At 59.2% G+C, this 52,089-nt stretch carries 50 protein-coding genes and 4 pseudogenes (1 of these 54 only partly in view); 17 read left to right on the top strand and 37 right to left on the bottom strand.

Translation table 11 applies throughout. The annotated features are described in order from the left end of the window. Positions 1-21: 21 nt before the first annotated feature. Together LJE98_RS16170 and LJE98_RS16165 are read right to left on the bottom strand one after the other, a co-directional pair. Complete coding sequence (locus LJE98_RS16170) at positions 22-762, bottom strand: hypothetical protein (RefSeq protein ID WP_229576249.1); 741 nt, start codon at positions 760-762, stop codon at positions 22-24. 308 nt (positions 763-1,070) lie between these two features. Then, positions 1,071-1,967, bottom strand: a complete 897-nt coding sequence (locus LJE98_RS16165; protein WP_229576248.1) for a LysR family transcriptional regulator — start codon at positions 1,965-1,967, stop codon at positions 1,071-1,073. A 105-nt stretch (positions 1,968-2,072) separates the two neighbouring features. On the opposite strand from LJE98_RS16165, the gene LJE98_RS16160 reads away from it, so the two are divergent. The 4 genes from LJE98_RS16160 (at position 2,073) to LJE98_RS16145 (ending at position 4,648) form a co-directional block, all read left to right on the top strand. Next, entirely contained in the window at positions 2,073-2,756 is a 684-nt protein-coding gene (locus LJE98_RS16160) for a DsbA family protein (RefSeq protein ID WP_229576247.1), read from the top strand. 98 nt (positions 2,757-2,854) lie between these two features. Beyond that, positions 2,855-3,265: a GlcG/HbpS family heme-binding protein gene (locus LJE98_RS16155; protein ID WP_229576246.1), complete on the top strand. Its 411-nt coding sequence runs from the start codon at positions 2,855-2,857 to the stop codon at positions 3,263-3,265. Positions 3,266-3,346: 81 nt separating this feature from the next. Further along, on the top strand, positions 3,347-4,246 hold the full coding sequence (locus tag LJE98_RS16150; RefSeq protein ID WP_229576245.1) for an MBL fold metallo-hydrolase: 900 nt from the start codon (positions 3,347-3,349) through the stop codon (positions 4,244-4,246). A gap of 6 nt (positions 4,247-4,252) precedes the next feature. Continuing rightward, a complete protein-coding gene (locus LJE98_RS16145) occupies positions 4,253-4,648 on the top strand; it encodes a nuclear transport factor 2 family protein (RefSeq protein WP_229576244.1) in 396 nt (131 codons plus the stop codon). Between the two features lie 268 nt (positions 4,649-4,916). Here the strand turns inward: LJE98_RS16145 and LJE98_RS16140 are convergent, their stop codons facing one another. Next, a complete protein-coding gene (locus LJE98_RS16140; protein WP_229576243.1) occupies positions 4,917-5,816 on the bottom strand; it encodes a LysR family transcriptional regulator in 900 nt (299 codons plus the stop codon). A gap of 114 nt (positions 5,817-5,930) precedes the next feature. Between LJE98_RS16140 and LJE98_RS16135 the strand changes: the two genes are divergently transcribed. From LJE98_RS16135 to LJE98_RS16125, 3 genes and pseudogenes are all read left to right on the top strand, one after another. Further along, positions 5,931-6,359 carry a DoxX family protein gene (locus LJE98_RS16135; protein ID WP_229576242.1) on the top strand — a complete coding sequence of 143 codons (429 nt, stop codon included), beginning with the start codon at positions 5,931-5,933 and terminating at the stop codon, positions 6,357-6,359. 147 nt (positions 6,360-6,506) lie between these two features. Further along, on the top strand, positions 6,507-7,313 hold the full coding sequence (locus LJE98_RS16130; protein ID WP_229576241.1) for a VOC family protein: 807 nt from the start codon (positions 6,507-6,509) through the stop codon (positions 7,311-7,313). Between the two features lie 213 nt (positions 7,314-7,526). Then, positions 7,527-7,680, top strand: a pseudogene (locus LJE98_RS16125) (IS5/IS1182 family transposase); the annotation flags it as partial. 348 nt (positions 7,681-8,028) lie between these two features. Here the strand turns inward: LJE98_RS16125 and LJE98_RS16120 are convergent. Next, positions 8,029-8,904 (bottom strand): helix-turn-helix domain-containing protein, encoded by an 876-nt coding sequence (locus LJE98_RS16120; protein WP_229576240.1) that lies wholly within the window; start codon positions 8,902-8,904, stop codon positions 8,029-8,031. 172 nt (positions 8,905-9,076) lie between these two features. On the opposite strand from LJE98_RS16120, the gene LJE98_RS16115 reads away from it, so the two are divergent. Continuing rightward, the gene (locus LJE98_RS16115) at positions 9,077-10,801 is read left to right on the top strand and encodes a thiamine pyrophosphate-requiring protein (protein WP_229576239.1); all 1,725 of its coding nucleotides are present in this window, start codon (positions 9,077-9,079) and stop codon (positions 10,799-10,801) included. Between the two features lie 31 nt (positions 10,802-10,832). Next, positions 10,833-11,366: a 2,4'-dihydroxyacetophenone dioxygenase family protein gene (locus LJE98_RS16110; RefSeq protein ID WP_229576238.1), complete on the top strand. Its 534-nt coding sequence runs from the start codon at positions 10,833-10,835 to the stop codon at positions 11,364-11,366. A 6-nt stretch (positions 11,367-11,372) separates the two neighbouring features. Here the strand turns inward: LJE98_RS16110 and LJE98_RS16105 are convergent, their stop codons facing one another. The 15 genes and pseudogenes from LJE98_RS16105 to LJE98_RS16035 form a co-directional block, all read right to left on the bottom strand. Further along, complete coding sequence (locus tag LJE98_RS16105; RefSeq protein WP_229576237.1) at positions 11,373-12,131, bottom strand: SDR family NAD(P)-dependent oxidoreductase; 759 nt, start codon at positions 12,129-12,131, stop codon at positions 11,373-11,375. An 11-nt stretch (positions 12,132-12,142) separates the two neighbouring features. After that, a complete protein-coding gene (locus tag LJE98_RS16100) occupies positions 12,143-13,594 on the bottom strand; it encodes an aldehyde dehydrogenase (protein ID WP_229576236.1) in 1,452 nt (483 codons plus the stop codon). Between the two features lie 20 nt (positions 13,595-13,614). Beyond that, positions 13,615-14,328, bottom strand: a complete 714-nt coding sequence (locus tag LJE98_RS16095) for an ABC transporter ATP-binding protein (protein WP_229576235.1) — start codon at positions 14,326-14,328, stop codon at positions 13,615-13,617. Continuing rightward, entirely contained in the window at positions 14,321-15,049 is a 729-nt protein-coding gene (locus LJE98_RS16090) for an ABC transporter ATP-binding protein (RefSeq protein WP_229576234.1), read from the bottom strand. Before LJE98_RS16090 ends, LJE98_RS16095 begins: the two co-directional genes overlap by 8 nt. Then, entirely contained in the window at positions 15,046-16,002 is a 957-nt protein-coding gene (locus tag LJE98_RS16085) for a branched-chain amino acid ABC transporter permease (RefSeq protein ID WP_229576233.1), read from the bottom strand. Before LJE98_RS16085 ends, LJE98_RS16090 begins: the two co-directional genes overlap by 4 nt. Next, positions 15,999-16,868: a branched-chain amino acid ABC transporter permease gene (locus tag LJE98_RS16080; RefSeq protein ID WP_229576232.1), complete on the bottom strand. Its 870-nt coding sequence runs from the start codon at positions 16,866-16,868 to the stop codon at positions 15,999-16,001. The genes LJE98_RS16085 and LJE98_RS16080 overlap by 4 nt, the downstream gene beginning before the upstream one ends. A gap of 25 nt (positions 16,869-16,893) precedes the next feature. Continuing rightward, on the bottom strand, positions 16,894-18,123 hold the full coding sequence (locus tag LJE98_RS16075; RefSeq protein WP_229576231.1) for an amino acid ABC transporter substrate-binding protein: 1,230 nt from the start codon (positions 18,121-18,123) through the stop codon (positions 16,894-16,896). A 166-nt stretch (positions 18,124-18,289) separates the two neighbouring features. Beyond that, positions 18,290-18,664 (bottom strand): annotated as a pseudogene (locus tag LJE98_RS16070) (IS3 family transposase); the annotation flags it as partial. Positions 18,665-18,928: 264 nt separating this feature from the next. After that, the gene (locus LJE98_RS16065; RefSeq protein WP_229576230.1) at positions 18,929-19,324 is read right to left on the bottom strand and encodes an SDR family NAD(P)-dependent oxidoreductase; all 396 of its coding nucleotides are present in this window, start codon (positions 19,322-19,324) and stop codon (positions 18,929-18,931) included. A gap of 677 nt (positions 19,325-20,001) precedes the next feature. Further along, on the bottom strand, positions 20,002-22,851 hold the full coding sequence (locus tag LJE98_RS16060; protein ID WP_229576229.1) for a PAS domain S-box protein: 2,850 nt from the start codon (positions 22,849-22,851) through the stop codon (positions 20,002-20,004). A 403-nt stretch (positions 22,852-23,254) separates the two neighbouring features. Next, the gene (gene hydA, locus LJE98_RS16055; protein ID WP_229576228.1) at positions 23,255-24,685 is read right to left on the bottom strand and encodes a dihydropyrimidinase; all 1,431 of its coding nucleotides are present in this window, start codon (positions 24,683-24,685) and stop codon (positions 23,255-23,257) included. A 27-nt stretch (positions 24,686-24,712) separates the two neighbouring features. Next, the gene (locus LJE98_RS16050; RefSeq protein ID WP_229576227.1) at positions 24,713-25,984 is read right to left on the bottom strand and encodes a cysteine desulfurase-like protein; all 1,272 of its coding nucleotides are present in this window, start codon (positions 25,982-25,984) and stop codon (positions 24,713-24,715) included. 29 nt (positions 25,985-26,013) lie between these two features. Beyond that, positions 26,014-26,763: an amino acid ABC transporter ATP-binding protein gene (locus tag LJE98_RS16045; RefSeq protein ID WP_229576226.1), complete on the bottom strand. Its 750-nt coding sequence runs from the start codon at positions 26,761-26,763 to the stop codon at positions 26,014-26,016. Continuing rightward, complete coding sequence (locus LJE98_RS16040; protein ID WP_229576225.1) at positions 26,763-27,434, bottom strand: amino acid ABC transporter permease; 672 nt, start codon at positions 27,432-27,434, stop codon at positions 26,763-26,765. Before LJE98_RS16040 ends, LJE98_RS16045 begins: the two co-directional genes overlap by 1 nt. Before the next feature lie 63 nt (positions 27,435-27,497). Beyond that, on the bottom strand, positions 27,498-28,292 hold the full coding sequence (locus LJE98_RS16035; RefSeq protein ID WP_229576224.1) for an ABC transporter substrate-binding protein: 795 nt from the start codon (positions 28,290-28,292) through the stop codon (positions 27,498-27,500). A gap of 155 nt (positions 28,293-28,447) precedes the next feature. Here LJE98_RS16035 and LJE98_RS16030 point away from each other — a divergent pair, with 155 nt between their 5' ends. Then, complete coding sequence (locus tag LJE98_RS16030; RefSeq protein WP_229576223.1) at positions 28,448-29,146, top strand: FadR/GntR family transcriptional regulator; 699 nt, start codon at positions 28,448-28,450, stop codon at positions 29,144-29,146. 22 nt (positions 29,147-29,168) lie between these two features. Here LJE98_RS16030 and LJE98_RS16025 read toward each other — a convergent pair whose 3' ends face one another. The 12 genes from LJE98_RS16025 to LJE98_RS15970 all read right to left on the bottom strand — a co-directional run bounded on the left by LJE98_RS16025 (position 29,169) and on the right by LJE98_RS15970 (position 41,794). Beyond that, positions 29,169-29,951 carry an SDR family oxidoreductase gene (locus LJE98_RS16025; protein WP_229576222.1) on the bottom strand — a complete coding sequence of 261 codons (783 nt, stop codon included), beginning with the start codon at positions 29,949-29,951 and terminating at the stop codon, positions 29,169-29,171. Beyond that, entirely contained in the window at positions 29,951-30,880 is a 930-nt protein-coding gene (locus tag LJE98_RS16020; protein WP_229576221.1) for a dihydrodipicolinate synthase family protein, read from the bottom strand. Before LJE98_RS16020 ends, LJE98_RS16025 begins: the two co-directional genes overlap by 1 nt. Then, on the bottom strand, positions 30,877-32,337 hold the full coding sequence (locus tag LJE98_RS16015) for an amidohydrolase family protein (RefSeq protein ID WP_229576220.1): 1,461 nt from the start codon (positions 32,335-32,337) through the stop codon (positions 30,877-30,879). Before LJE98_RS16015 ends, LJE98_RS16020 begins: the two co-directional genes overlap by 4 nt. After that, positions 32,334-33,803, bottom strand: coding sequence for an ABC transporter substrate-binding protein (locus LJE98_RS16010; protein WP_229576219.1), 1,470 nt, complete (start codon positions 33,801-33,803; stop codon positions 32,334-32,336). The genes LJE98_RS16015 and LJE98_RS16010 overlap by 4 nt, the downstream gene beginning before the upstream one ends. Further along, a complete protein-coding gene (locus tag LJE98_RS16005; protein ID WP_229576218.1) occupies positions 33,800-34,828 on the bottom strand; it encodes an ABC transporter ATP-binding protein in 1,029 nt (342 codons plus the stop codon). The genes LJE98_RS16010 and LJE98_RS16005 overlap by 4 nt, the downstream gene beginning before the upstream one ends. Further along, entirely contained in the window at positions 34,825-35,805 is a 981-nt protein-coding gene (locus LJE98_RS16000) for an ABC transporter ATP-binding protein (protein ID WP_229576217.1), read from the bottom strand. The genes LJE98_RS16005 and LJE98_RS16000 overlap by 4 nt, the downstream gene beginning before the upstream one ends. Before the next feature lie 17 nt (positions 35,806-35,822). Further along, positions 35,823-36,695: an ABC transporter permease gene (locus tag LJE98_RS15995; protein ID WP_229576216.1), complete on the bottom strand. Its 873-nt coding sequence runs from the start codon at positions 36,693-36,695 to the stop codon at positions 35,823-35,825. Positions 36,696-36,702: 7 nt separating this feature from the next. Continuing rightward, on the bottom strand, positions 36,703-37,668 hold the full coding sequence (locus LJE98_RS15990) for an ABC transporter permease (RefSeq protein WP_229576215.1): 966 nt from the start codon (positions 37,666-37,668) through the stop codon (positions 36,703-36,705). A gap of 83 nt (positions 37,669-37,751) precedes the next feature. Beyond that, positions 37,752-39,320: an ABC transporter substrate-binding protein gene (locus tag LJE98_RS15985; protein WP_229576214.1), complete on the bottom strand. Its 1,569-nt coding sequence runs from the start codon at positions 39,318-39,320 to the stop codon at positions 37,752-37,754. A 46-nt stretch (positions 39,321-39,366) separates the two neighbouring features. Next, positions 39,367-39,762 carry a VOC family protein gene (locus LJE98_RS15980; protein ID WP_229576213.1) on the bottom strand — a complete coding sequence of 132 codons (396 nt, stop codon included), beginning with the start codon at positions 39,760-39,762 and terminating at the stop codon, positions 39,367-39,369. Further along, positions 39,759-41,138, bottom strand: coding sequence for a dihydroorotase (locus LJE98_RS15975; protein WP_229576212.1), 1,380 nt, complete (start codon positions 41,136-41,138; stop codon positions 39,759-39,761). The genes LJE98_RS15980 and LJE98_RS15975 overlap by 4 nt, the downstream gene beginning before the upstream one ends. After that, complete coding sequence (locus tag LJE98_RS15970; RefSeq protein WP_229576211.1) at positions 41,135-41,794, bottom strand: aspartate/glutamate racemase family protein; 660 nt, start codon at positions 41,792-41,794, stop codon at positions 41,135-41,137. Before LJE98_RS15970 ends, LJE98_RS15975 begins: the two co-directional genes overlap by 4 nt. Positions 41,795-42,042: 248 nt before the next feature. On the opposite strand from LJE98_RS15970, the gene LJE98_RS15965 reads away from it, so the two are divergent. Then, positions 42,043-42,693: a GntR family transcriptional regulator gene (locus LJE98_RS15965; RefSeq protein WP_229576210.1), complete on the top strand. Its 651-nt coding sequence runs from the start codon at positions 42,043-42,045 to the stop codon at positions 42,691-42,693. Positions 42,694-42,739: 46 nt separating this feature from the next. Here the strand turns inward: LJE98_RS15965 and LJE98_RS15960 are convergent. After that, positions 42,740-42,932 (bottom strand): annotated as a pseudogene (locus LJE98_RS15960) (transposase); the annotation flags it as partial. Between the two features lie 105 nt (positions 42,933-43,037). Beyond that, positions 43,038-43,988: a LysR family transcriptional regulator gene (locus LJE98_RS15955; protein ID WP_267499084.1), complete on the bottom strand. Its 951-nt coding sequence runs from the start codon at positions 43,986-43,988 to the stop codon at positions 43,038-43,040. A 162-nt stretch (positions 43,989-44,150) separates the two neighbouring features. Here LJE98_RS15955 and LJE98_RS15950 point away from each other — a divergent pair, with 162 nt between their 5' ends. From LJE98_RS15950 to LJE98_RS15930, 5 genes are all read left to right on the top strand, one after another. Beyond that, positions 44,151-45,107, top strand: coding sequence for an ABC transporter permease (locus LJE98_RS15950; protein ID WP_229576208.1), 957 nt, complete (start codon positions 44,151-44,153; stop codon positions 45,105-45,107). Next, positions 45,104-45,898: an ABC transporter permease gene (locus LJE98_RS15945; protein WP_229576207.1), complete on the top strand. Its 795-nt coding sequence runs from the start codon at positions 45,104-45,106 to the stop codon at positions 45,896-45,898. The genes LJE98_RS15950 and LJE98_RS15945 overlap by 4 nt, the downstream gene beginning before the upstream one ends. Positions 45,899-45,941: 43 nt before the next feature. After that, positions 45,942-47,012: an extracellular solute-binding protein gene (locus LJE98_RS15940; RefSeq protein WP_229576206.1), complete on the top strand. Its 1,071-nt coding sequence runs from the start codon at positions 45,942-45,944 to the stop codon at positions 47,010-47,012. A gap of 64 nt (positions 47,013-47,076) precedes the next feature. Then, positions 47,077-48,192: an ABC transporter ATP-binding protein gene (locus tag LJE98_RS15935; protein ID WP_229576205.1), complete on the top strand. Its 1,116-nt coding sequence runs from the start codon at positions 47,077-47,079 to the stop codon at positions 48,190-48,192. Between the two features lie 6 nt (positions 48,193-48,198). Further along, positions 48,199-48,876, top strand: a complete 678-nt coding sequence (locus LJE98_RS15930) for an aspartate/glutamate racemase family protein (RefSeq protein WP_229576204.1) — start codon at positions 48,199-48,201, stop codon at positions 48,874-48,876. Positions 48,877-48,909: 33 nt separating this feature from the next. On the opposite strand, the gene LJE98_RS15925 is transcribed toward LJE98_RS15930, so the two are convergent. The 4 genes and pseudogenes from LJE98_RS15925 to LJE98_RS15910 all read right to left on the bottom strand — a co-directional run bounded on the left by LJE98_RS15925 (position 48,910) and on the right by LJE98_RS15910 (position 51,524). Further along, positions 48,910-49,548 (bottom strand): class I SAM-dependent methyltransferase, encoded by a 639-nt coding sequence (locus tag LJE98_RS15925; protein ID WP_229576203.1) that lies wholly within the window; start codon positions 49,546-49,548, stop codon positions 48,910-48,912. An 11-nt stretch (positions 49,549-49,559) separates the two neighbouring features. Beyond that, positions 49,560-50,354, bottom strand: a complete 795-nt coding sequence (locus LJE98_RS15920; RefSeq protein ID WP_229576202.1) for a sulfite exporter TauE/SafE family protein — start codon at positions 50,352-50,354, stop codon at positions 49,560-49,562. Then, a pseudogene (locus LJE98_RS15915) lies at positions 50,351-51,220 on the bottom strand (MBL fold metallo-hydrolase); the annotation flags it as partial. The pseudogene LJE98_RS15915 and the gene LJE98_RS15920, both read right to left, overlap by 4 nt. 142 nt (positions 51,221-51,362) lie before the next feature. Beyond that, positions 51,363-51,524 carry a hypothetical protein gene (locus LJE98_RS15910; RefSeq protein ID WP_229576201.1) on the bottom strand — a complete coding sequence of 54 codons (162 nt, stop codon included), beginning with the start codon at positions 51,522-51,524 and terminating at the stop codon, positions 51,363-51,365. Between the two features lie 205 nt (positions 51,525-51,729). Between LJE98_RS15910 and LJE98_RS15905 the strand changes: the two genes are divergently transcribed. Continuing rightward, a protein-coding gene (locus LJE98_RS15905) for an HlyD family efflux transporter periplasmic adaptor subunit (protein ID WP_229576200.1) crosses the window boundary here: on the top strand, positions 51,730-52,089 show its 5' end (the start). Its footprint extends 855 nt past the window's final position; the window shows 360 of its 1,215 coding nt (coding positions 1-360); it begins with the start codon at positions 51,730-51,732; its stop codon lies beyond the right edge, outside the window.

Here is a 52,089-nt window from a genome sequence, read left to right as displayed (position 1 = left end):
CAGCCCGGTAGCTCGTCAGGCTCATAACCTGAAGGCCGCAGGTTCAAATCCTGCCCCCGCAACCAATGTGACTTGTATATTCGACCATTCCAGATATTTGCTTTTAAGCTCCTCGCCATAACGGTCGAGGAGTTTTTTGCGTTTTTGCTCCGTGTCGATCTCGCCAGACGCAATCATGGCAACGAAATCGTTCTGCGCGGTGGCAACGAACTGTTGTTCCATCAGGTCCATGACATCCATCTGGGCGAAGATGGCAGCGATCAGTCCGTGGTCTTGTAGGGATGGCGGCTGATGGCCGGGTGTCTTGCCGATGATGACGGTCTGGATGAGGTCCCGCACGATCGGCATCAGCCGGCGCTTGACCACTTCGTCGGCGTTGTTGCGCGCGAGGAAGATCAGCTTGCGGATTGCAATCTCGATGTTTGCCGGATTGAACTGCGCCTTCAGCTTCTCGATCTTCTCCTGAAAATCCTCGGCCGGCTCCTCGCTCGTCAAAAGTTCTCGGGCGAGCTGTTCGCGCTTCAGCTCAAGTTCGTCGAGCTGGTCGTCGAGAATGGCAAGCCGCGGCCGGCCTTCGGCATGCCGGTCCTGGATCTGCTGGGCTAGGTTCTTCTGCTGCCGTGCGATGGCAGTCAGTTGCGCGGCAATATCTTCCTTCCGTGACGGGATCGCAGTTTGCCGGTCTCGACCGCGATCATCTTCTGCGAAACGCGATCGAAGATCTCGAGCTAATAGAACGCGACGGGAATGCAGTTCAGACATTCGTCACCTGGCTGAGAAACAAGCCTCCGGGCTTTTCGGACTCTGCAAAGGAATCACGGCAGTCTGTCCGTCGAGCCCGCTAACCGCAACAGACGAAAGTTCTGGCCGGAAGCGAATTCTGCCGTGGCGGGAACGCGCCTTCATTCCGGACTTTGAGGTCAGCACGTCGAGCGCCTGAAAGCCGATACGCCGCCAGACGAAAGCTGCTGCGCAAGCTCATCAAGCAACCGTCTTATTTGCTATCGATCTCGGTTCACTGGCTGTTGGCAGCCGGCTCGATGTGCCCTGCGCAGTTGCGCCGACCAGTTTTATCCTTTGACGGCGCAGGCCAACATGTCGACAAAGCCCGTAACTTTTGGGGGCCTGAAGCGGGCGGCCGGATAGACCGTATAGATGCCGCCTGATGGTAGATCCCATGCTGGCAGCACCGGGATCAGGCTCCCGCTGGAGATCTCCCCAAGCGCCAGGAAGTCCGGCAGGACTGATATCCCACCTCCATGCCGTACGGCCGCCATCACCGCTGGTGTGGTGTTGATGGCGATGCTCGACTGGAATTTGACGGTGCGGCTTTCCCGATTGTCATGGGTGAAGGTCCATTCCAGGGGCTCCCGCAGGGCCGCATTGGCCACAAATGGCAAGGCCGTCAGATCCTTTGGCTCTCGCAGCTTAGCTATCTCATCGGTGAACTGAGGTGATGCGACCATGAGTTGTCTGAACGAACCGATCCGCCGCGCCTGCAGACTCGAATCCGCCAGCCACCCAACGCGGATCGAAAGATCCATGTTCTCTGCTATAAGATCGACCGCCTTGTCGCTGAGATTGAGTTCGACTTTGCAATTCGGGAAGCAAGCGGTGAAGTCCGCAACGACAGGAACCACGACTGTCGTCCCGTAGTCATATGGTGCTGTGATCCTCAAAAGACCCTTCGGATTGGCTCTGGCTTCGGCCAACTCGCTGAATGCGTCTTCAGTCTCTCGAAGGATTGAAACACACCGGGCATGGAATATTCGCCCCGCTTCGGTTGGCTGTAGTCGTCGCGTTGTTCGCATCAACAACGTGGTGCCGACCTCCTGCTCCAGTCTGGCAACCTGCTGGCTGACGACAGCCTTTGTAATGCCGAGATGCTCAGCTGCTTTGGTGAAGGACCCCGCATCGACGACAGCGCAAAAATAAACGAGGCGGTTGAGGTTGGTCATTTCCTGCATGTAGGGTTCCCGTCGATTGTAAGCTTTTAACATACGTTCTGTCGTTTTTGTCGATCTTTTCGTTTCAATGCGACCATGTCATTTATGCTGCACAAGGAGCAAGACATGAGCGACAAGGTTCACATCACCTATCTTTTCGACCCTCTCTGCGGATGGTGCTACGGCGCCTCCGGTATCATGAGGGAGCTGTCATCGCGACCGGAGATAGCGGTTGAACTGATGCCGACGGGTTTGTTTTCCGGTCGTGGTGCAAGACCACTGGACGCTCAGTTTGCAGCCTTTGCCTGGTCAAACGACCTGCGTATCGCAGCGCTCACGGGCCGCAGCTTCACCGAGGAGTATCGGAAACGGGTTCTTGGCAAAAAGGGGGGCATGCTCGACTCCACTGCGGCCACACTTGCGCTGACAGCGGTCAAGCTCACCGCGCCTGGAGCAGAACTCGATGCCCTCAGACTGATCCAGGAGGCGCGCTATGTCCATGGTCTCGACGTTACCGACAAGCTTGTCCTAATCGACATTCTGAAGAACGCCGGCTTATACGCCGCCGCCGCCCGTTTGGCATCATCGGACGAAGACCTGCTCGAAGCTAATCGTCGAAGCCTTGCCACAGCGCGTGCCCTAAAGAACGAGTTCCGGGTCGACGGCGTTCCAGCTCTGATCGTGGGAAAGGGGACAATGCGCCGTCCGCTTGGCGCCAGCAGCCTATTTGGTGATCCGGATCTGCTGTCGAGACTTCTTGAGGCGTGCGCATCTGCCATCGACACCACCCTTTCACATCCCGATCTGTAAAAGAGGACTGAGAGATGGCCCCCCGGAATTTTTCACCTGTCCCTCTCGCTTCGGCGCTTCTGACGCTATGTCTGCCGACCGCCGGTTTCGGACAGAGCATGCCGTCCTACGGAGCACCAATCACGATCGAACAGGCCAAGCAGGCGGCGGAAGCAGCCGTCGCTGAGATGCGAAAACACAATCTGGACATGACGATCGCGATCGTCGATGCGGGAAGTAACCTCGTCTATCTCGAGCGCTCAAATCAGGCTGGTATCGGTACGGTCGACGCGGCAATCGGCAAGGCGAAGGCCGCCAATGGTATCAAAACACCAACCAAGATGATCGAGGACATGATCATCAAGCATGGTCAAAGCAACCTCTTGGCTGTGCCTGGTGCCTTCCCAGTTGAAGGCGGGGTGCCGATCATTATCGACGACAAGGTTGTTGGCGCAATTGGCGCCAGCGGCGGCATGCCGGTCGACGACGGCGCCGTTGCCAATGCAGGCGCACAAGGCTTGCAGCCCTGAAGCCGACCACCGCACCAACCGACTACGCCCTCAATGCCTTAAGCGCAGGCTCCACTGGCCCATCAAAACAGGAGACACGCCATGTTTAACAGGAGAACCATGATGAAGACCACCATCGCCGCCGGCGCTGCAGCCGTATTTTCCCCCGCTGGCCTCGGCCACGCCTCCGGCAAGAGCCTGACCTGGACATCATTCCCGGCCGGCCAGAACGGCTTTTTCCGCGCCCCCGTTCTGATCTCCGGTGCAAGCGAAGCTGTCCTGATTGATGGTGGCTTTACGCTCTCCGATGGCCAGTCTGTCGCAGACGCCATCAAGGCAACCGGCAAGACGTTGACGACTATTTATATCAGCCAGTCAGACCCTGACTATTACTTCAGCCTCGGTCCGATAAAGGCTGCCTTCCCCGATGCCAAGGTCATCGCTGCGTCGGCCACAGTTGACGCCATCAAGGGCAGCGTCGAAAAGAAGCTTGCTGTCTGGGGGCCGCAGTTGAAGGAAAATGGCCCGCAGGCATTGGCCGACATCATCATGCCAGAAGCCTTTGACAAAAAGACGCTGACGGTTGATGGGGAAACCATTGAGATCGTCAGTGCCGAGGGGCTTGCCAATCGCCGCTATCTCTACGTGCCATCCTTAAACGCAGTGTTCGGCGGAGTGATGATCTTCAACGGTGTTCACGTCTGGACTGCTGATACCAACAGCGTCGATCTTCGAGCCGCCTGGATTGCCAATCTCGAAAAGATCGCGGCTCGCAAACCGGCGGTCGTGGTTGCCGGCCATATGACGGCAGACGCTCCGACCGACCTTTCAGGCGTCGAGCACACGATTGCCTATCTGAAGGCATTCGAGGAAGAACTGGCTAAGACCAAGGACTCGGCCGCGCTGAAGATCGCAATGGAAACTCGGTTTCCGGGCCTCGGCATGGGTCTCGCACTCGACATTGGCTCCAAGGTTGCCACCGGCGAAATGAAGTGGGGCTAATCCGTCATGGGCGCCAATCTTGACCTGATCCGAGCCACCTACGAGGGTTCCTCAGAAGACAATGGCCGCAATCTGCTTGCGGCTCTTGCTCCCGATGCGACCTGGACGGAGGCCGAGGGTTTTCCCTATGCCGGCACCTATGTAGGACCGGAAGCTATCGTCGCGGGTGTCTTCCAGCGACTTGGCACCGAGTGGATCGGCTATCGCGCAGAAGTCCACACGTTCATGGAAGACGGTGACCAGGTTGCGGCGTTCGGCATCTATTCTGGCACCTACAAGGCGACGGGCAAGTCGATGACGGCGCACTTCGCGCATCTCTATAAGGTTCGCGACGGCAAGATCGCCAGCATGGTCCAGTATGTCGACAGCCATATGGTGGTCCAGGCGCTGAGTAATAACTGAGGCGTTACCGCTCCCGGACACAGCAAAATATCGTGTCCGGGGGTGCCGCCGATTTTTCGCAAATATCTGGTTAAAATTCAGCCGAGCTGTTCTTCGAGAGACTCAACAGGCATCATTCCGAAACCCGCGAAAATAAAGCCAGAGGACATGACCAATAAAGTCAGCTGGAAACCGGTGGCTGCAATAAAGGGGATGGCGAAAGGTTTCGGTCATTCCGCAAGATCGCACACGTCAATCTCTGCAGGGGTGCTGTTACAATTTCGATACGCTATTCTAAGGCGCTAGAAAATCCATCTGGCCCAGCCAAGAAGTCCAGGAAGCTTCTTACCTTGGCAGGAAGATAGCTACGATCAGCGTAAATAGCCTGAATATGCAGTTTCGGCCATGCAATGGTGGGCAACACTGGTTCAAGTCGACCGTCTTTCACATCGTTCTGCGCTGCCCAGTTTGGGAGCATGGCAAAGCCCATGCCAGCAATAGCGGCTTGATGAAGAATGCTTTCGTTGGCGCTTACCAAAATTGGCCGGAATTTGATATCCATCCCCTCTTCGCCACCAAATCTGATGCGCCCGTCCGCTGCAACCTGAGAATAAGCAAGCAACGGGGCGTCATTCAGATTTGCCGGGTTTGTGGGCCGGCCGAAGCTATCTAAAAATGCAGGGGCTGCGACCAACTGAAACGTGACCTCTGACAGTTTTCGCGCGATCAAGCCCTCATCTAACTTAAACGCAACACGAAGCGCCAGATCGATACCTTCTTCAACCATGTTAATCTTGCGGCCGCTCAAGTCGATATCAAAAGTCACATGTGGGTTTTGCTGATTGTAGGTGGTCAGTAGTTTCGCAAAGGCCGGATTCGACATCCAAACAGGCATCGACATTTTGAGCGTACCGCGCGGCGACATGCTGTCTGTGGTCAATTGCGCTTCGGCTTCGCTTAGCGCGTCAAGCACACGGCGGATCGTTTGCAGGTACTGCGCACCTGCCTCGGTCAGGCTGACGTTGCGACTGTTGCGATTGAGCAGGCGAGCGCCGACGCGCGCCTCGATATGCTTGACGTGTTTGGTGGTCATAGCGGGCGAGAGGCCAAGCCGCTCCGCTACGGCAGAAAAGTTCTTATGTTCCGCAACTTCGGCAAAAACACGCAGGCTCAAAAGTGTGTCCATCATCAACTCACAGGAAATGGTAAGTCAACATATGACCTAATGATGTCCCAGATGGAAATGGTTATTCCTGTTCTCATCACATCACGCTGCATAAGCGATTTTTAGGAAGAGAACGGCATGACAACGATTGATATGAACCCCATACAAACCAGCAAGGGTTGGAATATTGGCCTGTGGGTCGTCCAAGCCCTATTGGCTGCAATATTCCTGATGGCAGGTGCAACCAAGCTGATGTCCGGATCGGCTGAATTGGTCGCTATGGGGATGGGCTGGGCCGAAAATGCACCCTTGTTGCTCATCAAATTCATTGGCTTTGCAGAGATCGCAGGCGCGCTTGGCATGATCCTGCCATCGGTTACACGCATCATGCCACATCTGACGAAAATGGCCGCAGTCGGCCTTGCCGTGATCATGGTTCTGGCCGCTGGACTGCATATCACACGCGGTGAATTCGAGGTGGTGCCGATGAACGTGATCCTTTTCGCGCTGGCCGGTCTGGTAATCTGGGGGCGCAAAAACAAAGCGCCGATCGCACCGCGCGCTTGATCCTCCTCGACGCGTCCCGGTTGCTCGCGCCGGGGCGCCCAATCTTCTGCAATAGGTCGCCATCCGATGCTCCAATCCGTGCCTCTCACCAACGCAAGACGTGCTCCGCAAAGTGACCGCCTTTCTTGGGGGGTGGTCGAACTTCAAGTGACCGACCTTGAATACTCGGTTGCCTTTTGGACGACTGCCCTGGGCTTGATCAAGCGCGACCATCAGGCTTCAGGTATCGCACTTGGTACGTCAGAAAAAACCCTTTTCATCCTGCACGCTGGCGCGACAAAACCTGTCGCAGCGCCGTATAGAGGCATGTACCACGTCGCGATTGGCGTGCGAAGCCAGATCGAGTTTTCCCGCATGCTTGCCCGCTTGATCCGCTTGAATGTGCAGGTCTGGCTGACGGATCACTTGATGGCAAAATCGATGTATTTCAAAGATCGTGACGGTCTGGAGATTGAGATCACCTATGAGACACCAGAACGGTTCAGCCATTTCGGCAACATGTCCAAGGGCCTCACTTTGTTCGATGGTGACGGCAACGCCCATTCCGGACGCGGACCACTGGACTTGAGGGCCGAGCTTACCCATGCGATGGGCGCAGATCCGATGGCGCCATTGGCAGACAACAGCTACCTCGCGCATCTGCACTTCAAAGTGGCTGCGCTTGAGCCCGCTTTGCACTGGTTCGAAACCCTTGGTTTCGAGCGTCACCTGACGCTGGATAACTGGGGTTTTGCTGACATGGGAGCGGGCGCGCCCAACACGCACCGTTTGGCCATGAATATCTGGGCCGGTCCCAATACCCCGCCTATGCCGCGAGATATGGCTGGGTTGGTGCACTATGAGTTGTTCACACACGACGAGACCATCGCCTCACCACATCTGCGCGAAGACAGGGATGCCTTGCGCGGAATCGACCCCTCGGGCGTCAAAGTCACGCTCCGCCGAGGTAAATAGGGGACGGTGACCATTGCGCCCAGCCGACCGCCCCGCACAGATGTTTTGCACTGGGTCGTCTTCCCGACCATCTCGGTGCAATGGCCTCTCAACGAGCCGATGAAACACACTATTGAGGCCATGCAGACGGGCGCCACGCTTGCTGAAAACGATATGACGATAGCCTGGGTTATTGGCTTTAGCTCGATGAGCTTTCTTGCTGAGACGACACCGCTGGTCCAGGCCGCCATCGGGAGCCACGTCGATTATTGGACGCGGACCAAGGGCGCGCTCATTCACCGCTCAAAAGACGCAAGTCGCAAACGGCTGCGCCGTCCTGTGTCGCATGCTGGCTTGCGCAAACCCGAAATCCCTCCGTCGCATCTAAACAAACGCATAAGGACGGGAATTCGTTCATTCATCGACCGATGACAACGCCTATACGCACCGCTCCCCTGCAGCGATCGGGTTCCACCGTTCCCCTCCAATCCCAGCTATTCGCCAAGCGGCACTTCTCCACGACAACCCGTGATGCGCCCACCCAAATTCACTGCAGGGAGTACACGGCCTTCAGGCGCCATTTCATCTTGATCAAATGCCCGCGAAGACGCGCACGCGGCTTCTCGAAATCAAATTCAAGCCCATGCTTTGCCTTCTCGGGTTCGGATCTTCTCTGTTCGCAAACTGTTCAGCGAACAAAGCAGCGATGCTTGCCATGCCTCGCTTGGCCTGGGCTCTATGGCCATGCCGCAAATGATTTGCCCTGACGTTGGTCCTGAGACGCGAAGATCCGCCGCTTCCGGTTCGGCGAGCGACCGGTGTGGCGCTTGTAAAAACGACTAAAATAGGCCGGGTCGCTGAATCCGAGTTCCTCGGCAATTTCCCGCACCTGAAGGCGGGAGTCATCCAGCAACGCGTCCGCCTCCAACAACAGCCGCTCGTGAATGAGATTTAGTGGCGAACGGCCAGTCGCACGTCTTAAAGTAGCATTGAGACGATCCGAGGTGACACCCACCTCATTTGCGTACCGTGCGATCGTCCAGTGATCCCTCAGATGCAGCTCTACCGCATGGAGGAAACGGTGCACGATCGTAGCGGGTAAAGCTGGGCTTTCCCGAGGAACCGGTCCAGATAGGCGCCAGGTCGCAATGAAGAACAGGGCTAGATGATGACGAACGCATTCCTGCGTTGCCGGCCAGTCTTGCCGTGCCTCATCAGCAATTGCCTCCAGTGTTTCTGAAAGCCTGCGAGCCTGACGCAGATCCATTTTGCAGAGTGTCATGGGACGACCGAGAGCCGCGCGGATCTGACCTGCCTCCGGTCCGACCGCAATTGCCCGCGCCAATCCTACTTCGGTCACCGTCAATGCCACCCCGCGACAACCGGCCTCGATAAGCAGGCGCGTGTCGCGTGTCGCTGGAAGCCAGATTAGACACGGCGCAGCAAATGGCAGCTCCGCCTCGCCGAGACGCACGCGACCACGACCGGCGAGAAGCACGCAACCGCGGTGGCGATCGTCACGAAACGTCCACTCGCCGCTGGTCAACTCGCTGCGTATCGCGGTCACCTCCGTGTCCGGCAACCTGTCTGCGCCTGATATTAGCTTGTCCATGGGTGTCCGCTCCTCCCAAAACCGACAGGCGGAAAAGTACAACTATTGCCGGAAATTGTCTATTCCAGTCATGTTTTTGGTGTCCTAGTCTCAATGTGTGAGCAGGCGCTGGAGGAGCGGTGGCTGGGACACCGGCCTAGAGAGCCGCGTCACCCTGATGGAGGAGACACTGATGGACCCGGAGACACCAAAGCCCCACACGTCAAGGCTGACCGCCGGTGCGGTGCTGCTCGCCCGCCTCAAGACCGTTGGCGTCGACTATATCTTTGCCAATTCCGGCACCGATTTTCCGCCCATCATCGAAGGACTGGCCGAGGCCGAGGCAAAGGGCATCGATCTTCCGCAAGCCCTGGTCATGCCACACGAGAATGCAGCCATGGGCATGGCGCATGGCTACTACCTGGCGACGGGTCGTTCGCAGGCAGTCATTGCGCACACCAATGTCGGTCTCGCCAACTGCGCCATTGGCGCCATCAATGCCGCCGTCGAGAACATTCCTGTTCTGCTCTTCTCGGGCCGGACTCCAACAATCGAAAAGGATCGCTTCGGCGCGAGAACCGTGCCGATTGGCTGGGGACAGGAGATGCGCGACCAGACGGCGCTGGTACGGGAAGCGTCGAAGTGGGACTACGAACTGCGCTTCCCCGAACAGGCGCTCGAAATTGTCGACCGTGCCCATGCGATCGCAAATTCGATGCCGCGCGGCCCGGTCTATCTCAGCCTACCCCGCGAGGTATTGTGCGAAACGACGCCGGCCGAAGGGCTCGAAATCCCCCCCCTTATGCAGCCGGCCATCGTACATCCCAGCTCCGCACAGATCGAGCAGGCAGCAGAGATACTTGCTGAGGCGGAAAATCCGGTAATTTTCGCCCAGCACGGGGCTGGAAGCGCTGAAGCTTTCGCCGCTCTGACCAAACTAGCCGATGAGTGGGGAATTGCGATCTGCCAATATTGGGCGCTGGCGCTCGCCGTGCCGACCGACCATCCGATGTCGGCAAGTTCCAATCCGGCGAAATTGATCGAGCGGGCGGACGCGATCCTGGTTCTAGACGCGCTGGCGCCCTGGTCCCCCGATGCGCATCGGCCCGCGCCTGGCTGCCGGATAATCCAGATGGGTCAGGACCCGTTGAAGACACGCATACCGGTGCGCAATTTTCGCTCCGACCTGACTGTGCAATGTGATGTGGCCGACGGCATCCTCATGCTGAAGGCCGCAATGGACCGGCGCCGCGACCGTCAGGACGGGAAGCGGGCCGAAAGGTGGGGGCGGGTTGCGGCGGAGAATGCCGAAAGCCGTCGTATAGTGCTTGCAGCTGCCGAGGCCGGCTGCGGCACCGCGATGTCGAAGGAATGGGTCAGTCTCTGCCTATCACGTGCCGTTTCCGGCCAGGATGCAACGATCCTCTCGGAGCTCGGCTGCCCGATGGCGCCTATGACACTGGCTCACCATCGCGCCTGGTACCAGGAGCCCCATGCCGGCGGCCTCGGCTGGTCCTTCCCGGCAGCGCTCGGCATGCAACTCGCCGACCGGGACCGCCTCATCGTCGCCACCATGGGTGACGGTTCCTACATGTTCGCCAACCCCGTCGCCTGCCACCAGATCGCCGAAGCTCTGGAACTTCCCGTGGTCCTGTTGATCGTCAACAACGGTGAATGGGGCGCGGTCCGCCAATCGGTCCTCGGCGTCTACCCGACCGGATACGCGGCGAAAACGAATTCCATGCCACTAACACAATTGTCCCCGGTGCCCGATTTTGTGAAAGTCGCTGAGGCGAGCCGTGCCTGGGCGTGCAGGGTATTAGATGGCGAAGATCTGCAGCAAGCCCTTCAGGAGGCATTCACCCACGTCCGCAAGAACCGGACTCTCGCGTTGCTCGACGTTCGTGTCCGGCCCTGACTCCCCGTAAATGCAAGAACAGGAGATCAATTTGCCCGAAACAGAAACTACGGAATTCTGGCGCGATCTGAAGCCAATCACGAAGGTCTTTCAGCCGGATGCATTGCCGGAAGTCTATTTGAGCAATGCGCCGACGGACGACGACCGCTACTATGTGCCGTTCACTGAGACAGTCTCGTCGAGGCCCCTGTGGATCTCGCCGACGCAGAACAAATGGTGCGATATCTTGATGGCGAGGAAGGCCGGTCTCGTCAACCGTCACTATCACCCGCACGAAGTCTTTGCCTACACCATCTCAGGGAAATGGGGCTATCTGGAACACGACTGGACGGCGACGGCAGGTGATTTTGTCTACGAGACGCCCGGCGAGGGCCATACGCTCGTTGCCTATGAAAGCGAAGACCCCATGAAGGTTTTCTTTCAAGTCAAGGGGCCCCTGATCTGGCTCGACGAGGCCGGCGAGCCGGACGGCTTCTTCGATGTACACAACTATATCGCCCTGTGTCGCGCCCACTACGAGAAGGTCGGCATTGGCGCCGATTATGTCGAAAAACTCTTCCGGTAAGGATGATCAGACGCTCATGCCGCCATCGACCATGAGCGTCGTCCCGGTGACGAAACTGCTGTCGTCGCACGCAAGATAGAGCACGGATCGGGCAACTTCCTCGGCGCTGCCATGACGACCGAGCGGAATGAGTTCATTGAAGAAGGCCGTGCCGTCCCGGCCGATAGCGGCCCCCAACCCCTTTTCCACCGCCAACTGGAAGCCGTTGTCGATTGGGCCGGGATGGATGGTGTTGACCCGCACGCCGCGCGGCGCGAGTTCCTTGGCAAGACAACGCATCAACCCGACCTGCGCGTGTTTCGCGGTGATATAAGCGTAGACGCCCGCATCGCCCCGCATTGCGGCAACGCTCGACGTTATAACGATCGAGCTGCCAGCCTTCATGTGTGGGGAGGCATGTTTGGCAAAGAGATAGGCTCCGCGGACATGCACCGCCATGACGGCTTCGAAGACGTCGTCAGGATAGGTGGCTATCGGTTCGACGGTGCCGAAGTTGCCAGCGTTGCAGAACAGGACATCGATGCTGCCAAAGCGTGCGAGGCTGTGGCGGATGCATGCCTCCACGTCTGCGGACTGGCTCACGTCTGCGACGAACATCTCTGCACGATCGACAGGCAGCGTGGAGACGATGTGTCGCAGCGCAACACGATCACGGTCGACCAGCGTGACAGATGCACCCTGTTCAATGAAGAGCCGGGCAGCAGCGCTGCCCAGACTGCCTGCGCCCCCCGTTACGACGCAGATTTTTCCCTCGAGCTTTTGCAAGATCTTGATCCTCAGATCGGGTAGTGGATCGGACCGTCCTGGACTGTAATCCAGCGTAAATCCGTGAACTCGGCAATTCCCGCCTTGCCGCCGAAGCGGCCGTAGCCTGATTCCTTGACCCCACCGAACGGCATTTGGGCCTCGTCGTGAACGGTTGGACCGTTTACGTGGCAAATCCCCGACTCGATCCGGCGGGCGACAGCGATCGCGCGGTTGACATCACGACCAAATACTGCGGCGGAGAGGCCATATTCCGTGTCATTGGCGACGCGGACCGCCTCGTCGACCGATGCCACACGTACGATGGTCACCACAGGTCCAAAGGTTTCTTCCGAATAGATGCGCATCGACGGGGTAACCTTGTCGAGCACCGTCGCCTGAACGACGGTACCATCGATGGAGCCACCTGCGAGGAGTTCTGCCCCCTTGCCAACGGCATCTTTGACCAGCTGGCCGATCCGGTTTGCCGCGGTTGCATCGACAACGCTGCCGAGAGGCGTATCACCTCTCGTGGGATCCCCGGCCTTGAGCGTCTTCGCCTTTGTCGCCAGGGACTCTACGAAAGCGTCGGCGATCGTCTCGTCGACCACGATGCGTTCCGTTGACATACAGATTTGGCCCTGGTTCATATAGGCGCCGAAGGCTGCAGCGGCGACCGCGGCATCCAGATCCGCATCGTCGAGCACGACAAAGGGCGCTTTGCCGCCAAGCTCCAGCAGTGCCGGCTTCAGGTGGCGTGCAGCAGCCTCGGCGATGATGCGCCCGACGCGGGTCGAGCCGGTAAAATTGACCCGGCGCACGGCCGGTTGGGCAATCAAGGCTTCGACGATTACAGCCGCATCGTCCGGCGCATTGGAAATCGCATTCAGCACGCCCTTCGGCAGTCCGGCTTCGTTGAGGCAGTCGATGATCAGGCGATGAGTGCGTGGGCAGATCTCTGACGTTTTCATCACCACCGTGTTCCCGCAAGCGAGTGGCGTCGCCAGCGACCGGACCCCGAGGATGATCGGGGCATTCCAGGGCGCCATCGACATCACCACGCCGGCTGGCTGGCGGATTGCCATGGCCAGGGAACCGGGCCTGTTGGAGGGTATAACTTCGCCATTGATCTGCGTGGTCAAGGCCGCTGCCTCGCGCAACATGTCGGAAGCCAGCACCACATTGAATTGCGCCCAGCCTGCCGTGGCACCGATCTCGGCCCGCATGGCCTCGACGAATTGCGGCGCCTTGGCGGTCAGAATGTCGGCGGCCTTCGACAAGATAGTCCGTCGCTCGCGCGGCGAGGAACGCGACCAGGCTGGGAAGGCCGCGGCGGCGGCATCGACGGCGGCAATCGCATCATCGACGGTCGCCGCTGCAGCGCGCGTCGCCACATTTCCGGAGATCGGGTTATGGCGTTCGAAGGTTGCCCCGCTCGAGGCATCTGTCTCCTCGCTGCCAATCATCAATCCAAGGGTGTCCATGCTTGTCTCCATCGTCAGACCTATTGTGTCGCTCCAAGGAATGCCTGCTGAACCGCGGGGTCGTTTGCCAGATGCAAGGCCGCGCCCTCGCCCACGATCTGTCCGGCTTCGATCAGATAGCCTCTGTCGGCAATCGAGAGGCTCAACCGCACATTCTGCTCAACGATCAGAAGTCCAACGCCCGACCGTCGAACCGCCGGGAGAACCCCGAACAATTCCTCCACCAAGACAGGAGCAAGTCCGAGACTAGGCTCGTCGAGCATGAGAAGCCGGGGAGCAGACATCAAGGCGCGACCGATCGCAACCATCTGCTGCTCCCCGCCGGACATTGTCCCGACGACTTGCCGGCGGCGCTCCGCAAGCCGCGGGAAGAGCTGAAATACGCGCTCCAGATTTTCCCGCTCGCCGCTGCGTGCACGCCTGGCGTAGGCTCCCAGAGAAAGGTTCTCGGCAACGCTCAAATCGGGGAAGACGCCCCGTCCTTCCGGAACCAGGGCAACACCTTTCTCGAGCACCTGATGGGCAGGCAAACCGATTAGAGATTGACCGGAAAAGCTCAGGGAGGATCCTGGCCTGGCCGGCACAATTCCGGCAATCGCCTTCAGCAAAGTCGACTTACCGGCGCCATTGGCACCCAGCATGACGACGATTTCCGCCTCACCCATCGCCAGAGACACCCCCTGCAGCGCCTCGTGTTTCCCGTAATTGACGGCAAAGTCACGTATCTCAAGCATGGCTGTTTCCCAAGTAGGCCCGCACCACTTCCGGGTCCTGCAAGACGGTCGAAGTTTCCCCCTCCGCAATCTTGTCGCCTGCACTCATGACGATGCACCGGCTGCAAAGCGCCCTTACCGCCTCCATCACATGTTCGACCAGCAGGATGCTGATGCCAGAAGTCCGCAGCTTTGCGATGAGTTCAATGCCTGTCCGCAATTCGGTCGGATTGAGGCCGGCAAGCCACTCGTCCAGCAGCAGCAGTTTCGGTCGCGCGGCGATCGCTCTCGCGATTTCGATTCGCTTCTGGTCGATGTAGGTCAGTTGTTCCGGCTGTTCGCTGCCACGTCCTCCGAGGCCTACGGCGACAAGGATTTCCTCGGCTACTTCACCGGCTTTTGCACCGTGAAGCGGCTCTGCACCGAAGGCGAGGGCGCAGGTCACATTCTCTTCGACAGTCAGAGACGGAAGGATCCGCACAAGCTGGAACGTCCGCGCCACTCCCGTCCGCGCCACGCGATGAGGCGCAAGCCCCCCGATCTCGGCTCCGAGTAAATTGATCTTACCTGCGCTCGGTCGCAAATTGCCCGAAATCATGTTGAGCACTGTCGTCTTTCCAGAACCGTTTGGACCGAGCAGTCCGACCACCTGCCCCTCGTCAATCCCGAAGGAGACACCGTTGACTGCGGTCAGCCCGCCAAAGCGCTTCACCAGTCCAGAGATTTCAAGGATAGTACTCATGACCGAACCTCCTCTGCCGTCACCGACGGTGCAGAATTGGCCTTTCTATGGCGGCGAAGTAGTCCTTCGGCAGCACTCACGACGCCCTTCGGCAGGGCGAAGACGATCAGAATGAACAGGAGGCCAATCAAGATCGAATAGTGGTTGGGGAAGTTCGCAGACAGCCATTCGAACAGGAGAAACAGAGGAATAGCACCGACGACCGGCCCCCAAGTGCGGGTTGCGCCTCCCAGAAGTGCCATGATCAGCGTGAGGAAGGAGACCTGCGGATTGAACACGATGCCCGGCTCAACATAGGTCCAGCGTGGCGCCTGGATGGCGCCGACCAGCGTTATCACGACGGAACTGATCGCGAATAGCGCGAGCTTGGTACGAGCAATATCTATGCCTATATGCGAGGCAACGACTTCGTCATCCGCCATAACACGAAGTGCCAGACCAAGACGCGAGCGTCCGATCCACCAGGTGATTGCAAGGGTCCCGGCGCAGAGTGCCAGCAGTTGCCAGTAGATATGCTCCGGCCCGAGGGGCAAGAAGATATAGCGGCCCAAGGTCCCGGTGATCGTCGTCTCGTACCAGGTCACCAGCTGGCGGACGAGTTCCGCCAGCCCGAAGGTGAAGATCACGAAGTAAACGCCTGCAAGACGCAAGGTCGCAAGGCCAACCACAAGGGCGACGATCAGCCCAATGAACGCTGCGGTCAGAAGCACGAGCGGGTAGGGCAGGGTCTCGCTTAGAACCGCAACGGTATAGGCGCCGATACCGAAGAAGGCTGCGGTGGCAAGCGAGACATAGCCGGTACGGCCGGAGAACAGTCCCCAGGCAGAGGCCAGGGTAATGTAGCCGGTCATCCCCAGAAGCAGGCCGAGCGTGTAGCCGCTGACGATAAAGGGTGCTCCCGCCATCGCCGCAAGGACGGCTGCTGCCAAGATCCATCCAAACAACGGCTTCATCGGCGTGCCCTTCCAAATAGGCCCGAAGGCCGCCATAAGAGGATGGCGAGAAAGATGATATAGACCGAAGCAAGTGTCAGGCCCGGGCTGACATAGGTGGCCACGAGCGTTTCAACGAGACCCAGGATCAACCCGGCGCTCAAGGCACCAGCAATGTTGCCTACTCCTCCCATGATCACCACTATCAAGGCCTTCATCGTGAAGATCACGCCGGATGAGGCGGTGAAGGTCTGGTACATAGAGATCACGACGCCGCCGCAGGCCGCCAGTGTTCCGCCCAGTGCAAAGGCGAAGCGCGCCGCCCGGTCGCCATCGATGCCGACCAGCGGCGCGGAAGCCGGAGCAACGGCGACCGCCCGCAAGGCGGTACCCCAGCGAGTGAACGTCAGAAAGAGATAGAGCCCACCACCCAGCACTACCGCAAGCATCAGAGCAAACAAACGGTTTGCGGCAACGTTGGTGCCGAGGATGTCGATACCATAGTTCATGAAACTGTAGCTGATGTAGTTGCCGCCGAAGCAGACCAGTAGGATACCCTGGATGACGAACAAGAGGCCGAAGGTTGCCAGAATCGAATCGACCTCCAGTGCGGCGCCCTTCGACCGGCGCACCAGCCGTCGGAGCATGATCCCGTAGATCATCCAGCCGAAGGCAAACCCCGCAGGCGCTACAATCATGAGACCGATGATCGGGTTTATGCCGAGGCCCGTGTGCAAGAGATAGGCGGCGAAGGCGCCGGCGATTATGGTTTCGCCATAGGCGAGATTCATGATGCGGGAAATCCCGTACTGGATCGTCAGGCCCATCGCGACCAGAGCATAGGTCCCTCCGAGCACGAGACCGGCAATCACGGCAGAAAGCAACATCGTCTTCTCCTCCGCCACCGAATCCTTACTGCGATTGCCAGGGCGCCTTGGGCAGAATCGCCTTGGCTGCTCCCTCGCGATCAACCGGAGCAACTGCGATGAACTCCCCATTCTGCCACTGACCGCCGAACCAAAGCTTGCGAAGCTGATTGTCTTCGAGTTTCACCTCGCCCAGCGTAGTGTCGAATGTGCCGGTGGAAAGCTCCTCCGCGACCGCGTCTTTGTCGAGGCCGCGACGCTTGATGGCTTCCTGCAGCATTTGCAGACTGGCATACGTCACCACCGAGCCCCAGAGATCGGGTGCCTGTCCCGTGACCTCCTCGTGGCGCTTGCGGTAGGCCATGTTGGCCTCGTTTGCGGGATCGATGCCGCCGAGACTCATTATGCCTTCAGCATTCTTTCCGTTGTTCTTTCCGTAGATCGGGAAACCGGTACCGACACCAAGGTAGAGAACCTTTGGGTTGAAGGCCGCGACCTGGGCTTGCTGCGTGAGGGCAAAAGTTTCCGGCGGGTAAGAGAAGGCAATGAAGGTGTCCGCCCCCTTCGTGGCCGCCTCGGCGAGGATCGGCGTGAAGTCGGTGGTGCCGACGGGATAGGTCACATCATAGACCACCTGCAAACCGGCGTCAGCAAATGACGAGCGAGCCGCGGTCACCAGATCAATCCCGAAACCATCGGCGACAGAGATCAGGGCGATCTGCTTGTTGATCTTGCCTTCTCCAGCAGCTTGCGTCAGCAGTCCGGCCAGAGCCTCGGTATAGTCGTGACCGCCACCGAGCATCCAGTAGCTCTTCTTCCAGCGCTGGACAAATTCGGGGGCCTTGTCGGTGACGGCCGAAACCGCGAGCTGCGGATAGCCGAAACGATCGAATAGAGGCGCAACGGCAAGGTTGAAGCCGGTGCCCCACGGCGGGAGAATGAAGTCCACCCGGTCTTGATTGGCGAGACGCTCCACCGCTCGCACCACTTCCTCGGCGGAGGAGCGGTCGTCATATTCTATCACCTCAATCGGAAGTCGCTTGCCATCCGGCATTTCTAGGCCGCCGGCGTCGTTTACCTCCTTCACCCAGAGGTGGTAGTTCGGCAACGTCGTAATGCCGGCCCCACCGGCATTCGGGCCTGTCTTCGAGATTGCGTAGCCGATCTTGACGGCACTCCTTTCCTGCGCAAAGCCCGGCGTGGCGGCCATGGCTGCGCAGATGGCTGCAGATAGTCCAATATAGCGCAGGACACGCCTGCGGTTTACAGTCGTCATCTGATTTCCTCCCGGTAGGGACGGCTCCTCTTCCGTCCGGTTCTCCAGATAGTGCTGGTCATCCCGCACGATCTGGATCATTGAAGGCTAGGGCTTGCACGGACAGAGCTGAATAGACGAATTGAGGGAAGAATTGCACTTTTGACGGCATAACGTCATTCTGCTGCGGCTTGCCACGTCCTTCGATGATCCGGTCCAACTCACGAGCAACCCGAAAGGCCCAAGTGCGATGTATCGGCGACGAGGCCCAGGCATGCCCTGCTGCGATCAACGATCGTCAGCACCCGCAACTTGCGGCCATCGGTGAGTTGATCCGACACGAAGTCCAGCGACCAGAGATCATTGGCCGTCATCGGGACCAGCATCGGCCACGTGTGCCGATCGCTCGTTTCCGGCCGCCTCGCTTGCTGACCGTCAACTTCTCCTCCAGATGGAGCTGGAAGAGCTTCTTGTAGTTCAAACGGTGCCCTTCGCGTTTGAGCAGCAGATGGATGCGTTTATGGCCAAAGCGATGGCGTTCATGCGCCAATGCTTTCTCCCGAGCTATGCCAACGGTATTTTGCTTCTCGGCGAGAAATTTCAGGAATGACCAGCATAAAGCCTGCACGGGGCCATGCCCCAGGCCCCGAATTATGAGGCGTGTCTCTTTCGTTTCAAGGAGTCCCCGAGGCAATCGACTAAGCGACTTTTCGCCCTCACGACCCGTTCGGGCCGAACTCGACGACATCGCCCGATGCTCGGATGTCTGTTCTCGCCTTTCGGCACCCTTGCCCCGGACTGTTCCTCATGCCCCCAGATTGACCACTCAGAAGGGGCTAAGCTCTGAGGCCCCCGCTGCGGGGCAACGTGGCGGAATAGCATGATCTGCCGGGAGGTCGCGCGAACATCGAGGCGGACTGCCGCCGATGTCGGGTTCACCTCGCCTCAATAATCGCCTTGCAACGGCACCATGCAGGCTGCCGAAGTTCTGAAGAGCCAGCTCTGTCAGCATGGCAAGATAAGATTCATCGAGCACATCACCTGAGCGCCAGACTACTCGGCCACCGCTTTGAGCAATATCCTCGGCCACCGAGCGGAGTTCCTCAGTCCGTCTGGCCGCCAACACGACGTTCGCGCCCTCAGAAGCAAATAATCTAGCGGCAGCTGCTCCAATGCCGCTGCTCGCTCCCGTGATGATGATTGTCTTGTTCGTCAGTGCCATCTTTTTCTCCTGTTACGATGCAGGAATGGCTACTGCGCCTTACCCTTTGCTGCCACCCGCTTCCTGTCGATGGGCAGTCTGCGAATGCCAACAGTGATCTGTTTTACGCACGTCGCGTCAGGAGTTGAGAGGGTGTCCGAGGCATACCGCATTGTCTATGCTTTTTTCGCTTGCCGCCTGAATTCAGTCAAAGCGGAAAGCGCGACATTAGGTCGCCGAGCGCTCTTTAGCAGTTATTCCTCCCCGGGCACCCCAACACCGGACAGTCTTCCCCGCGCTAAAACGGTCATCCCCGTAGGGTCAGGCTCTTTGCCACATCTGTGAAGCCGTGCACCTGTCAAAGGGTCGGTTCACAGGCCCGAAGTTCATTTCTCTTCAAGACTTCCAAGTTTACAAGCCTCCGCGCAATCAGGCCCCCGCAACCAATAAAAAGCGAAAATCCTCCCAAGCTAAGTATTTGCGTAACATCTCATCGATGTAAGCCTCGATGAGCTTGTTCTTTTTAGCATCCGTGTCGATCTCACCGGATGCCATACGCGTTGCCCTGGGACCAAACTTTGGACCGCCGGAAGCTGACGCCAATATGTTCAAGGTCCCGAAGACCGCGACCCAATAGCTGCGCGCAGTCGAATGCGACCCGTCTGAGATCACTCGCTCTGCCCCCTTTGGCATACTGATCAATCAGTATTGGCACCCGAGAGGCTTTTGGCCAAAGCTGTAAAATCATAGGGTTTTGAAAGCCATTTTGCTCCGCTGAGGTCCGGAGGTATATTGACCGATTTGCCGGTCGCAAAGATGACAAGCACATTCGCATTGGCTTGTTTTGCGACCCGCGCGACATCAAATCCTGAGCCATCGGGAAGCGTCAGGTCTGCGATTAGCACATCAATCGCGCTATCTTGCAAGAGTCTGTTGGCTTCGCGGGTTGTACCAGCTTCAATCACGGTCAGATTGAGCTCAGCCAGCATGTCTGCGGTGCTCATGCGAATTAATGGTTCATCCTCAAGGAGCAGAACCGTTCGTGGTCTCGCCATTGGCTTTCTACCCGTTTCGGTAGTGGACGGGACTTTCCTGCGATCGAGAACCTGCCGGATCTTCCGCGAGAGATCCTCGCGACTATAGGGTTTGCTGAGAAGCTCTACGCCCGGGTCAAGCCGTCCTGCGTGGACGATGGCGTTCTGTGTGTAGCCCGAGGTGTAGAGCACAGCCGCGTTCGGTAAGCGTTGAATGAAGAGGTCTGCCAGCTCAGTACTGCGCAAGACACCGGGCATCACCACATCCGTGAACAGCAGATCGATTTCAGCGCCAGACTCAATCACGGCCAAGGCGCTGTCGGCGTTCTTCGATTTGAGCACGCGGTAGCCGAGATCGGATAGCATCTCAGCTGCCGTCTCTCTCACTCCAAGATCATCCTCGACCAAAAGGATGGTCTCAGTACCCGCGACTGCCTCTAAGGTGCTTTGCACCACCATTGCCTCGTCTTGCCGGGTGCGTGGCAGATATATCCTCACCGTTGTTCCATGGTCCACTTCGCTGTAGATTTTTACATGTCCGCCGGACTGCTTTACGAAGCCGTAGACCATACTCAGTCCCAGGCCGGTTCCCTGGCCTTCGGGCTTCGTCGTGTAGAACGGCTCGAACACGTGCTCCATTTTGTCTGGCGCAATACCGCAGCCGTTATCCGTGACTGCGATCATCACATACTGCCCCGCGGTCACGTCGACGTGCTGGGCAGCATAAGCGTCGTCAAGGGAAGCGTTCCCAACCTCTATGGTCAGCTTCCCATGTCCATCCATGGCATCGCGTCCGTTGATAGCAAGGTTCAGCACGGCATTTTCGACTTGGGTCGGGTCAGCCAGGCAATTCCACAAGCCACCCGCTGTGACCGTCTCGATCTCGACACCATCCCCCAAAACCCGCTGAAGCATGTCGTCTAGTTCCCGCATGAGGCGGGCAAGATTGATGGGCTTCGGTTCGAGAGGTTGCCGGCGGCCGAATGCAAGAAGCTGCGAGGCAAGTTTCGCACCTCTGACAACCGCAGTCAGTGCGTTTCGTGCACGTGCTTCCGCTTTTTCGTTGCCGGCAACGTCTCGCGCCAGAAATTCAAGGTTGCCTCTGACTACCTGAAGCAGATTGTTGAAGTCGTGTGCGACGCCGCCCGTAAGCTTACCGATTGCTTCCATCTTCTGCGCTTGCAAGAGCTGAAGCTCAATCTTGCTCCGCGCTTCAATTGCCTCGGCTACGCGTTTCTGCAGAGCGTCGTTGAAGGAGTGAAGTGCTTCTCGTGCACGAAGCTCTTCCGTGATCTCACGCGCTTCAATGACAGTCCCAATGGCTATGCCTTCGTCATCCCGAATTGGTGAGGCGGTGAATGCGACCGGGTAGAACCTGCCGTCTTTATGGATAAACGTTTCCTCTCCCTGTACCTGGTTTTCCTCGGGGAAAGCTCTGTCGATGGGGCAATCCTCCAAAGGGAAATGCCGGCCGTCGGGGTGGGTGTGATGGATGACGTCGTGAAGGGGCCGCCCCTTAACTTCCTCAAGTTTATAGCCGGTGAGGTGCTCAGCAGCAGAATTCATGAACACACAATGCTGTCGGCTATCCATCATGAATATCGCCATCATCGTGTTGTTGATGATGGCGTTTAATCGTTGCGTGGTAAGGCCGAGCTCTCGAGCCGCTTGGTTGCGGGCTGTAATGTCCTCGATAGCTGCATAGAAGACCTTGTCGAGGTCACCAAGAAGCTGAAGTCGGACCGACACATCATAGCGGGTCCCGTCCTTCCGTCGATGGCGCGTCTCAAATTGCAGCACGCGTTCGCTCCCATCGCGAAGTGGAGCGACCATATTGATAAAAGCTTCTTTGCTAAGGTCTGGCTTCAAGTCCCAAGGTGTCAGCCGACGGAGCTCATCCATCGTGTAGCCGAGGTTTTCTCGTGCGCCGCGGTTCACCAGCTCGAAGCAATAGGTCTCGGCATTGAACAGATAGACTTCGCTGACGGAATCTTCGACCACTCTGCCCAGTCGCTCATTTACTGAGGTGCTACGAACGCGCTCGATCTCAGCGGCTGCACGTCCTGCAAAGATTTCCAAGACATCTGCCGCAAGTTGGGTGTTTTCGATTGGCTCATCGTGAAGGACAGCGATCAGGCCAACCACCTGGCCGTTGATCGCCCGCAGTGGCGTCCCAACATAGCTTTCCGCCCCCATTTTCTGCAGAATCTTATCGCGCGGGAATAGCTGCACGACATCGCTCGCGTAAGCGCATGTTCCCTGCTCCACGATTTTCGAGCACGGAGTGTGCGCGAGGTCGTAAGCAAAATTCTCCGCTGGTCCATTGTCCCAGAATGCGAGGGTGTGGGCCTTCTGCGCATCATGCTGATCCACAACACACAGCAGCACCCAACGGACTGACAATGACTCGGCGATCGCGCCGACCATCAGGGGGAAGAGCTGCTCTCCCACCACTCTCCCGCACTCAACCAGCTTCGCAGCCGCGACGGATTTCCGAAGATCGACTTGTTCCACGCACATCGCCCTTACAATTGCCCCGAACACGAACGTGTGACGGCGACATTGGTTCCCGCCCGGGAAAAATTGTACTGAGATTATCCGAGGAGCAAATCGTTTATGCCTAATTGGATATGTTCGCCGATGATAGGATAAGGCTTTGGGTGCCACCATGCGGGGGGAGCATGCGGCGGAAACCGTCAGGCAAAAAGTATGCTGCAGATGATCGTTGCTCGGGTTGGGGGGCAGCTTTCCAAGATGCAACAGGGGGCAAGGTCATTCAAACTCGATATCTGCCGAGTTGTTGACGATCTGGACCAGCGCCCTTGCATCGATCCAAGTCATTCGTGCCCGCGCACGAGCGACTTCTACAGCGCGCTGATTTCTTGCAATCGAGCCCAAGAAAGGGCTGCCAGCTGATTTATGGGTGCCTTGTTGCGTCCAAACTGGCGGCCTTGATCAGGCTCGACCGCTTGCGGCTTTGATAGTGGCCGTGTCGGGCATCCACGAGCGAGCCGCGTTCCATGACAGTCTTGCCGCGAACGAAGAGACGCACGGGCCAGCCCGTCACCTCCAGGCCCTCATAGGGTGTGTAATCGGCACCGTGCTGGAGGATGTCGTTGGTCAGTGTAACCCGCTGCGTCGGATCCCAGAGCGCTATGTCCGCATCGGAACCGATCGCAATCGTGCCCTTTTGCGGATACATGCCATAGAGCTTCGCGTGGTTGGTCGAGGTCACCGCGACGAAACGGTTGATGTCGATCCGGCCTTTCATTACCCCTTCGGAGAACAGGATCGGCAGGCGGGTCGAGACGCCCGGAATGCCGTTCGGGATCCAGCGGAAATGCCGCTTTCCCTTCTCGTTCAGCTTGCCTTCCGGATCGTCGAAGCGGAAGGGGCAGTGGTCGGAGGAGAACAGGTCGAAGACGCCCTGCTCGATCCCTTCCCAGCAAGCGTCCTGACTTGCCTTGTCGCGCGGTGGCGGCGAGCAGACGAATTTCGCGCCATCCAGCCCTTCGAGATCGAGGTCGTCTGCCGTCAGCATCAAATATTGCGGGCATGTTTCGCCAGCGATTTTCTGGCCCCGCTGGCGGGCGCGGCGGATTTCTTCCATGGCCTCGCGGTTCGAGACATGCACGATGACGATGGGCACGTCGACGATTTCGGCGAGCGACAATGCGCGATGGGTTGCCTCCCGTTCGGCTGCGACGGGTCGGGTCGTGGCGTGGTACTTCGGCGCGAACTTGCCTTCATCCTCGTGCCGTCCGATCAGGTAGCGGATGGCGTCCTCGTTCTCGCAGTGAACCATGACTAGCGCGCCGGTTCGTCTTGCCGTGTCGAGCGTGGCGAGGATCTCGTCGTCGCGCAGGCGAAGTCCCTCATAGGTCATGAAGACCTTGAGCGAGGTGTAGCCGTCCTCGACCAGGGCTGGCAGTTCCTGGCCGAGCACTTCGGCCGTCGGATCGGTGATCACGAGGTGGAAGGAAACGTCGACGTGGCATTTTCCCTCGGCCTTGGCATGGTAGATCTTCAGCGCTTCACGCAGGGACTGACCCTTTTCCTGCATGCAGAAGGCCAAGACCGTGCTGTTGCCGCCAATGGCGGCTGACTGCGTGCCGCTGTCGAAATCGTCGGCCATGACAATGCCGTCGCCGGAGGGCTGGTCGAGATGCACATGGCTGTCGATGCCGCCGGGAAGCACGAAAAGGCCGGTGGCGTCGATGACTTCTTCGGCATCCGTGATGTTTGCGGCGAGTGCGGCAATACGGCCATCCTTGATGCCGACGTCGCTGACGAAGGTATCGCTCGCCGTTACCACCGTTCCGTTGCGGATCACCGTATCGAAGCGCATCTCATAAAATCCCTTTCGTTGCAGCCGTCAGCTTGCCCTTGCCAGGCCCACGTCCCCAGCGAGGATGCGGTCAAGGGCAGCTGTAAAACGGTCGACCTCCTCAATCGTGTTGTAATGCACCATCGAGACGCGCAGCATGCCGCCGTGGTCGGTGAGGCCAAGATATTCGGCAAGCCGGCGGGAGTGGAAGTCGCCGAAACGCATGGCGATCTTCTCTGCATCCATGGCCTTGCAAAGATCGCCTGCCTCGCGACCATCGAAACGGAACGCGACCGTCGGCACGCGCTGGCTCTCGCGGTTTACGGACTGGCCAACGATCATGCAGTCATTGCGGGAACGCAGATAGGTCAGCAGCCGTTCGGTGAGCGCGTCTTCCTGGGCCGTGATGGCGGCATAACCGGCCTCGATCTTCTGGCGGGCCGATCCTGTCTCCCCGGCCCGTTCTCCCAGAGAGACGAGATAATCGAGGATCCCGCAGGTCGAATAGGCAAGCTCATAGTTCGGATTTCCCGGCTCCAGTTTTCCGGGGACTTTGTCGTAGCCGTAGAAGTAGTGATAGAGCGGGTCGAGTGCGAGCAGGAGATCGTATTTGCCGTACATCAGCGCGTAGTGCGGGCCGTAGGTCTTGTAGAGGCTGAAGACATAATAATCGACGTCCAAGGCCTCAACGTCGACGGCGCGGTGCGGGGCATAGGCGACGGCATCGACGCAAATCTTTGCACCTCTGGCATGGACGAAATCGGCGATCTCACGGATCGGGTTGATCGAGCCCAGGAGGTTCGAGCAGTGGGTGACGCAGACGAGCTTGGTCCGCTCGGTCATCAGCGGCGCAAGGTCCGCGAGGTCGAGCGTCAAGGTTTCCTTGTTGAGGGGCCAGACTTTGAGCACCACACCACGTTCCTGCAGCCTATCCCAGGGACCAATGTTTGACTCGTGATCCGCTATGGTGATGACGATCTCGTCGCCGGCTGACAATTGGCTGTGCATGGCCTTGGCCAGATTCTGCAGCAACGCGGTGGTGGAGTTGCCGAAGACGATCTCTTCCGGGCGGCCTGCATTGACGAGATGCATGGCGGCAGTGCGCGCTTCGTGAAGCGCTGCGGCTGCGGCTTGCGAGACTTCGTAGGACCCACCGATCTGGACGTTCTTTTCGAACAGGAACGTGTTGATGCGTTCGACGGCACCCTTGAGGATCTGCGATCCCCCGGCATTGTCGAAGAAAGTCCAGCCGCGGGCAAGTCCCGGGAACTGGCTGCGCACGTAGTCGAGATCGAGCGTCTTGGTTGAACTGTTTGCCATGGCGGTGTGTCCTCCGGTCTTGTTCTTGTTCAGTGATTGAGGACTGCGCGCAGGAAGCCGCGCGTCCGCTCATGTTTCGGGGTGTCGAAGATCTCTTCGGGAGGCCCGCTCTCGACCAGCCGTCCGCCATCCATGAAGATCACGCGGTCGGCAACCTGGCGGGCAAAGCCCATCTCGTGTGTCACGACGACCATAGTGACACCTGATCCGGCGAGCTTGCGCATGACGTCGAGCACTTCGCCGACCATTTCCGGATCGAGCGCCGAGGTTGGCTCGTCGAAAAGCAGCACGCGCGGCTCCATGGCCAGCGCTCGGGCGATCGCCACACGTTGCTGCTGGCCGCCGGAGAGATGGCCCGGATATTTCTCTGCCTGCTCCGATATGCCGACGCGGGACAGCAATTCGCGCGCCTTGCGTTCTGCTTCCGCTTTCCCCGTGCCACGGACCCGCATCGGGGCGAGCATGACATTCTTCAGCACCGTCATGTGCGGGAAGAGGTTGAAGGACTGGAAGACCATCCCGACCTCGGCGCGCACCTTCGCAAGGGCAGGGCCGGGTTCGACGCGGATGCCGTCGACGGTGATGCGGCTTTCAGGTGCGAAGGCTTCGAGATGGTTGATGCAACGAATGAGCGTAGATTTGCCGGAGCCGGATGGGCCGATGACGCAGACGACTTCGCCTTCGGCAATGTCGAGGTCGATATCGTGCAGCACGGTGAAGGTGCCATAGGCCTTGGTCAGGCCGCGGACGGAGATGAGGGGCGTGTTCGTCTCAGTCATCAGCGTTTCCCCCGGCTGAAATGTTTCTCGAGTCGTGAGACGACGGCGACCATCGGCCAAAGCAGGGCGATGTAGATAAGCGCCGCGCCGATCAGCGGCGTCGGATTGGCGGCGAGCGCCTGCGCCTGGGTCGCCTGCTTCAGAAGGTCGGGCATGGCGACGACGGAGGCGAGAGCCGTGTCCTTCATCACGTTGATGCAGTTATTGGTGAGCGGCGGAATGACGATGCGGATCGCCTGCGGAAGGATTACGTCGACCATCGTATGACGGTTGGATAAGCCGAGTGCCGCCGAGGCCTCGAACTGGCCATGGGGGATGGCCTCGATACCGGCACGAAAAATCTCCGCCGTGTAGGCTGCCGAGACGAGCGACAATGCGGTTACGGCAGACAGGAATGGCGAAAGCCGAATGCCGACAAAGGGGAGCGCGTAATAGACAACGATCAGCAGCACCAGCAGCGGGATCGAGCGGAAGATGTCGATATAGATGCGGATGAGGAACTTGAAGAAAGCCGGTGCGTAAAGGCGTGCTACCGCCAGAAAGAGACCACCGGCGAGACCGACGAGAATGCTCGTGATGCCGATTTGCAAGGTCACAACCAGACCCCAGAGCAGGGCCGGAAGGCTGTTCAGCAGGACGTCGACGTTGAAGAAGGTATTGATGAGTGTCATGCCGTTTCGGCTCCCATGGCAGGCCGGCGGAACGAGACCGTTCCACCGGTTGCGTTTCGAGCGTTACATGGCCTTGGGCATGTCGAGTACGGTAACTGTCGAGGTGGTGTCCTCGGCCTTGGCACCGAACCAGGTCTCATGCAGTTGGGCGATGAAGCCCTCTTGCTTAAGTGTGGTGATGACGGTGTTCACTTCGGCTGCGAGCGGATCATCCTTGTTGAACATGATCGAGTATTTCTCGCCCGTCGGGATGCGTTCAACGACCTTCAGTTCCGGCTTGTCCTTGACGTAGTAGAGAAGGGCCGGAATGTCGGAAATGTAGCCGTCGATGCGGCCGGCAACCAGGTCGAGCATCGCGGGCTGAAGACCTTCGAAGCGGCGAATTTCGCCGAGCTTGTACTCGCCCTTGTTGGCATCGGCCCACATGTCGCCGGTCGAGCCGGTATCCACGCCGACGACTTTGTCGCCCATGTCTGCCAGGCCGGTGATGCCCGAGGCGGCCGTTACCGTAAGCGACTGGTCGCTGTCATAATATGGCTGGGCGAACGAAACGGATTCCAGCCGCTTTTCGGTGATGGTGATCGACGAGATCGCCATGTTGATGCGGCCGGACTGGACAGCCGGGAAGAGGCCGTTGAATGGCGTGTTGACGAATTCGACTGTCTTGCCGAGGCGTTTTGCGATTTCGTTGACGAGGTCGACCTCGAAACCGGTGACCTTGCCACTGGCGTCTTCAAATTCCCACGGCACATTGCCGATATTCGCGCCGACCGTCAGGTCTGCTGCGTGCACCGAGCTGCCGAAGGTGGCCAGCAGGCCTGCCACCAGTGTTGCCTTGACTATGGATGAACGTGTCATGAGAGTTCCCCTTGTTTTTTGAACATGACTCAATCTACATTGGTCTAACTGGTCAGACCAGTCAGGCCAAACAAGCATGCTGCTTTCTGCTTGGCAAGGGGCGGCCAGAAAAAATACACTTGCGCTTCGAAACAGGCCGCCGGGGAAGAGACCGCATGTTCAACAAGACGCTCGTGCCACAATCCGTGGCACGCGAGATCCAGGGCATGATCCAGTCCGGCCAGTTGAAGCCGGGTGAGAAAATCCCGTCGCAACGCGAGTTCTCACAGAAATTCGGCATTAGTCGCGCGTCCTTGCGCGAAGCCTTGCTGACCCTGGAAACGCTGGGCCTTCTGAAGACGGAAGCGGGCAGGGGGACGTTCGTTGCCAGTCCGGCAGCTGCCACGGCCGGCACGAGCGGTCATATGGCGCCTTGGCGTTATTCCGACAGCTATTCGGTCTTCGATGTTTTCCAGACCCGTATCCTGCTCGAAGGCGAAATTGCGCGGTTAGCCGCAGGCCGTCTTGCCCAGTTGCAGCTCGACAAAATGGAGCAGGCGACCAGAACGATGGAGGACTGCTGGGCCAGCCAGGATCTGCTGGCCAATGTCGAGGCCGATCTCGAATTTCACGGTACCATCGTTTCCGCCTGTTCGAATGCCATGCTCAAGGCGCTTTATCAAACGGTGCGGGATCAGGTGACGGAGACCCAGCGCCAGCCGATCCCGATCACCGATCCCGAGAGGATGCGGGAATCGATCAGTGAGCACCGAAAGATCATTTCGGCGCTCCGGTCGAATGATGGCCAGCGGGCTAAGCTTGAGATGGAAACCCATATCCGCAATACCGCCCGTTGTGCGGGACTGGAGCCGTAAGGTGTGTCAGCCAGGCTAGCTTTCAGACGGATCGGATTGCGCCGCCATCCACTCTGATCTTGCTTCCCGTCACATACGAGGCGGGCTCGGAGGCCAGGAAGACGGCAACTGCGGCAAATTCCTCAGGCCGACCATAACGCCCGGTCGGAATGCCGGCAGCGGATGCGGCCGCGATCTCCTCGACACTCTTGGCTGAACGGCTGGCTGCGGCTGCATCGAGTTCGTCCACCCTTTGTGTGTGAATGCGCCCCGGAAGAAGCACGTTCACCGTGACGCCTTCTGAGGCTACTTCCGCAGCAAGTGTTTTCGACCAGCCTATCAGGGCCGAGCGGATACCGTTCGAAAGCGCCAGCCGTGCGATCGGCTGTTCCACTCCTGAGGAGGCGATCGATATGATCCGACCCCAGCGCTTTTCCCGCATCCCGGGCAGAAGACTGGTGGTCAGATGGAAGATGTTGGCAGCCATCGTCTCGAAATTGCCGATCCAGTCCGTTCGTTTCGCATCGATGGCTGCAGCCGGCGGCGGGCCACCAGAATTGTTGACGAGAATGTCGACACCCCCTGCCGCAACCAGAGAGGCAATTGTCCCGTCCACGCTGTCGATGTCGGAAAGGTCGAGCTGCAGCGGAATGACGGTACCGGACGTCGGTGCGAGCTCGGAAGCCCAGGCAGAGATGGCCGAGATGTTGCGGGCGGCGGCATAGACCGTCACCCCTTCTTCGGCGAGCCCACGGGCAATCGCGGCGCCCAGTCCGCGGCTTGCACCCATCACAAGAGCGGTTTTGTTTTTCAAGCCCAGTTCCATCAGCCGAGCTCCTTCAATCTTCTGTCCTGGCGCGCGATGAGGCGCTCGACCTCATTGATATCGGCGGGAGAAAGCGATCCCCCCGGTTTGCGCAGTGTCGGCGTGGCGATCGCGCCGCGTTTGGCCATGATGTATTTCCGGATGGAGAGGCCGAGGCCCGGTTGCTGTTCGTAGCGGGCAAGTGGGAGATAGGCGTCGAAGATGTCCTGGGCGCGCTCGGCATCGCCGCGCTCATGGTGGAGGACGACGTCGCGCATCATCTCCGGATAGGCAAAGCCGGTCATGGCGCCGTCCGCCCCGCGCGCCATCTCTTCCGGCAGGAAGACGCCGCCATTGCCGCACAGGATTGATATGCGCCTCTTGCCGGGGGGCTCCGACGCGGTCCTGAGTGCGGTAATCTTGGAAAGACCAGGCCAGTCCTCGTGTTTAAGGCAGACGCAGGTCGGGATCTGATCGATGATCGTCTGGATGACGGAGACGGGGATGGTGACGCTTGTGACGAGAGGGAAATCCTGCAGCACGAAAGGCGTGTCGCCAATGAACTCCGCCGCCTGCTTGTAGTAGGTGACGATCTGCTGATCGTTGCGCAGGGAGGATGGCGGAGCAATCATGACGCCTGCAGCGCCGTCATCCATCACCATCGTGGTCAAGGCCTGCATCTGGGCAAAGCCCGCAGCAGAGACACCCGCAACAACAGGCACGCGGCCATCGACCCTGCGAAGGATCCGTCGGACATAGGTTTGCGATTCCTCGATGGTGAGCTTTTGCGCTTCCCCCATCATTCCAAGCACGGTCAGTCCAGTCGCACCGCGCTCAAGGTAGAAATCGACCATGCGGTCAGTGCTATCCAGATCGAGTTCACCCGTCTCCGTAAAAGGGGTGAGGGCGATAACATAGACGCCTTTTGCCTTTTCATTCAGCCTCATCATTGGCTGTCTCCTTGATGTTTTGGGTATCTTGCATGGCCAAAAAAGCCATGCGGCTGGCCGATCATTTTTTCGAGGCCCATGCGCTCGATCAGCAGGCAGGCTTGCCTGTCGGCTTCCGCGACGACCTCATCAAGGTCGGTCAGCAGGGGGCGGCCACCTTCGAGCAGGACCTGCCCGTCGATCACAACGGTGTCGACGTCATTGCCGTTGGCGAAGTAGGCAAGGCGGAAGATCGGCATTTGGTAGGGCGCGAGGTGCGGGCGCATCATGTCGACCACCACGATGTCGGCCTTCTTGCCGACTTCGAGGGACCCAAGGTCCCGGTCGAGCCCCAAGGCGGTCGCGGCATCGATCGTCACCATTTCAAGGGCCTTGCCTGGAGGCAGGACGGAGGGATCGCGAAAATGCGTGCGGTGATAATGCATGCACTGCTGCATGTGCCGGAACATGTCCGCCGATCTGTCCGGCGCAGTTGCATCGGAGCCAATCGCCACCACAGCACCCGCCTCGATCAGTTCGATCGCCGGGCATCGGCCGAGAATGGAGGCGATGGCGCTGGGATTGTGGGCGATGCGGGTGCCTGTATCGGCGATGATGCGGATCTCTTCTGGCGTGATGTCGATGGCATGAGACAGAAGCGCGTCCGGACCGAGGATGCCGAGCGTCTCTGCGCGGGAAACGGAGCCCTTCCAGTGACCATCCTGGGTGAACACCACGCCCGCCTCGCGCGAGAGCGCCCGCACGGTCTTCGTCTGAGCGACCGCAGCCTCATAGTCTGCGGCAGACATGTCGCGCTGATGTTCGTCGCGCAGCACAGGGGTGAGCAAGGCGATGTTGAGGCGTCCGCGCCCATGCCACATGTCCAGGAGCTTGCGGCTGACAATCAACTGCTCCTCGTATGTCACGGGCCCTTCTGACGCCTTGCCGTCGTGCCAGGACGCATAGGTTCGCGGATGCGGAGGGCGGGTTGGTCCGACGGCGACGACCGAGCGCGTGCCAATTTCAGCGACGCCCTCGCAATGCGCGCTTCCATAGGCGACGTCATCCGTTCGCATGATTGTGTCGCCGCCACCGAGAAGCGAAACGCCGGTGGTGACGCCGAAGCGCAGCCGTTCAAGGGCTGCAAGCCGCGCCTCCGCGAACCAGAATTCCGGTGTCGAACCGACGGTATAGGCAGCGTTGCAGATCTCTTCCCAGTGATTGCCTTGCTCCATGCCCATAGTCTTGATCAAGCCGTGGCCTGCATGGGCATGGACGTCGATCATTCCGGGCATCACCACCTTGCCGCTGGCGTCGATCTGCCGCTCGGCCTGGTATTCTCTGGCGATCTCGACCGCGTGCCCTACCGCCACGATGCGACCTTCGTGAACGGCGAGTGCACCCTTGTCGAGGACGCGGCGACTGCCGTCCATGGTGAGGACGGTGCCGCCAATGATGATCAGGTCAACGTGCCTCATGGTGCTCTCTTCCCGGTCTGGAAATCAGGAAGCCGCGTCACGTCGAGCACGCAATCCTGGCGCATGCGCCAGTCCGGCCAGGACCCGCTAAGGCCTGTCACCCTCAGCGGATTGTAGAGATAGAGCCATGGAGGATCCACTTGCAGCGCGTGGAAGGCCTTTTTGAAGATCTCCGCACGTTCAATTGGATCAACAGTTGCCCGTGCCCTATCGAGCAAGTCTTCGACCTCGGCATTGTGGAAGCCCAGCCACCAGGAGCCATTGGCTCTTTGATCGATCTTTTCAGCAAGGATGCGGAAGGTGCTCAAGGGGCTTGAATCGAAGACGCACATGTCGCGCACCTGTTTCAGGCGCACGCCATGGGCATAGGCCTCGCGGTTCGTGTGGAGGTGTATGTTCAGCGTCACGCCAATTGCGGAAAGCTGCTCGGCAAGAGCGGCCGTCAGTGCCTCGGCTTCATCGGGAAGGCGTGTCGGGCAATCGACCTCAATGGTCAGGCCGTCGCTGAAGCCGGCCTCGGCAAGCAGCCTCTGTGCCTGATCGCGATCAGGGCGCAGATCCTCCGATGGCATGCTGCCGAAATGTGCGGGGCTGACGAAGCCGGTCAGGGGCTTTGCTGCACCTCTCACCACACGATCGATCAGGGCCTGGCGGTCGATCGCCAGATTGAGAGCGCGGCGAACGCGGCTGTCGGTCAGCGGTCCCTTGAAGGCGTTGAAAAGATAGATGATGGCGACAGGGACGAGAGATGTGACCCGCGTATGCCGGCCCGTACCTTCGAGCGCCTTGGATGCTTCGAAATCAAGGCTGTTTGCCACCTGCGCCTGGCCGGAGATTAGCATGTCCAGCCGCACTTCCCGGTTTTGTTCCAGGCGGAAGGTGAGTTCGGCATTGGGTGGTGGCTCCCCATGCCAGCCATCGAAACGCTGGAGGTGCAGGGCATGGCCGGGTTCGTAGGATCCCAGGCGATAAGGACCCGTGCCGACCGGTTGTGATGTGTCTCCTGCCTCGTAGCGTGCCAGTGCGGAGGGAGCGATCACATAGCCGTAAACCAGGATGTCGAGGAGATCGGCGATCGGTTTCGACAAGCGGATGGCGACCGTGTGAGGATCGATTGCCTCGATTTCTGCGTCTCCGAGATACTGATGCCAGACACCCGGCGCCCCCAGCGTGTAGCCTTTGTCAGGACGGGCCATGCGTGTCAGGGATTGGCAGACGGCCGCCGCATCGCATGGGCTGCCATCGTGAAAGCTCAAGTCTTCCCTTAGCCTGAATGTCCAGTGTCGCGCATCCGGTGTGACATCCCAGGAGCTTGCCAGCGCTGGCACGTAGCCACCATCCTTGCCATAGCGCACAAGTCCGTCGAACAGGGCGTCGAATACAGCCAGCATGTCATTCGCATCGGTACAGTCATGCGGATCTTCGACGGCGAGGCGCGGTTGAACAATGACGGCGGACGAACTCACGGGCTTTTCCTTTCGGCATCATTCCGATCATGGAGATGGCATGCGACGGCGCTGCCATCCGGCTGGGGCGTCAACACCGGACGGTCGACCGCGCATCGATCAAAGGCCATGGGGCAGCGAGTCCTGAAGCAGCAGCCGGAGGGCAGGCGCAGTGCGCTTGGCACTTCGCCGACGATCTCGATCTTCGGCTTAGCCAGCGACTTGTCGATGGTCGGCGCGGCCGAAAGCAGAACCTGCGTGTAGGGATGTTTCGGCTGGCTGAACAACTGGTCGCGGCTGTCCGTCTCCACCATGAAGCCGAGATACATGACGCCGATCCGGTCGGCGATGTGGTGAACCACCGAGAGGTCGTGCGAGACGAAGAGATAGGAGAGGCCGAACTCGTCGCGCAGGTCCATCATCAGGTTGAGGATCTGCGCCTGGATCGAGACGTCGAGCGCCGATACCGGCTCGTCGGCAATGATGATCTTTGGCCGGACCGACAATGCGCGGGCGATGCCGATCCGCTGCCGCTGACCTCCCGAAAACTGATGCGGGTAGCGTCCCGCCTGTTCGGCATTGAGGCCAACCTTCGCCAGAAGTGCGATCGCCTCATCATGGAGTTCGCGTCGACTGATCTTGCCCCCGGCCTGAGCGCGTCTCGGCTCCATCACGATGTCTCTGACCCGCTGCCGAGGATCGAGTGAGGCATATGGATCCTGGAAGATCATCTGCAGCTTACGGCGGATCGGACGCATTTCTCGAAACTGCATGCGGGAGATGTCTTCGCCATCAATCCGGATTTCGCCTGCGGTCGGCTCGTAGATCCGGGCGATGGTTTTGGCCACGGTCGACTTTCCGCAGCCGGATTCGCCCACCAGGGCCATGACTTCGCCGGGGGCAATCGACAAGTCTACTCCGTTCACGGCGCGCAATTGCTTCTGGGGGGCAAGCAGCTTTCCTTTTCCGAATTGCAGCCGATCAAAAATGCCTCCAACTGGAAAGGCTTTCACCAGGCCACGGACCTCGAGTACGGGGGGCGTCATGGAAAAGTCTCCTCCAGCGGGAAGTGGCATGCGGCGTCCAGCGATCCGCGAACCGGAGACAGGACCGGTGTATGTTCAGCGCAGATGGTCTGGGCCCGGAAACACCGATCCCTGAAGCTGCACCCTTGGCCGAGGGTGCGGATGTCCGGCACGGTGCCTGGAATCTGGTTCAGACGTGCCCGGCGATCGGTGATCTTCGGAATGCTGTCCAAGAGCCCGCGCGTATAGGGATGGGCAGGGGACTGGATGATCTCCGTCGTCAGGCCCCGTTCCACTACCTTTCCGCAATAGAGCACGACCACCCGGTCCGCCATCTCGGAGACAACTGCGAGATCGTGGGTCACAAGGATCATGGCGGCCCCGCGATCAAGGATCTGGCGGCGCATGAGCTTCAAGATCTGGGCCTGGACGGTGACGTCGAGGGCCGTGGTCGGTTCGTCCGCGATGATCAGGCGGGAACCGGCCAGGAGGGCGATGGCAATCACGACGCGCTGGCGCATGCCACCAGAGAACTGGTGCGGATAGGCGTCGAGCCGGCTGGCGGCCTCCGAGATGCCGACGTCCTCGAGCATCTCGATGCAGCGTGCACGCCGCGCTTTCTGATCGAGGTCGGTATGCAGGCGCAGCATTTCGTCCATCTGGCGTCCGACCGTGTAGACCGGATTGAGAGACGTCATGGGGTCCTGGAACACCATGGCGATTTCGCCGCCGCGCACTGCGCGCATCTGGTCTTCGCTCTTGCGGGTCAGATCCTCGCCGGCAAAGAGAATACGGCCGGCCTCAATTCGTCCGGGTGGATCGATCAGGCCGAGAATGGAAAAGCCGATTACCGATTTCCCGCCACCGGACTCGCCGACGAGGCCGACGACCTCTCCCGGGCGAACGTCGAAGCTCACGCCATCGACGGCTTTCACCACGCCACCGAAGGTATGGAAATGTGTCTTGAGATCCCGGACTTCAAGAAGTGCTTCGCCCATGGTCGCTGTCTCCTTCCTCATCTCAGCCGCGGATTGAGTTCGTCCCGCAGGAAGTCGCCGAACAGGTTGATGCCGAAGACGAGGAACATGATGAACAGACCGGGGAAGGCAGAGGTCCACCAGATGCCCGAGAACAGGACATCGAAGCCCTCCTTGACGAGCAGGCCGAGCGAAGGCTCGGTGATGGGGACGCCGACACCAAGGAAACTGAGCGAGGCCTCGATCAGGATGAAGGTGCCGACCTGGATCGTGGCAACCACGATGAGCGGCGTCATCACGTTTGGCAGCACGTGGCGCAGGATGATCTCGCCGTTTCCAAGCCCCGCCACCTTTGCCGCCTGAATGTATTCCTTCTGGATTTCGCTCAAGGTCGATCCGCGAACGGTGCGGGCGTAAACCACCCAGCCGACGGCGGTGAGGGCGATGAGAACCATGCCGATGCCGGTTCCGAAGGCCGACATCAGGAAAAGCGCAATCAGCATCGAGGGAAACGACAGCTGGATGTCTGCGATGCGCATGATGATGCTATCGACGATCCCCCCGTAGTAACCGGAAATCAGCCCGAGTGCGGTCCCGATCCCACAGGAGAAGATCATGGCGGCGAGGCCGATGAAGGCGGAAATTCGCGCACCGTAGACAATGGATGCAAGGACGTCGCGGCCCTGACCATCTGTCCCGAGCAAGTATCTGACATCCCCGCCCTCGAGCCATACCGGCGGCTTGAAGCTGTCCATCAGTTCCAACTGCGAAACGTCATAGGGGTCCTGGGCGACGAGAAGTGGCCCGAAGGTCGCAAGCAGGGCGAAGAAGACGAGCAGTACGCTTCCGAAGACCGCCGGCAGGTTTCGGCGGTAGTGAAAGAAGAATTCCGAAGAGAAGAACCCGGTCATGCCATCCTCACTTCACGGTAATGCGCGGGTCGATCAGCGTGTAAACGATGTCGACAATGAAATTGATGGCAACGAAGATGAACGCGGTCAGCATCAGGTAGACGACGATGACCGGGCGATCCCCGCGGTAGATGGAATCGATCAGCAGCTTGCCGGTCCCAGGCCATGCGAAGATGGTTTCGGTGATCGTTGCAAAAGCGATGAGGTCCCCGAGCTGCAGGCCGAAGATCGTGACGACCGGAATGAGAGCGTTCTTCAGGCCATGCCTGAACAGGATGTTCTGGCGGGACGCGCCCTTTGCACGGGCAAACCGCATATAGTCCTGACGCATCACCTCCATCATGCCCGCACGGGTCATGCGCAGCATGATGGCAAGGGTGGCCAGCGCCAGTGTCACGGATGGCAGGATGATGTGGGACCAGCCGTCCGCCGTGAAGATGGATATGCGCAGGCCCAAGAATTCCACCGTATCGCCGCGTCCGGAGGAGGGCAGAAGCTGATAGCGGACAGATAAGAAGAAAATCAGCATCATGCCCACCCAGAAGCCTGGGAGGGAAATGCCGAGCAGCGAGCCCGCCATGATGCCGCGAGAAACCGGCTTGTTTGGATTGGCCCCGGCATAGACGCCGAGTGGGACGGCAATCACGGTCGCCAGCATGATTGCTACCAGCACCATTTCGATCGTTGCCGGCAGACGCTCCAGGATGAGGTCCATGGCCGGCTGTCGGAACACATAGGAACGCCCGAAATCGCCCTGCAACATGTTGCCAAGGAAGATGAAATACTGGCTCACCAGGGATCGATCGAGCCCCAGGAGACGGCGGGCCTGTTCGATCTCGGCGGTGGTGGAATCAATCGGGATCACCATGAAGACGGGATCGCCGGTAAAGCTCATCATCAGGAAGACGATGACCGATACGCAAAAGAGTACCAGCACCATCTGCAGGAGCCGCTTGATCGTGTAACCCAGCAAGGCAGTGTCCCGTCATGAAGAAGTGAGAAATTCGGGACTGTCCCCTTTCAAGGTCGACAGCCCCGCGCTCGTTCGGGTTGGGGCTATTCCTTGATGTCGATCTCGTAGGCCCAGAGGAACTTGTCCGCACGCGGTGTCATCTCGACATTGGTCTTTGCCGCATAAAGATCCTGCTCGTAGTGGATCGGGATCATCGGGATGTCTTCCATCAGGATCTTGGTGACTTCCTGCAGGTAACCGTCGCGCTCTTCGAGCTTGGAGGTTGCATCAGCCTTGTCGATCAGTTCGTCCACTTTCGGATTGGAATAAGATCCGCGGTTGACCTGACCATAGCCTTCCTTCTTGTCGCGCGAGTAGAACATCACGCTGTACATCGAACCGCCGTCACCAGACGGAACGTCCCAGCCGCTCATGATCATGCTCGACTGCTCGCTGGGTACCCGGATGTAGCCAAAGAAGTTGGACTTCGGCATCAGGTTGAGCTTGAGATCGATCTTGATCTTGCCGAGCATCGAAGCAAGTGCCTGCGCGATCTGCTGGTCATTGACATAGCGATTGTTGGTGGTGTCGAGGGTCACCGTGAAGCCATCGGCATAGCCGGCCTCGGCCATGAGCGCTGCCGCCTTCTCAAGATCCATGGGATACATGTCGCGGAAGCTTGCACCGTCGACATAGCCCGTATGGGAAGCAGGGACATATTGCTCCGACGGCGTCGACAGGCCATTCATGATGATCTTGCTGATCGCATTGACGTCGATCGCGCGAACCATGGCTTCACGGACGCGACGATCCATCATCGGGTTCTTGTCGAGCGCGATGGTAGGGCTCTTCTCACGATGGTCGATCGACACCACGACGTTTAGCAGGCTTGGCTTCGACATGACCTTGTAGCGGTCATCTGCCTTGACGCGGTCGACGTCGCGGACGTTGAGATCCTGGATGACGTCGACTTCGCCGGTCAGCAGGGCTGCCGTACGGGTGGCGCCATTGGTGATCGGGCGGAACGTGACCTCGTCGATCTCAGGCGCGCCGGCGAAATAGTCAGCATTGGCGGCGAGCGTGATATGATCTTCCTTGATCCATTCGACCAGCTTGTACGGGCCCGTGCCAACAGGCTTCAAATCCACCTGCTCGTCGCCCACTTCCTTCGCATACTTCTCGCTGAGGATCAGGACGGCTGCCAGATCGTTCGGCAGGACTGCGTAGGGCTTGGGAGTCTTGATCTCGACAGTGTAATCATCGACCGCTGTGAAGGAGGCGATGTTGGCGCCGAGATTGGCCATCAGCGACTTCTTCAGCCGGTCCAGGGTGAAGACAACATCGGAGGCTTTGAAGTCCTCGCCATTGTGGAACTTGACGCCCTGGCGCAGCTTGAACACCCAGGTCGTGTCATCCTTGAGCTCCCAGCTTTCTGCAAGGCCGGGTCCGAAGGACAGGTCGGCATTGCGGCGGACCAGAGGATCGTAGATGTGGTAGAAGAGGATGTTGCTGGACAACTCCTCGCCTGCCTGCGGGTCGAGATTGACGGCGTCCGACGTCAAGCCGACGGTCAGTTCCTTGGCCTGGACCAGGCCGCCCAAGGCCGTCGAGCTCAGGAGGACGAAAGCGGCAAGTGCCGCGATGCGTCCGGATTTCATGCGAAGATTCAGCATTTTTAGTTCCCCTTTTTGGTATGCCGACACGTTTGCATGCGCGTTTTCACCGAAGTACGGATTGCACCTCGATCTGGTAGCCTTCCGGGTCTTCCAGCACGAAGGCTCGAATTCCGAGAGAGACGCTGTCCTTTGGTTCGGTCAGCCCGGTCGCGTTTTGGCTCGAGAGATAGCGATGCCAGGCATCGACATCCGGCACGCGGATGCAAAGTTGCACGGGCTTGATAGGATTGGCGCGATGCATTCCTCGGGTCTCGTCCACGAGGCCGACATAGGCATGCTCGGCAATCTTCAGGATCTTCGACCACCCCTGATCGATCTCGAGCGGAAATCCCATGACTTCTGTGTAGAAGCCGAATGCACGGGGAAGATCGACGTAATAGAGGAAGGTGATAGCCTTCTCGACGATACCGTCATCGGGCCGGGCGGGGGGCTGTGTCATGTTGTGAGATCCTGCGGAAACCATTTGCTTTCGCCGCGGCGCAGATAGCGTCCGCTGCCGGGCGTGTTGAGGACTGCACGGCCGTCATAGGCGAGCCTGCCGGCGTGATAGGTTGCGGCCACCCGGGCGGCGAAGCGCCGTCCGTCGTAAGGGCTCCAGTTGAGGCCATCCTGGGCGCGACTGGCGTCCCATACATCTTCCCCCTCGGCGAGGATCGTGATGTCAGCATCGGCACCGGGGACGAGGGCACCCTTGCGCGGATAAAGGCCGAAGAAGCGCGCAGGGCGTTCGGCGAGATATTCAGCGCAGTAATGCGCTGCATCAACGCCGCGCTCCTTTGCGACGGTGAAGAAGGCAGGCAACAGCGTCTCCATTCCGGGCACGCCAGCACCGGCATCGAAGATGCTATCGGTGAACTTGTTGTCGATCGGCCAACTGGAATGATCTGAGCTGACGAAGGCGATCCGGCCTTCGATCAGTTCCCGCCAGAGCCGATCGATCTGACCGGGCCGAATGGGTGGGTTTACCTTCATCCGCGCGCCGAGCTCTTCACCGTCGCGTTCGGGATCGAACCAGAGATAGTGGACGCAGAGCTCGCCGGTCGCCCTGACACCCTCTTGCGCATAATTGTCGACCAGCTTGAAGCCGCGTGGCGTGCTGATGTGCACGATATGTGCGTGCCCACCGGCATTGGCAGCGAGTTCGAGGAAATGCACGGTTGATGCCAGTTCTGCGACTTCGGGCCGGCTCGGCGAGTGAGCGGTAATGCCGTTTCGCCCCTCAGCTCTTGCGCGCGAAACCCGTGAGCGTACGATTTCCTGGTCTTCGTTATGCAATCCAAGCGGCAGGTCGGTTGCCGAAAGCGCTTCCAGCAGGTCGAGGGCGAGTGCCGCATCGATCCTCGGAAAACGGGTCGGACTGCTTTCGAAAGCGGAGATCTTGAAGGCGACGACGCCACCAGCGGCAAGCGCTCGCATCTCGTCGAGGGATTGCCCTGGCATGACAGTCCCGTAGAGCGCGACATCGCAATGGGCGAAGCGTTCGACGGCTTCGACCTTGGCGTCCAGGTGCTCCCGGGCGCTCAGCGGGGTCGGGTTGTCATAGGGCATGTCGACGATCGTCGTGACCCCGCCGGCAATGGCGGATCGGGTCGTCGGCTCGATCCCCGGGAGGCCGAGATAGCTACCCGCATGCGTTTGTCCATCGATGATGCCCGGCAATACGAAAGCGTCTCCAGCATCGCGAACGGTGGCTGCGGCCGGCGCATCCCCTTCTCCGACTGCGTGGATGAGCGAGCCTGAGATAGCGACCCAGCCATTGGAAATAGTCATCTGGGGCGTGACGATCCGCCCGCGAATGACGAGATCAATGCTCACGACACTCTCCCACGGTAGCCTAGTTCAGCCTGCATGCAGGCAAGGGCGACGCCAGCCTGAACCGGGTCGATGACGGGCAAACCCAGCGCCGTCTGCAAAGCCTCCCGGTAGGTTCCGAGGCCGGCGCAGCCGAGGATGACTGCCTCGGCGCCGTCCTCATCACGAAGCACGGAGGAAATGCGTGTGACGGGCATGACCGCGTCCTGTGCGATGAGTTCAGCAACGGTCATGTCGATCGATCGATCGCCTGCGAGCCTGCGATCGAGTTGCAGCGCCTCAAGGTAGCGCCGGTGACGACCAATCGAGGACGGGCCCATCGACACGATGCCGAAGCGCTGTCCAAGGCCGAGCGCCGTCAGATAGGCCGCTTCGGCAATGCCGACGACCGGGACATTCGTGGCAGCTCGCACGGCCGCAATGCCGGGATCTGAGAAGCATGCGATCACGATGGCGTCTGCTCTCGCCGTCTGCACGGCCTCAATCAGCAACGGTACGACTTCGGCCACATGGGCATCCGTCTCGATGCCAGTCGGTGCGCCTTCGAGCTCAGTGCAGTGGATCTCGTGGCCATTGCCTTCGAACGGTTTCAGGCACGCCTCCATCGAGCGTGTGACGGCTTTCGAGCTGTTCGGATTGATCACCAGGATCTGCGCCACGGTTCCTCCAAATACGGCTCTCCCGTGCCGTCAAACTGTGATATCTCTCGTGGTATACTACGAAATATCTCATGTCAAAGGCTGGCTGCCTTGCGAAGTCAGAAAAAGTGGAGGAAGACAGAAAGGGGCGTGAAGCCATATGATCCACGAGCGGGTCCGACAGAACCCATCGAGCTTGGAGAGAAGCCGTCTTGCAGAGCCTTAGCGTCGAAAGTGATAACTCGCCGGCCCGGCAGAAGAAAATTTCCTTGACGGAGACCGCATATGTTTCTCTGCGTGCGCGGGTTCTCTCCGGCTCCTTAAGGCCCGGGGCCGAATTTTCGGAGCTCGAACTGGCAGAGCAGCTTGCCATGAGCAAGACGCCGGTGCGGGAAGCGCTTGGTCGATTGGTGGCGGAAGGCCTGATCGAAGCCTTTCCTAGACGAGGTTACCGGGTCACGCCCGTGACGGTAAAGGACATCAACGATCTCTTTGCTATCCGCGCGATGACCGAGGGCACGGCCGCCGCTATGGCCGCTCTCAATCTATCCGCTGCAGACCTTGATCGGCTCGAAGCTCTGGCGGAGGCTCGCTACGATCCGCAGCAGGGCGAGAGCGTACAGTCTTTCGTCAAGGCTAACCGCGATTTCCACCTTGCGATCGCCGAGGGAGCGAACAATAGCAGGCTGTTGGCGCTGGTCGCTGCGCATCTTGATGAGTGCACGCGTCTCTTCTATCTCGGCGCCGTCAGCCGAGACGTCAATCCGGAAACCAGCGCCGATCATCGGCGTATTGTCGATGTGCTACGTCTGCGGGATCCCGATCTCGCGAGAGCCGCTATGGTGGAGCATAGCGAGCACACCCAGAAGGGTATTCTGAGGGCGCTAATTTCGAGCGACACTACTGTTTTGACGCTGTGATATTGGTGGGCGGGGCCGTCCTGCTTCCTTAAGGTTGCCTGTTGTCGACACGCTTGCGCTTCCTGGCAGGCCTCAGAGCTTTGTCAGCACATCCTGCAGCAGGGCCTTGGCCGGCGACAGGTCGGCAGCATCTTCGTGAGCTCGGCGTTTTCCTCCTCAAGCTGGCGAAGATGCCTCATCTCTGACGGCTTCATGCCCGCATACGTCTTGCGCCAATTGCAGACCGTCACATCGGAAATTTCCGTCTTGTTCACACTTGCCGGACCTGCGCTTCCGAAAGCTTCGAGCCCTTCATCGAACTCTTCACTTCTTCCCCGCAAGGATCACAAGCGGAATGCCCCGGTTCAAGATGTCTCAGTGTGACGCGGGCGCGTCAGGCGTACTCGTTCAAGGCACAATTCGATTTCGTCTTTCAGCATATCCGCCACAATTCGGCCGATACGAGACAGTGGCTTTCGCGCGTCGATCGCCAAGCCGACCGTCTGGGGTTCCGCCCCCTTGTCACGAACGGGCAGAAAAATGAGCGAACCCTCGGTGATTTCCGGCGCAGCATCCAGCTCCGAGGTGAAGGCAATGTAGCGACCGCTGCACGCCAGCTGTTTGACCAGTTGCAAGGAATTGGTCACCACGGCCTTCTGCGGGTCTGTGAACAGCCAGCCATAACGAGCATCGAGATAGCGGCGGATGAACAATGCCTTGCTCTGGAGGGCAATCGGATAATGAACCGCTTCCTGCAGGCTCGTCGTTTTTCCATTCGCAAGTTCATGCCCCGGGGCGACGACACAGCCCAATGGAAGGTCGGCACTCCAAAGCACGTGAACGTCACGCCGCGGGGAAAGATTGAACGCGGCGATGATGTCGACATCACCGGCCACCAGTGCCGACAGTGCATTGTCGGGGCTGGCAATCTCGACCTCGAGAGAAATTCGCGGGTGCTCTATCGCGAGCTTCTCGATGAAGAGCGGCAGGAAGCCGTTGGCATGACTGTCCATTGCCGCCAGCCGCACATGCCCTTGGTGGATGCCCTGCAACTGCCGGATATCCGAAGCCGCCTTGCGCTCATCGCTCTTCCAGCGTCGGGCCAAGGCGATCAGCGCATCGCCGGCGGCAGTCAGTCGCATGCCGCGTGGCATGCGTTCAAACAGCTCCACACCCAAATCCGCCTCCAGCAACAGGATCTGCCGATCGATGGCGGATGCCGCAACGTTCAGTTCCTTGGCCGCCTTCTGGATTGATCCGGAGCGGGCCACCTGATCCGCATAACGCAAGGACGCTGGCACCAGGGATCCGCGCATAGCCTCACTCTCGCAATCATTCTAATTATTCGAATGGATGATTGCCTATTCTGCGATAGACGGCAACGGGAATTTTGCCGATTGTCGGAGCATCGAACAAAGCGCACTGGACCTTCAGGAACAGTCCGACGAGGTGCCTGGATGCGGAGCGTGGACAGAACGATGATGTTTGACACCACTGCGGAGGTCGGCGAGACGACCGACCGGCACGATGCCGGTACGCTCTCCAGGCTCACTGAATGGCTCTGGTCGGCGTTTTCATCGACCCGCCACACCGGCATCTTTCTGGTTCTGCCAGCGCTTCTGTTTCTCGCTGTGTGGTTTCTCTGGCCGGTGCTCGTGATGATCTTCTCCAGCTTTTCGGCCCACAGCATCAACGGCACCATGGTGCAGGGGTTTACCTTTGAGAACTATACCCGGCTATTTTCCTCGGATCTGTATTTCCGCATCCTGCTGCGCACCATCCGCATCGCATTGCTGACGAGTGTTTGCGCCGCGATCTTCGCCTACCCTCTCGCCATTGCCATCGCCCGCGGCGGGCCATCACTTGCGAGGCTGGTCACTCTCACCATCCTTGCCCCGCTTCTGGTCAATGTGGTTGTCCGCTCATACGGTTGGCAGGCCATCCTCAACAAGACCGGTGCGCTGGCCTGGTTGTTGAAACTGGTCGGCATCAGCAATCCGCCGGTTCTCCTCTACACCGAATGGGCAGTGCTGATTGCGTGCGTGCATGTCTATCTGCCTTTCATGGTCATGCCGCTGGCCTCGGCGATCGCGCGGATCGACCGGACAGTCGAGGAAGCCGCCCGCGTTGCCGGCGCCACGCGGCTGCGTGTTTTCCTGCGGGTGATCCTGCCGCTCAGCCTTCCGGGGCTTGCCGTCGGTGCTTCGCTGGTGTTCTCGCTGAGTTCGGCCGCCTATGTGACACCGCAGGTTCTCGGCGGCAATTTCTCGCCACTGCTCGGCACGCTGATCGAACAGCAGATCCTGACACTCAACGACTGGCCCTTCGGTGCTGCGATATCAACGCTGCTGATTGCCATGGTGCTTGGCGCCAATCTCGTCTTCCTCAAAATCGTCAACCGGCGCTTCGCCCGCTGGACGGAGGCCACACGATGACGGAGACCGTCAGCCCACTCCTGAAGATTGTTGTCGGCATCATCCTGCTGATTGTCGTTGCCCCCCTGATCGTGCCGTTGCTGATGTCGGTTTCCGACACAGCCTACATCGTCTTTCCGCCGCAGGGTTTCACCCTCAAATGGTATGCGGCGGTGCTGACCAATCCGGAAGCACAGGGCAGCTTCCTGTTCTCCCTGGAACTGGCCGCGATCGTCACGATCGTATCGCTGATCCTCGGAATCCCCTGCGCAGTCGGCCTCACCCGTTTCAAGGTGCCGGGGCAAGATATGGTGCTCGGCGTCATCCTGTCGCCGCTCATCGTGCCGCTGATCGTTACCGGTGTCGCACTTCTCCAGTTGTTCTCGATGATGGCTTCGCGTGCCACCATGCTGCAGCTGGTCATCGGCCACACGGTGATCTGCCTGCCCTATGTCATCCGGTCGGTGTCGGCGAGCTTTGTGCTGGTCAACCGCAACCTCGAGGATGCAGCCTCGGTGCTGGGCGCAGCGCCGCATCTCGTTGCCACCAAAGTGATCTGGCCGCAGGTTCGGCCCGGTATTCTGGCCGGCGGCATCTTCTGCTTCATCGTCTCCTTCGACGATTACCCAATCTCGATGTGGCTTGCCGACGGCAACCATTTCCCGATTCCGCTTTACCTCTACACCATCATCGAACGCTCTTTCGATCCGTCGATCGCTGCCATCGCCTCGCTGATGATCATCTTCGCGCTTCTTCTCGTGCTCGTCATCGAGAAGGTTTTCGGGATCAGCCTTGCCCGTTTGGCCAGTTGATCGCTCTCAAGAAAATTCGCTCAACCATAAAAGGGGAAATGATATGACGAATATTTCAAGACGCACATTCGGCAAGTTGGCACTGGGCGCTACCGCCTTGGCAGCCCCCATGGGCTTCGTACGCAATAGCTGGGCCGTGGATAAGGAAATCCAGATCGGCATCTGGGGCGGCTCGCAGGGGGAGTTCGTCAAGAAAGAGATCATTCCGGTCTTCGAGAAGGATTTCGGCTGCCGGGTGATCGCCGAAGAAGGCTTCACCCTTGCAAATGTCGGCAAGATGCGTGCGACCAAGGACAATCCGAAGTTTTCGGTCATGTTCATCGATGACGTTGCCATTCCCATCTGCAAGTCGGAAGGCCTGATCGAGCAGCTTCCGGCGGGCGACATGCCGGCGATGGCCAACCTCTATCCAAAATTCGGGTTCGACGGCTGGGCAACCGCGCTTGCGATCTCCGTCGGCAGCATGTTCCACAACACGTCGGTCACGCCCCCGGACAGCTATGCTGATCTCTGGAAGCCAGAATATGCCGGAAAGCTCAAGCTGGTTAGCCCCAAGAATACCCCATCGGTCTTCTTCTTGATCGTCGCCGCAGCCGTGAAATCGGGCAAGCCTTTCGCCGAAGCCCAGTACCTGATCGACGACAGCTTCGACAAGGTCGCCGAACTCAAGCCGAATATCATGAACCTGTTCGACAACGGTCCGCAGGCCGCCAACGAAGTGGCACAGGGCCAGGCCGACATCGGTCTTCTTGAGCTGTCGAAATACGTCTATCCGTATACTGCCAAGGGCGCTCCGGTGACCATGAGCTTCCCGAAGGAAGGCAGCTTTGCCGGCAACAATTGCCAGGTTCTGGTCAAGGGTGGTCCCAACAGGGATGTCGCGGTCGCCTTCATGAACCGCATGCTGGAGCAGAAAACCCAAAAGGAATTCAGCGAGTTCGCCCTGACCGCTCCGCCGGTCAGCGGCATCGAATTCTCGCCCGAAACCCTGAAATATCTCGCCTATCCGCTCGCCGAAATGGACAAGCGCGGCCTGTTCACGCCCGACTGGGAATTCATCAATGCCAAGCGCTCAGCCTGGACCGAAAAGATGAACGGCATCTTCGCTGTCTGATCACAAAGAGTGCGGTTGGCCTTGCGGGCCGGCCGCCAACAATCCAAGTCGATGGAGAAAGCCGATGGACAATCCTGCGATAACCGCGAAAATCGGCGGTGGCAGCGTCAAGCTCAGCGGTATCAGCCGTAGCTATGGTGGAAACCAGGTCGTCAGCGACGTCACACTGGAAGCCCGCAGCGGCGAGATCCTTGCGCTTCTTGGCCCTTCCGGCTGCGGCAAAACCACGACATTGCGGATGGTCGCCGGCCTCGTCCAGCCAACATCCGGCGATATCTCCATCGACGGCAAGCCGATCACGGATCTTCCAGTCCATCGGCGCAATATCGGCATGCTGTTCCAGAACTATGCGCTTTTCCCGCACATGACCGTGCTTGAAAACGTTGCCTTTGGACTGTCGATGCGAGGAATTTCCAGGGCGGAGACGGAGCAGAGAGCCAGGCAGGCTTTGGCCCTCACCCACCTGACCGGCTTCGAGGGCCGGATGCCGGCGGCCCTTTCCGGTGGTCAGCAGCAGCGGGTCGCGCTTGCCCGCGCGATCGTCTACCGCCCCAAGGTCCTGCTTCTGGACGAACCTTTCGGTGCGCTCGACAAGAAGCTGCGCGAGGCCATGCAGATCGAGTTGCGCCAACTCTGCAACGAGCTCGGGCTGACCACAATCCTCGTCACCCACGACCAGGAGGAGGCGCTGGTCCTTGCAGACCAGATCGCCGTCATGCGGGGCGGCCGTATTGAGCAGGTCGCCTCTGCCCGCGAAATCTACGAGCGTCCGACATCGCATTTCGTCGCAGACTTCATCGGCACATCAAATTTCATGCCCGCAACCATTATCGGCAAGCAGGAAGACAAGACCCTATTGAGAAGCGCTACAGGACAGATGTTCGAAAGCCTTCTGCCGAGCGCGCTGGGTGTCGGTCAACAGGCTATCATGGCGGTGCGGCCGGAAAGTATCCGGCTTTCGCCTGTCGAGACATCCGGTGAGACAGTCAATACCGTCAGAGGCCAGGTCATTCGAACTGTCTTCAAGGGACAGGCGCTTTCCATCTGGCTGCAGATACAAGGCACGGAGTTCATCTGCTCGCTGCCGATCGACAGCCTCGGCGCCAACACGCCTCAGCTGGGCGATGTCTGGACCGCCAGTTGGTCCTCTGAGCGGACATTGATCGTCCGGGAGCAGTGATCACCAATGACAATGTCGCATTCCCTGCCTGCTCCAGCTATCGGCGTCATACTGCCCTCATCAAACCGCGTCGTCGAGCGGATCACGCAGACGATTATTGCCGACTACCCGGGTCTCGATGCCTGCTTTTCCCGCGTACCCTACGATGGCCATCCACCGGATGGCTATGCTCTCGCCCATTTTCGGCAGGCCGCTGACCTGCTCGCCCAGGCCAGGCCCCAGATCATCCTCTGGAATGCAACACGTGGCGCCCTGTTGGGCTTTGAGCCCGATCGACAGTTGTGTCACATGCTCGAGGAGCAGACTGGAATCCCCGCCACGACCACAGCCTTGGCGACCTCCAGCTTTCTCAACCGGCATCACCTCAAGAAAATAGGATTGCTTGCTCAGGGCGATGAGCTGGAAGGCAAGCGGCTCGTGCAGACCTTCGGGGGCGAAGGTATCGAGATCGTCGCGGGCCGCAATCTTGGCATCACAGACAACTTTGAAGCATCGATGGTCTCAAGCGAGACGCTGGAGCGTCTTGTGAAGGAACTGGCCAGAGCCCCGCTTGATGCCGTGCTGATCTGGAGCACGAACCTTGCAGGCAGTCGCCTTGCAACTGACCTTTCCAAAACCCTCGGGATTCCGGTTCTGGATTCAACGACCCTCGGAACCCAGGATGCCATTTCACAGGTGCTCTGATTCCCGAAAACTGGAAGGAAAGTGGGTCTTCGGTCACAAAGTCAGATCTTGCGGCTCAGGCTTGCGCGCGACGATATAGGGGTTTTGCGGATGCTTGCCAAAGACCCGCTCGTCTGTGATCTCGAAACCAGCATCTGTCATCGACTGCCGAAGGTCGGAGATGCTGTGCGGCTTGACCGCAGGAAATAGGCCTACCGACTGCAGCGCACGAAACAGAAGACGAAACCTGAACCTCAGATCGGCGAAACACCAGGTTTTGGAGATGAGCAGGCCGCCAGGTTTCAGGTTGGCGAAAATCTGCGCCAAGGCGGCTGGCTGGTTTTCCACCAGGTGCAGAACGTTGAAGGCACAGATGACGTCGAATGGACCACCGTCATAGGCATTCTCGGCGTCCGCCACCTTGAAGGTCAGGTTGTCTCCCGCTGGCTTGCTCCGAGCGATCCTGATCATCTCGGCGGAGAAATCTGTCGCCGTCCAGTGTGACACGTGGGGCGCCAGCCGGATGGCGGTGCCGCCTGTGCCGCAACCGAGTTCCAAGACGTGGTCTGCGGGTTTGAGGTGCGATGAGACGTCGCCGATCATGGCGTCATAGGCCGCTACGTCTTTGAGCGGGCGTGCGGCATAGCGTTCAGCAATACGGTTCCAGAACTTCTGCTGCTTTGACAGCGACATTTCCAAACCTTTCACCAGAGGGGCAAGATCGCAGCGCTGCTTTTGTACAGCACATAGAAAGCAACGCCGATGATCAGCACGGCGAAGATGCGGTTGAGAAGGTTTCTGCGGGTTGAAAGACGGGTGGCCAGCAGCATGCCGCCGAAGCCACCGATCACGCCACCACTGATAAACTCGGCCGCGATCGCCCAGTCGATCAGGTCCGAGGCCGCGTAATTGATCGCGGTGGCGAGGCCAAACGTCCCGACGGCGAGAAGCGACGATCCGACCGCGTTGATCATCGGCATGCCGGTCGCGAGCATCAGGCCTGGCACGATGAGGAACCCTCCGCCAATTCCGAAGAAGCCTGATGCTGCTCCTGCTGCGATGGCCACAGCCGCCGTTTTCCAGCATGTCAGGCCATCCGTCTTGACGACATTTGAGACAATTGCGGTCCGGGGCCGGAGCATCAGGCCTGCAACGACCAGCATCAACAGGCCAAACAGGAAAAGCAGCTTCTGCCCGTCGAAAGCTTTCCCGAGTGTTGAGCCCGCGAGTGCTCCGACCGTCCCGGTGGCGGCAAAGACGAAAGCGCAACGCCACCAGACATGCCCCTTGCGGGCATGGCCGATAAAATTGGCATAGGCATTGACCGATACGGCCAGAGCGCCGGTGCCGATTGCGATATGCGGTTGCGAGATGCCGACCACATAGAGCAACAGGGGCGTTGCCAGGATGGAGCCGCCGCCGCCGATCAGTCCAAGCGTAAAGCCCACGAGGCCGCCCGAGCCGATCGCCGTCAGGGCCTGGGTGACGATGTCGTTCATTCCCAGGCTGCCCCTACAAGCGCGTCCAGCGGGATCTTCAAATAGCGCTTGCCGTTTGCTTCCGGTTCCGGCAGGCGTCCTCCGCGAATGTTGACCTGCAGCGCATGCAGGATCAACTTCGGCATCGGCAGTGTTTTGTCGCGTGCTTCGCGAAGCGCAACGAAAGCTGCCTCGTCCTTGCCGGCAATATGGGGGTTGCTGCGCTTCTGTTCGGCGACGGTGCTTTCCCAGAGGGGTTCACGCCCGTCCGGCTGATAATCATGGCCCGTGAACAGGCGCGTCTCGTCGGGCATCGACAGGATTTCCCCAATCGAGGCCCAGAGCCGCTTTGCACTGCCACCGGGAAAATCGGCGCGGGCCGTGCCGCTATCCGGCATGAACAAGGTATCGTGCACAAAGGCGGCGTCGCCGATCACGTAGGTGATCGAAGCCAGCGTGTGGCCGGGTGAGAAGAGGACGCGGGCCTTGATGTCGCCCACCGAGAAGGTCTCGCCGGCCTCGAACAGCCTGTCCCACTGCGAGCCATCGGTTGGCAGGTCTGGCCAGTTATAAATCTCCTTCCAGAGCTCCTGTACCTCGACCACACGCGCGCCGATGGCGGTCTGCGCTCCGGTCTTCTCTTTCAGATAGCGAGCGGCGGAAAAATGGTCTGCATGGGGGTGGGTGTCGAGGATCCATTCGACGCTGAGCCGCTTTTCCTTGATATAATCCAGGATCGCATCGGCATTTCGGGTCGCGGTTGCGCCCGACTTTTCATCGTAGTCCAGCACCGGATCGATGATCGCACATTTCCCTGTCGCTGGATCGCTGACGACATATTGGATGCTGAATGTGCGTTGGTCGAAAAAGCCTTTCACATCTGGTCTGGCAGTCATCTTGAGTTCCTTCGTCAATATCGGTGATTTTCAGTTTTGGCGCCGGCTTCAAGGATCGGCCTTCGCACCCAGAAGAGGCACGAAGGTTGATCTGCTGCCGTCACCGTTTTGGTGCCGGATTGCCAAGGCATGCTCAGGCAAGGTCCTTGACGGTGAAGTACCAGTCCGTGGTCTCCAGGCCTTCGGTTAGCCGATTCTCCACTTCAGCCATCGTCTTCGGCGAGCCGACAATGACTTTCTCGCCGGGTTGCCAGGCCTCCGGCGTCGCGACGCCATTCGTCAGGCTCGTCTGCAAGGCTCTGACGAGGCGAAGAACTTCGGGACATCCGCTTGGAGTCTGGTCAGGCTCACGAATGCACTGTAACAAACAATAACATATATGTTCTGTGATATGTAATCTGTTGCAGCTTGGTTGCCGCCGAGGCATCCTTGCCAGTTGGTAGGACCGGGACGAAGGGTCAACCTCGCATTCAAAGATCGACAGGAACGAGTGAACTGCAATGTCAGCGACTGATGAGAAAAGCCTCCCGATCAATCTGAAACTGTCGGAGCCAAAAACACCTCGGCAGCGCAACTGGTTTCGCAAGCGGTACCTGCTCGTGCTGCTGGTCCCCGTTTTCATGTTCTCAGGTGCGGTGCTGGGAATGTATTTCCAACCGACAGGGTTGCAGAAGTTTTACGCGCTGACAGGGCTTCAACCCGGCGGTGGCTCGGATGCGCCGATTGCGCTGCCGCCTGACATCGAGTTGCCGCCCAAGATGGCAGAAACCTTGTTGCCCTCGGATGTGGTGGGATTGGCGCGAGTCATGCCCCGCGGCGACGTTTCGGTTGTCGCGGCACCTTATGGGGCCGGCGATGCG

The organism is Rhizobium sp. 'Codium 1' (assembly GCF_020889605.1).
Classification (GTDB): domain Bacteria; phylum Pseudomonadota; class Alphaproteobacteria; order Rhizobiales; family Rhizobiaceae; genus Allorhizobium; species Allorhizobium algae.
The sequence above is the reverse complement of the archived record's forward strand: the minus strand, read 5'-3'. Positions and strand labels throughout refer to the sequence as shown.

What these genes read in the sequence shown, in the direction of transcription:
- LJE98_RS16160 (WP_229576247.1), top strand. Translation starts at nt 2,073, where the DNA reads ATGAGCGACAAGGTTCACATCACCTATCTTTTCGACCCTCTCTGCGGA.
- LJE98_RS16015 (WP_229576220.1), bottom strand. Translation starts at nt 32,337, where the DNA reads ATGAGGCACGTTGACCTGATCATCATTGGCGGCACCGTCCTCACCATG.
- LJE98_RS16050 (WP_229576227.1), bottom strand. Translation starts at nt 25,984, where the DNA reads ATGGCAAACAGTTCAACCAAGACGCTCGATCTCGACTACGTGCGCAGC.
- LJE98_RS16000 (WP_229576217.1), bottom strand. Translation starts at nt 35,805, where the DNA reads ATGGGCGAAGCACTTCTTGAAGTCCGGGATCTCAAGACACATTTCCAT.
- LJE98_RS15920 (WP_229576202.1), bottom strand. Translation starts at nt 50,354, where the DNA reads ATGAACGACATCGTCACCCAGGCCCTGACGGCGATCGGCTCGGGCGGC.
- LJE98_RS15995 (WP_229576216.1), bottom strand. Translation starts at nt 36,695, where the DNA reads ATGACCGGGTTCTTCTCTTCGGAATTCTTCTTTCACTACCGCCGAAAC.
- LJE98_RS15985 (WP_229576214.1), bottom strand. Translation starts at nt 39,320, where the DNA reads ATGCTGAATCTTCGCATGAAATCCGGACGCATCGCGGCACTTGCCGCT.
- LJE98_RS16005 (WP_229576218.1), bottom strand. Translation starts at nt 34,828, where the DNA reads ATGACGCCCCCCGTACTCGAGGTCCGTGGCCTGGTGAAAGCCTTTCCA.
- LJE98_RS16075 (WP_229576231.1), bottom strand. Translation starts at nt 18,123, where the DNA reads ATGACGACTGTAAACCGCAGGCGTGTCCTGCGCTATATTGGACTATCT.
- LJE98_RS15980 (WP_229576213.1), bottom strand. Translation starts at nt 39,762, where the DNA reads ATGACACAGCCCCCCGCCCGGCCCGATGACGGTATCGTCGAGAAGGCT.
- LJE98_RS15925 (WP_229576203.1), bottom strand. Translation starts at nt 49,548, where the DNA reads ATGTCGCTGTCAAAGCAGCAGAAGTTCTGGAACCGTATTGCTGAACGC.
- LJE98_RS16065 (WP_229576230.1), bottom strand. Translation starts at nt 19,324, where the DNA reads ATGGCACTGACGAACAAGACAATCATCATCACGGGAGCGAGCAGCGGC.
- LJE98_RS16090 (WP_229576234.1), bottom strand. Translation starts at nt 15,049, where the DNA reads ATGAGTACTATCCTTGAAATCTCTGGACTGGTGAAGCGCTTTGGCGGG.
- hydA (WP_229576228.1), bottom strand. Translation starts at nt 24,685, where the DNA reads ATGCGCTTCGATACGGTGATCCGCAACGGAACGGTGGTAACGGCGAGC.
- LJE98_RS15955 (WP_267499084.1), bottom strand. Translation starts at nt 43,988, where the DNA reads ATGCGCGGATCCCTGGTGCCAGCGTCCTTGCGTTATGCGGATCAGGTG.
- LJE98_RS16155 (WP_229576246.1), top strand. Translation starts at nt 2,855, where the DNA reads ATGCCGTCCTACGGAGCACCAATCACGATCGAACAGGCCAAGCAGGCG.
- LJE98_RS15940 (WP_229576206.1), top strand. Translation starts at nt 45,942, where the DNA reads ATGACGAATATTTCAAGACGCACATTCGGCAAGTTGGCACTGGGCGCT.
- LJE98_RS16040 (WP_229576225.1), bottom strand. Translation starts at nt 27,434, where the DNA reads ATGACACTCATCAATACCTTCTTCAACGTCGACGTCCTGCTGAACAGC.
- LJE98_RS16020 (WP_229576221.1), bottom strand. Translation starts at nt 30,880, where the DNA reads ATGATGAGGCTGAATGAAAAGGCAAAAGGCGTCTATGTTATCGCCCTC.
- LJE98_RS16025 (WP_229576222.1), bottom strand. Translation starts at nt 29,951, where the DNA reads ATGGAACTGGGCTTGAAAAACAAAACCGCTCTTGTGATGGGTGCAAGC.
- LJE98_RS16135 (WP_229576242.1), top strand. Translation starts at nt 5,931, where the DNA reads ATGACAACGATTGATATGAACCCCATACAAACCAGCAAGGGTTGGAAT.
- LJE98_RS15935 (WP_229576205.1), top strand. Translation starts at nt 47,077, where the DNA reads ATGGACAATCCTGCGATAACCGCGAAAATCGGCGGTGGCAGCGTCAAG.
- LJE98_RS16145 (WP_229576244.1), top strand. Translation starts at nt 4,253, where the DNA reads ATGGGCGCCAATCTTGACCTGATCCGAGCCACCTACGAGGGTTCCTCA.
- LJE98_RS16100 (WP_229576236.1), bottom strand. Translation starts at nt 13,594, where the DNA reads ATGGACACCCTTGGATTGATGATTGGCAGCGAGGAGACAGATGCCTCG.
- LJE98_RS16080 (WP_229576232.1), bottom strand. Translation starts at nt 16,868, where the DNA reads ATGTTGCTTTCTGCCGTGATTGCCGGTCTCGTGCTCGGAGGGACCTAT.
- LJE98_RS15950 (WP_229576208.1), top strand. Translation starts at nt 44,151, where the DNA reads ATGATGTTTGACACCACTGCGGAGGTCGGCGAGACGACCGACCGGCAC.
- LJE98_RS16045 (WP_229576226.1), bottom strand. Translation starts at nt 26,763, where the DNA reads ATGACTGAGACGAACACGCCCCTCATCTCCGTCCGCGGCCTGACCAAG.
- LJE98_RS16030 (WP_229576223.1), top strand. Translation starts at nt 28,448, where the DNA reads ATGTTCAACAAGACGCTCGTGCCACAATCCGTGGCACGCGAGATCCAG.
- LJE98_RS16085 (WP_229576233.1), bottom strand. Translation starts at nt 16,002, where the DNA reads ATGAAGCCGTTGTTTGGATGGATCTTGGCAGCAGCCGTCCTTGCGGCG.
- LJE98_RS16140 (WP_229576243.1), bottom strand. Translation starts at nt 5,816, where the DNA reads ATGATGGACACACTTTTGAGCCTGCGTGTTTTTGCCGAAGTTGCGGAA.
- LJE98_RS16115 (WP_229576239.1), top strand. Translation starts at nt 9,077, where the DNA reads ATGGACCCGGAGACACCAAAGCCCCACACGTCAAGGCTGACCGCCGGT.
- LJE98_RS16095 (WP_229576235.1), bottom strand. Translation starts at nt 14,328, where the DNA reads ATGCTTGAGATACGTGACTTTGCCGTCAATTACGGGAAACACGAGGCG.
- LJE98_RS15945 (WP_229576207.1), top strand. Translation starts at nt 45,104, where the DNA reads ATGACGGAGACCGTCAGCCCACTCCTGAAGATTGTTGTCGGCATCATC.
- LJE98_RS16120 (WP_229576240.1), bottom strand. Translation starts at nt 8,904, where the DNA reads ATGGACAAGCTAATATCAGGCGCAGACAGGTTGCCGGACACGGAGGTG.
- LJE98_RS16150 (WP_229576245.1), top strand. Translation starts at nt 3,347, where the DNA reads ATGTTTAACAGGAGAACCATGATGAAGACCACCATCGCCGCCGGCGCT.
- LJE98_RS16170 (WP_229576249.1), bottom strand. Translation starts at nt 762, where the DNA reads ATGTCTGAACTGCATTCCCGTCGCGTTCTATTAGCTCGAGATCTTCGA.
- LJE98_RS16165 (WP_229576248.1), bottom strand. Translation starts at nt 1,967, where the DNA reads ATGCAGGAAATGACCAACCTCAACCGCCTCGTTTATTTTTGCGCTGTC.
- LJE98_RS15930 (WP_229576204.1), top strand. Translation starts at nt 48,199, where the DNA reads ATGACAATGTCGCATTCCCTGCCTGCTCCAGCTATCGGCGTCATACTG.
- LJE98_RS16035 (WP_229576224.1), bottom strand. Translation starts at nt 28,292, where the DNA reads ATGACACGTTCATCCATAGTCAAGGCAACACTGGTGGCAGGCCTGCTG.